This is a genomic window from Streptomyces sp. NPDC104381 (assembly GCF_055583745.1).
In genome coordinates, this window is the sequence record NZ_JBVJNK010000003.1 from 459573 (window position 1) to 517243 (window position 57671).

At 72.0% G+C, this 57671-nt stretch carries 45 protein-coding genes (2 of these 45 cut by a window edge); 22 read left to right on the forward strand and 23 right to left on the reverse strand.

Going from position 1 to position 57671, the window contains the following annotated elements:
• Positions 1-648, reverse strand: the 5' portion of a protein-coding gene (locus ACZ607_RS11540; protein WP_469734169.1) for an NAD-dependent epimerase/dehydratase family protein. It extends 294 nt beyond the left edge of the window; only the first 648 of its 942 coding nucleotides appear in the window; the start codon lies at positions 646-648; its stop codon lies off the left edge, out of view.
• A gap of 70 nt (positions 649-718) precedes the next feature.
• Here ACZ607_RS11540 and ACZ607_RS11545 point away from each other — a divergent pair, with 70 nt between their 5' ends.
• On the forward strand, positions 719-1627 hold the full coding sequence (locus ACZ607_RS11545; RefSeq protein ID WP_469734171.1) for a LysR family transcriptional regulator: 909 nt from the start codon (positions 719-721) through the stop codon (positions 1625-1627).
• Between the two features lie 86 nt (positions 1628-1713).
• Positions 1714-3048 (forward strand): TerD family protein, encoded by a 1335-nt coding sequence (locus tag ACZ607_RS11550; RefSeq protein WP_469734917.1) that lies wholly within the window; start codon positions 1714-1716, stop codon positions 3046-3048.
• A gap of 12 nt (positions 3049-3060) precedes the next feature.
• On the opposite strand, the gene ACZ607_RS11555 is transcribed toward ACZ607_RS11550, so the two are convergent.
• Positions 3061-4242, reverse strand: a complete 1182-nt coding sequence (locus ACZ607_RS11555; RefSeq protein WP_469734173.1) for a glycosyltransferase — start codon at positions 4240-4242, stop codon at positions 3061-3063.
• 58 nt (positions 4243-4300) lie between these two features.
• Between ACZ607_RS11555 and ACZ607_RS11560 the strand changes: the two genes are divergently transcribed.
• From ACZ607_RS11560 to ACZ607_RS11575, 4 genes are all read left to right on the forward strand, one after another.
• Positions 4301-5092, forward strand: a complete 792-nt coding sequence (locus tag ACZ607_RS11560) for a glutamate racemase (protein WP_469734175.1) — start codon at positions 4301-4303, stop codon at positions 5090-5092.
• A 70-nt stretch (positions 5093-5162) separates the two neighbouring features.
• On the forward strand, positions 5163-5738 hold the full coding sequence (locus ACZ607_RS11565) for a hypothetical protein (RefSeq protein ID WP_469734176.1): 576 nt from the start codon (positions 5163-5165) through the stop codon (positions 5736-5738).
• Positions 5739-5798: 60 nt separating this feature from the next.
• Complete coding sequence (gene lnt, locus ACZ607_RS11570) at positions 5799-7421, forward strand: apolipoprotein N-acyltransferase (protein WP_469734178.1); 1623 nt, start codon at positions 5799-5801, stop codon at positions 7419-7421.
• 10 nt (positions 7422-7431) lie between these two features.
• Positions 7432-7911 carry an NUDIX hydrolase gene (locus tag ACZ607_RS11575; protein WP_469734180.1) on the forward strand — a complete coding sequence of 160 codons (480 nt, stop codon included), beginning with the start codon at positions 7432-7434 and terminating at the stop codon, positions 7909-7911.
• A gap of 81 nt (positions 7912-7992) precedes the next feature.
• Here the strand turns inward: ACZ607_RS11575 and ACZ607_RS11580 are convergent, their stop codons facing one another.
• The 9 genes from ACZ607_RS11580 to ACZ607_RS11620 form a co-directional block, all read right to left on the reverse strand.
• A complete protein-coding gene (locus tag ACZ607_RS11580) occupies positions 7993-9378 on the reverse strand; it encodes an MFS transporter (RefSeq protein ID WP_469734182.1) in 1386 nt (461 codons plus the stop codon).
• Positions 9379-9607: 229 nt separating this feature from the next.
• Positions 9608-11011, reverse strand: coding sequence for a cytochrome P450 (locus ACZ607_RS11585; protein ID WP_469734184.1), 1404 nt, complete (start codon positions 11009-11011; stop codon positions 9608-9610).
• A gap of 160 nt (positions 11012-11171) precedes the next feature.
• On the reverse strand, positions 11172-11621 hold the full coding sequence (locus ACZ607_RS11590) for a hypothetical protein (RefSeq protein WP_469734186.1): 450 nt from the start codon (positions 11619-11621) through the stop codon (positions 11172-11174).
• Between the two features lie 14 nt (positions 11622-11635).
• Positions 11636-12628, reverse strand: a complete 993-nt coding sequence (locus ACZ607_RS11595) for a hypothetical protein (RefSeq protein WP_469734188.1) — start codon at positions 12626-12628, stop codon at positions 11636-11638.
• A gap of 86 nt (positions 12629-12714) precedes the next feature.
• Positions 12715-14712, reverse strand: coding sequence for a hypothetical protein (locus ACZ607_RS11600; RefSeq protein ID WP_469734190.1), 1998 nt, complete (start codon positions 14710-14712; stop codon positions 12715-12717).
• Complete coding sequence (locus ACZ607_RS11605; protein WP_469734192.1) at positions 14709-15467, reverse strand: toll/interleukin-1 receptor domain-containing protein; 759 nt, start codon at positions 15465-15467, stop codon at positions 14709-14711. The genes ACZ607_RS11600 and ACZ607_RS11605 overlap by 4 nt, the downstream gene beginning before the upstream one ends.
• A gap of 14 nt (positions 15468-15481) precedes the next feature.
• Positions 15482-16777, reverse strand: a complete 1296-nt coding sequence (locus ACZ607_RS11610) for a helix-turn-helix domain-containing protein (protein ID WP_469734194.1) — start codon at positions 16775-16777, stop codon at positions 15482-15484.
• 232 nt (positions 16778-17009) lie between these two features.
• A complete protein-coding gene (locus ACZ607_RS11615) occupies positions 17010-17894 on the reverse strand; it encodes a hypothetical protein (protein ID WP_469734196.1) in 885 nt (294 codons plus the stop codon).
• Between the two features lie 48 nt (positions 17895-17942).
• Positions 17943-18389, reverse strand: a complete 447-nt coding sequence (locus ACZ607_RS11620) for a TIGR03618 family F420-dependent PPOX class oxidoreductase (protein WP_469734198.1) — start codon at positions 18387-18389, stop codon at positions 17943-17945.
• A 359-nt stretch (positions 18390-18748) separates the two neighbouring features.
• On the opposite strand from ACZ607_RS11620, the gene ACZ607_RS11625 reads away from it, so the two are divergent.
• The 9 genes from ACZ607_RS11625 to ACZ607_RS11665 all read left to right on the forward strand — a co-directional run bounded on the left by ACZ607_RS11625 (position 18749) and on the right by ACZ607_RS11665 (position 38352).
• Positions 18749-18988, forward strand: coding sequence for a phosphopantetheine-binding protein (locus ACZ607_RS11625; RefSeq protein ID WP_469734200.1), 240 nt, complete (start codon positions 18749-18751; stop codon positions 18986-18988).
• Positions 18985-19836 carry a siderophore-interacting protein gene (locus ACZ607_RS11630; protein ID WP_469734202.1) on the forward strand — a complete coding sequence of 284 codons (852 nt, stop codon included), beginning with the start codon at positions 18985-18987 and terminating at the stop codon, positions 19834-19836. Before ACZ607_RS11625 ends, ACZ607_RS11630 begins: the two co-directional genes overlap by 4 nt.
• A gap of 101 nt (positions 19837-19937) precedes the next feature.
• A complete protein-coding gene (locus tag ACZ607_RS11635) occupies positions 19938-20939 on the forward strand; it encodes an ABC transporter substrate-binding protein (protein ID WP_469734204.1) in 1002 nt (333 codons plus the stop codon).
• The gene (locus ACZ607_RS11640) at positions 20936-21961 is read left to right on the forward strand and encodes a FecCD family ABC transporter permease (protein WP_469734206.1); all 1026 of its coding nucleotides are present in this window, start codon (positions 20936-20938) and stop codon (positions 21959-21961) included. Before ACZ607_RS11635 ends, ACZ607_RS11640 begins: the two co-directional genes overlap by 4 nt.
• Before the next feature lie 50 nt (positions 21962-22011).
• The gene (locus ACZ607_RS11645) at positions 22012-22953 is read left to right on the forward strand and encodes a FecCD family ABC transporter permease (RefSeq protein ID WP_469734918.1); all 942 of its coding nucleotides are present in this window, start codon (positions 22012-22014) and stop codon (positions 22951-22953) included.
• Complete coding sequence (locus tag ACZ607_RS11650) at positions 22950-23735, forward strand: ABC transporter ATP-binding protein (RefSeq protein ID WP_469734208.1); 786 nt, start codon at positions 22950-22952, stop codon at positions 23733-23735. Before ACZ607_RS11645 ends, ACZ607_RS11650 begins: the two co-directional genes overlap by 4 nt.
• A 1-nt stretch (position 23736) precedes the next feature.
• The gene (locus ACZ607_RS11655; RefSeq protein WP_469734210.1) at positions 23737-33711 is read left to right on the forward strand and encodes an amino acid adenylation domain-containing protein; all 9975 of its coding nucleotides are present in this window, start codon (positions 23737-23739) and stop codon (positions 33709-33711) included.
• Entirely contained in the window at positions 33708-35108 is a 1401-nt protein-coding gene (locus ACZ607_RS11660) for an MDR family MFS transporter (protein ID WP_469734212.1), read from the forward strand. The genes ACZ607_RS11655 and ACZ607_RS11660 overlap by 4 nt, the downstream gene beginning before the upstream one ends.
• Before the next feature lie 235 nt (positions 35109-35343).
• Complete coding sequence (locus ACZ607_RS11665) at positions 35344-38352, forward strand: 3-keto-alpha-glucoside-1,2-lyase-like domain-containing protein (protein ID WP_469734214.1); 3009 nt, start codon at positions 35344-35346, stop codon at positions 38350-38352.
• Positions 38353-38355: 3 nt separating this feature from the next.
• On the opposite strand, the gene ACZ607_RS11670 is transcribed toward ACZ607_RS11665, so the two are convergent.
• Positions 38356-39045: a haloacid dehalogenase type II gene (locus ACZ607_RS11670; protein ID WP_469734216.1), complete on the reverse strand. Its 690-nt coding sequence runs from the start codon at positions 39043-39045 to the stop codon at positions 38356-38358.
• Positions 39046-39151: 106 nt separating this feature from the next.
• The gene (locus ACZ607_RS11675) at positions 39152-39913 is read right to left on the reverse strand and encodes a hypothetical protein (protein WP_469734218.1); all 762 of its coding nucleotides are present in this window, start codon (positions 39911-39913) and stop codon (positions 39152-39154) included.
• A gap of 312 nt (positions 39914-40225) precedes the next feature.
• Here ACZ607_RS11675 and ACZ607_RS11680 point away from each other — a divergent pair, with 312 nt between their 5' ends.
• Entirely contained in the window at positions 40226-41494 is a 1269-nt protein-coding gene (locus ACZ607_RS11680) for a ricin-type beta-trefoil lectin domain protein (RefSeq protein ID WP_469734220.1), read from the forward strand.
• Complete coding sequence (locus ACZ607_RS11685) at positions 41491-42879, forward strand: lectin (RefSeq protein ID WP_469734222.1); 1389 nt, start codon at positions 41491-41493, stop codon at positions 42877-42879. The genes ACZ607_RS11680 and ACZ607_RS11685 overlap by 4 nt, the downstream gene beginning before the upstream one ends.
• A gap of 54 nt (positions 42880-42933) precedes the next feature.
• Here ACZ607_RS11685 and ACZ607_RS11690 read toward each other — a convergent pair whose 3' ends face one another.
• From ACZ607_RS11690 to ACZ607_RS11705, 4 genes are all read right to left on the reverse strand, one after another.
• Complete coding sequence (locus ACZ607_RS11690) at positions 42934-44757, reverse strand: glycoside hydrolase family 2 protein (RefSeq protein ID WP_469734225.1); 1824 nt, start codon at positions 44755-44757, stop codon at positions 42934-42936.
• A gap of 77 nt (positions 44758-44834) precedes the next feature.
• Positions 44835-45734, reverse strand: a complete 900-nt coding sequence (locus ACZ607_RS11695) for a carbohydrate ABC transporter permease (protein WP_469734227.1) — start codon at positions 45732-45734, stop codon at positions 44835-44837.
• 3 nt (positions 45735-45737) lie between these two features.
• Positions 45738-46670 (reverse strand): carbohydrate ABC transporter permease, encoded by a 933-nt coding sequence (locus ACZ607_RS11700; protein ID WP_469734229.1) that lies wholly within the window; start codon positions 46668-46670, stop codon positions 45738-45740.
• Between the two features lie 22 nt (positions 46671-46692).
• Positions 46693-48063, reverse strand: a complete 1371-nt coding sequence (locus tag ACZ607_RS11705; protein WP_469734231.1) for an extracellular solute-binding protein — start codon at positions 48061-48063, stop codon at positions 46693-46695.
• Between the two features lie 272 nt (positions 48064-48335).
• Here ACZ607_RS11705 and ACZ607_RS11710 point away from each other — a divergent pair, with 272 nt between their 5' ends.
• Positions 48336-49430 (forward strand): LacI family DNA-binding transcriptional regulator, encoded by a 1095-nt coding sequence (locus ACZ607_RS11710; RefSeq protein WP_469734233.1) that lies wholly within the window; start codon positions 48336-48338, stop codon positions 49428-49430.
• Here ACZ607_RS11710 and ACZ607_RS11715 read toward each other — a convergent pair.
• On the reverse strand, positions 49379-50182 hold the full coding sequence (locus tag ACZ607_RS11715; RefSeq protein ID WP_469734235.1) for a sulfite exporter TauE/SafE family protein: 804 nt from the start codon (positions 50180-50182) through the stop codon (positions 49379-49381). The genes ACZ607_RS11710 and ACZ607_RS11715 overlap by 52 nt on opposite strands.
• Positions 50183-50267: 85 nt before the next feature.
• Between ACZ607_RS11715 and ACZ607_RS11720 the strand changes: the two genes are divergently transcribed.
• Positions 50268-51041: an AraC family transcriptional regulator gene (locus ACZ607_RS11720; protein ID WP_469734237.1), complete on the forward strand. Its 774-nt coding sequence runs from the start codon at positions 50268-50270 to the stop codon at positions 51039-51041.
• A gap of 169 nt (positions 51042-51210) precedes the next feature.
• Positions 51211-52131 (forward strand): AEC family transporter, encoded by a 921-nt coding sequence (locus tag ACZ607_RS11725; protein ID WP_469734239.1) that lies wholly within the window; start codon positions 51211-51213, stop codon positions 52129-52131.
• A gap of 8 nt (positions 52132-52139) precedes the next feature.
• Here ACZ607_RS11725 and ACZ607_RS11730 read toward each other — a convergent pair whose 3' ends face one another.
• The gene (locus ACZ607_RS11730) at positions 52140-52550 is read right to left on the reverse strand and encodes a hypothetical protein (RefSeq protein ID WP_469734240.1); all 411 of its coding nucleotides are present in this window, start codon (positions 52548-52550) and stop codon (positions 52140-52142) included.
• Between the two features lie 197 nt (positions 52551-52747).
• Between ACZ607_RS11730 and ACZ607_RS11735 the strand changes: the two genes are divergently transcribed.
• The gene (locus ACZ607_RS11735) at positions 52748-53314 is read left to right on the forward strand and encodes a GNAT family N-acetyltransferase (RefSeq protein ID WP_469734241.1); all 567 of its coding nucleotides are present in this window, start codon (positions 52748-52750) and stop codon (positions 53312-53314) included.
• A 25-nt stretch (positions 53315-53339) separates the two neighbouring features.
• On the opposite strand, the gene ACZ607_RS11740 is transcribed toward ACZ607_RS11735, so the two are convergent.
• Both ACZ607_RS11740 and ACZ607_RS11745 read right to left on the reverse strand, forming a co-directional pair.
• A complete protein-coding gene (locus tag ACZ607_RS11740; protein WP_469734243.1) occupies positions 53340-54455 on the reverse strand; it encodes a polyprenyl synthetase family protein in 1116 nt (371 codons plus the stop codon).
• A complete protein-coding gene (locus tag ACZ607_RS11745; RefSeq protein ID WP_469734245.1) occupies positions 54452-55540 on the reverse strand; it encodes a tetratricopeptide repeat protein in 1089 nt (362 codons plus the stop codon). Before ACZ607_RS11745 ends, ACZ607_RS11740 begins: the two co-directional genes overlap by 4 nt.
• 316 nt (positions 55541-55856) lie before the next feature.
• Here ACZ607_RS11745 and ACZ607_RS11750 point away from each other — a divergent pair, with 316 nt between their 5' ends.
• The gene (locus ACZ607_RS11750; RefSeq protein ID WP_319655922.1) at positions 55857-56075 is read left to right on the forward strand and encodes an MbtH family protein; all 219 of its coding nucleotides are present in this window, start codon (positions 55857-55859) and stop codon (positions 56073-56075) included.
• An 81-nt stretch (positions 56076-56156) separates the two neighbouring features.
• On the opposite strand, the gene ACZ607_RS11755 is transcribed toward ACZ607_RS11750, so the two are convergent.
• Together ACZ607_RS11755 and ACZ607_RS11760 are read right to left on the reverse strand one after the other, a co-directional pair.
• Complete coding sequence (locus ACZ607_RS11755; protein WP_469734247.1) at positions 56157-57173, reverse strand: bile acid:sodium symporter family protein; 1017 nt, start codon at positions 57171-57173, stop codon at positions 56157-56159.
• Positions 57148-57671, reverse strand: partial view of an ABC-F family ATP-binding cassette domain-containing protein gene (locus tag ACZ607_RS11760; protein WP_469734249.1) — the end only. It continues 1336 nt past the right edge of the window; the window shows 524 of its 1860 coding nt (coding positions 1337-1860); its start codon lies off the right edge, out of view; it ends in the stop codon at positions 57148-57150. Before ACZ607_RS11760 ends, ACZ607_RS11755 begins: the two co-directional genes overlap by 26 nt.

The following is a 57671-nucleotide window of genomic DNA, read 5'->3' on the forward strand; positions in this document are numbered from 1 at the left end:
GTCCGCCATCTCCTCGTGGTGGATGAAGACCGTGGGCAGCTCCTCGGCGTACACGTCGACCGTCCCGCCCCGGGAGACGCGCTCGGCGTAGTGCGCCAGACGGCCGGTGAACTCCTGTGCCCCGCCGCCGAGTACATGGGCGCTGCGTACGGAGACGAAGCCGAATCCACCGGCCCGGGTGAGGACGGCCTCCGCCTGTCGTTTGCCCTCGGCGTAGTGGGCGTCCTGGTACGCGGCGTCGTGCCACGGCAGGTCCAGACGCACCCGCCAGACGGCCGGGTCGACGAGGTCCTCCGTCACCGGTGTGCCGGCGGGGACGGCCGGGAGGTCGGCGGTGGCCGGGTCGTACACCTCGATCGTGGACGTCATGACGTACCGACGGGTGCGGTCGCGGAAGACGCGGGCGGCGACGGCGGCCTGCGCGGGGGTGTAGCAGATCTGGTCGACGACCACGTCGAAAGTACGGGTGCCGAGCGCGGCGGTCAGCGCCGCCTCGTCGTCGCGGTCGACGACGAGGTGTTCGACACCGGCGGGTGGCCGGGTGGAGCCCCGGTTGACGACAGTGACCTCGTGGCCGGCCTCCGCCAGCCGTTGGACGAGGAGTTTTCCGAAGTAGCGGCCGCCGCCGATGACGCAGATCTTTCGCATGGCTCCATCGTGGTCGCCTATCGTCATCAGCAGAAGTGCCGTCCTACTGGAAACGCGTTAAGGAATACTGTTGATCGATGTGCAACGGCTCCGCATCCTGAGGGCGGTGGCGGAGCACGGGAGCTTCAACCGCGCGGCCACCTCCCTCCGCCTCACCCCCTCGGCCGTGTCCCAGCACGTGGCCGTCCTGGAACGCAGCCTCGGAGCCCAGGTGGTGGCCCGCAGCACCCGGGGCGTCACGCTCACCCGGGCCGGCCAGATCATGGTCGGGGCCGCCGAGTCCGTGGCCGCCGAGCTCGAACACGCGAAGCAGCAGGTCGACCGGCTCAGCACGGGCCGCACCCAGCTCACCGTCGCCACGTTCACCAGCGGCGGCCGCGTCCTCCTGCCCGGCGCCCTCGCCCGGCTCACCGCCGCCCACCCCGAGACCGTGCTCCACGTCAGGGAGGGCGAGCCCGAGGAGTGCCTGCCGATGGTCCGGCAGGGCACGGTGGACCTCGCCCTCGCCTACCACTTCGACGGCCCGCTGCCCGGCCGGTCGGGCACGGGCTCCAGTCTGCGGTGGACGCCGCTCATGGAGGACCCCCTGCACGTCGTCCTGCCCGACCGCCATCCGCTCGCCGGCCGCGCGGCCATCGAACTCGACGAGCTGGCGGGTGAACCGTGGGTGCTCGGCTGCCTCAAGACCGAGGCGTACCTGCGCCGTTACGCGCAACGCGCCGGCTTCGACCCGGACGTGCGGGGCACCACCACCGACTACTTCTTCGCCGGCTCCCTCGTCGCCGCCGGACTGGGGGTCTCGCTCATCCCCTCCATCGCGCTCGTCCCCAGGGTGCCGGGCGTCCACATCGTCCCGATAGAGGCACCGGCCCCCGCGCGCCACCTCGGTGTCGCCGTGCTGGGCCACCGCCGCGATCTCCAGGTGACGACGCTGATCGAGGCCCTCCGGGAGCAGGCGGTGTCGCTCGGCGCGTCTTGACCCGGCAGCGCCGTGCCGGGAATGTGGGCTCCCCGGCGGACCGGGGGCTAGGTTTGCGGGACACTCTCCGGGCAGCCGGACTCGTGATGGGGGCGAGCATGACCATGCAAAAGGGAACGAACGTCGTAGTGCCGGCTCCGGCCGTACGGGTCGAACTGGGCTGGCACACCGCTCCCGGCACACCCGACGTCGACGCGTCCGCGCTCCTCCTCGTCGCGGGAAAGGTGCGCAGCGACGCGGACTTCGTCTTCTACAACCAGCCCGCGCACGGCTCCGGCGCGGTGCGCCACGAGGGCAAGCGGACTGCGGGGGGCGCGGTCACGGACAGCCTCTCGGTCGACTTCGGGCGGATCGAGCCGGCGATCGACCGGGTCGTGATCGCCGCCTCCGCGGACGGCGGCACCTTCGGGCGGGTGAGCGGGCTCCACGTGCGGATCCTGGACGCGGCGAACGGCACCGAGATCGCGCGCTTCGACAGCGCGGACGCGAGCGTCGAGACCGCGTTCATCCTCGGTGAGCTCTATCTGCGGCAGGGCGCCTGGAAGTTCAGGGCCGTGGGGCAGGGGTACGACACCGGACTCGCGGGCCTCGCCACGGACTTCGGCATCTCCGTCGACGAGCCGCAGCAGGCGGCCCCGCAACCCCCGCGCGCTCAGCAGGCCCCGCAGCCGCAGCACGCCCCGCCGGTACCGCAGCCTCAGCGGGCACCGGCGCCCCCGCAGCGGGCCCCCCAGCCGCCGGCGCCCCCGGCCGCACCGCCCGCGCCCCCCGCCGTGCAGGCCGTACGGCTGTCCAAGGTCACCCTGACCAAGGAAGCGCCTACGGTGTCGCTGTCGAAGCAGGGCGGAACATCCGGAACGCTGCGCGTCAACCTCAACTGGGAGGTGCGCAAGCAGTTCAAGGGGTGGGGCGCGAAGCTCGGCAGGGCCGTCGCCATGCACGCCGACCTGGACCTCGACCTCTGCGCCCTGTACGAACTCACCGACGGCAGCAAGGGAGTCGTCCAGGCGCTGGGGAACGCCTTCGGCTCCCTGCGGCAGCCGCCCTACATCCACCTCGACGGCGACGACCGTACGGGCGCCGTCTCGACCGGCGAGAACCTCACGGTCAACCTCGACCACAAGAACCGGCTGCGCCGTGTCCTGATCTTCGTTACCATCTACGAGGGCGCCCGGAGCTTCGCCGACCTGCACGCCACGGTCACCCTCCAGCCGCAGAACGGCGCGCCGATCGACTTCTCCCTCGACGAGTGCACCGTGCCCTCCACCGTGTGCGCGCTCGCACTGATCACGAACAACGGGAACGACCTCACCGTCCAGCGCGAGGCCCGCTACCTCGTCCCGCAGCGCGGGGTCAGCCCCCAGCGGACCATCGACGCCGCCTACGGCTGGGGCATGAACTGGACGCCCGGACGCAAGTGATCCGGGGCGGGGTCAGGGTTCCGGCGCGGCCTCGGGACGGGCGTACGTACGCCCCTTCCAGGCCGCACCGAGCCCCCGGTAGTGCTGCACCGCCGAATCCACCGTCATCAGGAGGTAGAGGACCGCGGTGAGCGGCAGCAGCGGGGCCAGCCACAGGGACTGCCGGTAGTACCCGAGCATGGGCATGTACGTCCCCGCCATCACCGCCCAGGCCGCCCCGCCCGCCGCGGCGGCGACCGCGTCCCCGGCCAGCAGTCCGGCGACCAGCGTGACGGGCGGCACGACATAGACCAGGAGCAGCCCCAGGACCGTACCGGCCAGCAGCCACGGGCTGTGCCGCAGTTGGGCGTACGCACTCCGCGCGACCATGTGCCACAGGTCGGCCAGCCGTGGATAGGGCCGCACGCTGTCCACCCGGTCGGCCAGTCCCAGCCAGATGCGGCCACCGCTGCGCCGTACCGCGCGCGCCAGCGACACGTCGTCGATCACCGCCGAACGGATGGACTCCGGGAGCCGCGCCCGCTCGACCGCTCCGGCCCGCAGCAGTACACAGCCGCCCGCCGCCGCGGCGGTCCGCGACCTCTCGCCGTTCACCCGGCGGAACGGGTACAGCTGCCCGAAGAAGTAGACGAAGGCCGGCACCACGAGCCGCTCCCAGGTGCTCGTCACCCGCAGCCTGGCCATCTGCGAGACCAGGTCGAACCCGCCCGCGCCCTCGCTCCCGGCGGCCGCGACGAGCTCCCGCAGACTGTCCGGCTCGTGCGCGATGTCCGCGTCCGTCAGGAGCAGGAACTCAGGCTTCCGCTGCCGGGCCAGAGCCATCCCGTGCCGCAGGGCCCAGAGCTTGCCCGTCCACCCCGGCTCCGGCTCACCGGTCGTCACCACCGTCAGCGGCAGCCCCCCGTACCGCTCGGACAGCGCACGGGCCAGCTCGCCCGTGCCGTCGCCGCTGTCGTCGTCCACCAGGAAGATCTCCGCGTCGCCCGGATAGTCCTGGGCGAGCAGCGACGGCAGGCTCACCGGCAGGACCTCGGCCTCGTCCCTCGCGGGGACGACCACGGCGACCGAGGGCCAGCGCGCCGGGTCCCCGCGCAGCGGCAGCCTCTGGTCGGTCCGCCAGAAGAAGCCCTGACCCAGCAGCAGCCAGACCCATACGATCAGCGAACCCACGGCGGTCCAGGCAACGGCGCTCATCCGTGGAAGTGTGCCCCACTCCGGCGGTGCCGCAAGGGCTGTCGACTATGGTGACCGGGTGAAGATCGCACTCATGGACTCCGGAATCGGCCTGCTCGCGGCAGCGGCCGCAGTACGCCGGCTACGGCCCGACGCCGATCTGGTGCTGTCGTCGGATCCCGGGTCCATGCCCTGGGGCCCCCGTACCCCCGAGGACGTGACCCAGCGCGCGCTCGCCGTGGCGCGCGCCGCCGCGGCACACCGGCCGGACGCCCTGATCGTCGCCTGCAACACCGCCTCCGTCCACGCCCTGCCCGCCCTGCGGGCCGAGCTGGAGCCCGGGCTGCCGGTCATCGGCACGGTGCCCGCCATCAAGCCGGCCGCCGCGGGCGGCGGCCCCTTCGCGATCTGGGCCACCCCGGCGACCACCGGAAGCCCCTACCAGCGCGGGCTGATCACCGACTTCGCCCGGTCCGTGGACGTCACCGAGGTGCCCTGCCCGGGGCTCGCCGACGCGGTGGAACACGCCGACGAGGAGGCCATCGACCGCGCGGTGGCCGCTGCCGCCGCCCTCACACCGGCCGAGGTGACGGACGTCGTCCTGGGCTGCACCCACTACGAACTGGTGGCCGAACGCATCCGTGCCGCCGTCGAGGCAGGCCGGCCCGGCCGTGCGCCCCTGGTGCTCCACGGTTCCGCCGACGCGGTGGCGGCGCAGGCACTGCGCCGTGTCGGGGCGGCGCCCGCTCCGTCGGCCGAACCGGTCGGCACTCTCACCGTCCTCCTCGGCGGTCACGCCGCTGACCTGCCCGAACGGGCGCAGGTCTACGCCGAGGGCCGACTACTCAAGGCCGTCACCTCCGCCATCTGACCGCACGCGGGGCCCCGCCGGGCGCGCGCACCCCCTCCTCGCGGCGCGGAACCTGGGTACGCTGCTTGGCATGACGGACCACCCCGGTAACACGTGGCACGGTTCGAGCCAGGCCCCGAGCACGGTCTGGACGGGACGGGCCACCAATCGCTTCCAGTGGCTGCTCGCGGCCGTCGGCGCCGCGTGTCTGGCGCTCGGTATCGAGCTGGCGGTCGACTCGGCCTGGGGCGGCGGATTCGCCCCCCTGCTCATGTCCGTCATCGGCTGTGTCGCCGCGGGACTCCTGATCCTCTTCGGGACCCTCGCCTTCGTCCATGTGGCCGTCAAGGTCGACGGGGACGCCCTCGAGGTGCGCTGCGGTCACGCCGGGCTGCCCAGGCGCCGGATCCTCCTCACCCATGTGGTGGGCGCGGACTTCGCCCCCAAGGTCACCCCGCGCCAGTGGGGCGGCTGGGGCTACCGCTGGCGCCCCGAGCAGGGCACGGCCGTGGTCGTGCGGCGCGGGGAGGCGCTGGTGCTCCGGCTCGGGGACGGCATGACCTTCACCGTCACCGTCGACGACGCGGAGGCCGCCGTACGGTTCATCCGCGACCGGCTGCACCTCACGGCCAACGGCCCGGCCCAGGGCAGGGCCCGGGGAGCCTGAGTCCGCCCGGCCGTCGGAGCGGCTGCCGCTCGCACAGCCGCTCACCGTAGACTCCGGCAGGTGAGCGCCACCATCACCACCGTCGAACCGCAGCCCGCCCCCGCGCCCCGCAGCAGGAAGCTGTGGCCGCGGCTCGTCCGGCCGGCCGCAGCCGTGCTGTCCGGTGCGATGCTCTACGCGAGCTTCCCGCCCCGGCCCCTGTGGTGGCTGGTGCTCCCCGGCTTCGCCCTGCTGGGCTGGGTGCTGATCGCACGGCGGGCGCGCGCCGCGCTGGGTCTCGGTCTCCTCGCGGGCCTCGGCTTCATGCTGCCGCTGCTGCACTGGACGGGTGAGGAGGTCGGCCCGGTCCCCTGGCTGGCGCTGGCGCTGGCCGAGGCCCTGTTCATCGCCGTCGGCTGCGTGGGTATCGCCGCCGTCTCCCGTCTTCCGTACTGGCCGGTCTGGGCGGCTGCCGTGTGGACCCTGGACGAGGCGCTCCGGGCCCGCGTCCCGTTCGGCGGCTTCCCCTGGGGCAAGATCGCCTTCGGTCAGGCCGACAGCGCGTTCCTGCCGCTGGCGGCGCTGGGCGGCACCCCGCTGCTCACGTTCGCCGTCGTGCTCTGCGGCTTCGGGCTGCTGGAGGCCGCCCGGCAGGTCCGCCGCCACCGCGCCACCGGCACCGTGCCCCGCTCCGCCGTCGTCGCCGCGGCCGTCACCGTGGCCGTCCCGGTCGCCGCGGCGCTGGCGGCCCTCCCGCTCGTGGACGACTCGCCCGAGGACGGCACCGCCACGGTCGCCGCGATCCAGGGCAACGTGCCGCGGCTGGGGCTCGACTTCAACTCCCAGCGCCGGGCGGTCCTGGACAACCACGCGGAGCGCACGGAGCAGCTCGCCCGTGACGTCGCTGCGGGGAAGGTGCCCCGGCCCGACTTCGTACTGTGGCCGGAGAACTCCTCCGACCTCGACCCGTACCGCAACGCCGACGCCCGCGACGCCATCGACCGGGCCGTACGGGCCATCGGCGCCCCCACCGTCATCGGCGCCGTCCTCACCCCCGACACCGGAGCCCTCCGCAACACACTGATCCAGTGGGACCCGGAGAGCGGGCCCGTGGACACGTACGACAAGCGGCACATCCAGCCGTTCGGCGAGTACATGCCCATGCGGTCCGTCGCCCGGATCTTCAGCAAGGACGTCGACCGGGTGCAGCGTGACTTCGGCCCGGGGAGCAAGGTCGGCGTCTTCGACCTCGCCGGTACGAAGGTCGGGCTCGTGACCTGCTACGAGGCCGCGTTCGACGACGCCGTGCGCGACACCGTCGAGCACGGCGGGCAGCTCATCGCCGTACCGAGCAACAACGCGACCTTCGGGCGCAGCGAGATGACCTACCAGCAGCTGGCGATGAGCCAGGTGCGGGCGGTCGAGCACGGGCGGTCCGTCGTCGTGCCCGTCACCAGCGGCGTCAGCGCGGTGATCCGGCCGGACGGCACCATCGTCGAGAAGACCGAGATGTTCACGCCCGACGCCCTGGTCGACGAGGTCCCCCTGCGGTCCTCGTTCACCCCCGCCACCCGGCTGGGCCCCCTGCCCGAAGGCGTCCTGGCGCTGCTCGCCGTGGCCGGGCTGGGCTGGGCCACGGCCCGCTCGGTGCGTGCGGGGAAGGACCGGACGGCCGGGTCCTCGAGCGCCCAGGCCGCCCCGTAGGCTCGGCCGCATGGGTACTCCAGACTTCATCCGCGACATCCGCGCCACCGCCGGCCACCAGCTGCTTCTCCTGCCGGGGGTCACCGCGGTCGTCTTCGACGACGACGGCCGGGTGCTGCTCGGCCGGCGCGCGGACACCGGCGAGTGGTCGGTCATCGGCGGCATCGGCGAGCCGGGCGAGGAGCCCGCGGTGACGGCGGAGCGCGAGGTGTACGAGGAGACGGCGGTGCACTGCGTCGCGGAGCGGGTCGTGCTCACCCAGGCCCTGAAGCCGGTGCAGTACGCCAACGGCGACCGCTGCCAGTACCTCGACATCACCTTCCGCTGCCGTGCGACCGGCGGGGAGGCGCGGGTCAACGACGAGGAGTCGCTGGAGGTCGCGTGGTTCGACGTCGACGCGCTGCCGCCGCTGAGCGAGTTCGCGCTGTTCCGGATCAAGCAGTCCCTGACCGACGGTCCCACCTGGTTCGCACGGTCCCCCCAGGCCTGACGGGCCCGGCCCGCCGTCCAGGCCGTACTACGGGCCCGGCTCCCCGTCCGACGGGAGCCGGGCCCTTCTGCGCTGACCGGTTCAGACGCTGCGGGCGTCGGCGGGCAGGGTCCCGGTGTCCGCCCGCGGGCCGGCGTCCGGCTCCATGTCCGCGAGGTCCCGGCTCCGGGTCTCCTTCGCGCAGACGATGGCCAGTACGGTGATGAGCGCGGCGGCGATGACGTACAACGAGATCGGCGTCGAACTGCCGAAGTCGGCGAGGAGCGCGGTGGCGATGAGCGGGGCCGGGGCACCCGCGGCGACCGACGAGAACTGGGCGCCGATCGAGGCACCCGAGTACCGCATCCGCGTCGCGAACATCTCCGCGAAGAAGGCCGCCTGCGGGGCGTACATGGCGCCGTGGAAGATCAGCCCGACCGTGACGGCGAGCAGCAGCCCCCCGAAGCTCCTGCCGTCGATCAGCGCGAAGAACGGGAACATCCACAGCGCGACACCGATGGCGCCGACGAGGTAGACCGGCCTGCGCCCCACCCGGTCGGAGAGCGCCCCCCACAGCGGGATCACGGCGAAGTGCACGGCGGACGCGATGAGTACGGCGTTGAGCGCCGTCTGCTTGCTCAGGTCCGCCGAGGTCGTCGCGTACACGAGGATGAACGCGGTGATCACGTAGTAGCTGATGTTCTCGGCCATCCGCGCGCCCATGGCGATCAGCACATCGCGCCAGTGGTGCCGCAACACGGCGACCAGCGGCATCTTCTCGGCGGGCGCGGCGGCCGCCTTGCGCTGCTCGGCCTGGGCGAGGGCCGCCTTGAAGACAGGTGATTCATCGACAGAGAGACGAATCCACAGACCCAGGATCACGAGCACACCGGAGAGGAGGAAGGGGATCCGCCAGCCCCAGGCCCCGAACGCGGAATCGGACATCAGCGCGGTGAGGGCGGACAGCACCCCGGTCGCCAGCAACTGCCCGGCCGGCGCGCCCGTCTGAGGCCACGACGCCCAGAACCCCCGGCGCTTCGCGTCGCCGTGCTCCGACACGAGCAGCACGGCGCCGCCCCACTCGCCGCCGAGGGCGAACCCCTGCACCAGACGCAGGACGGTCAGCAGGACGGGCGCCGCCGAACCGATGGTGGCGTGCGTCGGCATCAGCCCGATGGCGAAGGTCGCGCCGCCCATCATCAGCAGGCTCAGCACCAGCAGCTTCTTGCGCCCGAGCCGGTCCCCGTAGTGCCCGAACACCAGGGCTCCGATGGGGCGTGCGGCGAATCCCACGGCGTACGTGAGGAAGGAGAGGAGCGTACCGACGAGCGGGTCGGACTCGGGGAAGAACAGCTTGTTGAAGACCAGCGCGGCAGCGGAGCCGTACAGGAAGAAGTCGTACCACTCCACCGTGGTCCCGACGAGGCTCGCGGCGACGATGCGGCGGAGGTTGGACGGGGGTGGGGGAGCGGTTGCTGGGGCGGCCATGGATACCACTTCCGGACAGTTGGCGGGGACGTTTCCGTGTCGCCATACCGTAGGAAGGGGCAGGTCAGGGGCGTATGTGGCGGGACACCATAGTTCGGGCCGGCGGTGTGCGTGCGAACGCCACGGGAAGGCGCCACCAACCTCCCGCCGCCCCGCGCGATGGCCGGGGGAGCGGTCCCCGGAAGTGCCGGAGGCGCCGGAAGCACTCCCGGGGACGTCACCGGTGGAGTTACGCCCGGCGGTGGAACGTCAGCGTCATCGCGTCCGGTTTCACGGTGACCACGGCCTGGGGCCTCGGTGGGCGGGAGGAGAGTGCCAGCCGGGGCCAACTCTGCAGAACCGTCGCCAGGATGATCTGCAGCTCGCTCCAGGCGAAGTTCTCCCCGATGCACTTGCGCCGGCCGTCGCCGAAGGCGAGGAAGGACCCGCGGGCGAGGTGTGCGCGCTCCGCCGTCCAGCGTTCGGGGTCGAAGGCCTCGGGATCGGGGAAGACCTCCGGGTCGTGCTGATGGAGATAGGGGCTCCACACGACATCGGCACCCTGCGGGACGAGGTGCCCACCGAGGTCGAGGTCCCGCGTGGCGGTTCTGGTCACCATCCACGCCGGCCCGTATTTCCGGATGGTCTCCTGCAGGACGCGGCGGGCGTAGGGAAGGCGGTCGAGGTCCTCGTAGGTGAGGGGCCGGCCGGCGCACACGGAGGCCAGCTCGGCGCGCAGCTGCCTCTCGATCGCCGGGTTCCGGGTGATCTCGTAGAGGGTCCAGGCGAGGGTGGTCCCGGTGGTCTCGATGGCGCCGGTCAGCAGCGTGATCGCCTCGTCCTGCAACTGCTGGTGGCTGAGCGGCTGTTCGGCGTTGAGGAGGGTGTCGAAGAGACCGGTCCGCTCCTGCTCCGGGGCGGCGTGAGGACACCCCCCGCCCTGGGCCTCCCCGTTCGAGAGGGCCGGCGCGAGCGCGGTCGTGCGGTGGCTGATGGCCTGGTCGATGAGTACCCGGAGCCTCTCGACACGTTCGCCGTGCGCCCGGTTGGCGGGCAGGGGCAGCCGCGTGACCCAGGAGGGGAGGACGGTCTGACGGATGGTCCCTTTCATGATCTCCGGCATGAGAGCGGTGAACTCGCCCTGGAGGTGGTCGGGCAGATCGGTGCCGAACAGGGCGACCAGGAACGCCGCGAGGGCGATGTCGTTCATATCGGCGTACACGTCGCGTGGGGAGCTTTCCGGCCAGGCGGTGACCATGGCCCGCACCTGGTCGATCATGGCGGGGCCGCGAGTGGCTATGTGTGCCTTGTTGAACATCGGCTGCATCAGGCGCCGGTTGCGCAGATGCGTCTCACCGTCGGCGACGGTCGCGAGACCGTCTCCGAAGAAGACGCGCAAGGCGTCGATGATCTTCCCGCCCTTGGCGAAGTCCGCCGCGTCCGTCACCAGCACACGGCGGGTCAGCGCGGGGTCGGTGACCACATAGGCAGGCATGGGGCCTATGCGTATGCGTACGACACTGCCGTACTCGCGAAGTGAGGTGACGAACGGAAGGGGATCGCGGACGAGCCGGTGGGCATGCCCGATGAGAGGGAAGCTGCCTGGCGCCGTCGGCGTGGGGGCCGACGACGTGGTGATGGTGGGGGAGTGCACGGCTGCATCTGCTCCTGACGTGGGGGTCCGGGTGCGGCCCATGCATGCCCAAGATCACGTCGGTGGATGCCGCCGGATTCCGATCGTTGCGTCACAACCGGGCGGTGTGGTAGAGGGGCTGTTCCTCCTGGCGCGCGGCCGAGACAGGATCCGCCGCTGTTCAGCTCTCCTCCGGGACACCAGGGCCGCTGACATGGAAGGTGAGTTCTGCGATCCGTCCTGCCTGAACCACGGGGCCGTGCTGGACTCCGCCGGTGATGTCGTTGTGCACCGCAAGGGGAAGCGGAGCGGAGGTGCCGGCGAGCCGCTGGAGGACGGTTACGAGATCGCGCAGGTCACCGCCGGTGACGGAGCCGCTCCGTAGAAGCTCGTGCAAGTGGGCGTGGCACTGGTTCGTGATGTCCTGAGTGGTCACCGCGCCGTTGTGCGCGTCGGCTGCGAGCAGCCGGTCGCGCGCGGTGTCGAGGTCGGCGACGGTGACACCGTCGGGAGCGGTCCGTGAGATGAGCCGTCCGACGAGCTCGCGCGCCTGCGCCCAGGAATCGGTGACCATGAGCGAGACCAATGTGGTTGCTCCCGACGCGGCGAGAGCGGCAAGTTCGGTATCCACGTTCTTCCTCTCTGTCAGTCGTCGTGGAGTGTCGATTCGGTCCCGCCGTCGACCGGGTGCTGTGGGTGTCCCTCCTCCGACGTGAAACTCGCCGGTGGGTCGAAACGGCGCAGCACGGCGTCAGCCGTCTCATGCTGTTCCTGTGTACGGATGACGTCGGCCATCTGCTTGGCCAGCATCGCCCGTCGGGGATCTCCGTCGGGAAAGCCCAGAGCGTTCAGGGCGTCCACGAAATGATCTGCGGCTGTCGGAGTCCGGTGCAACGACGCGTGGAGGCAGTCGAGGCTCTCCTCACCCTCTTCCTCATGTGGCTGAGGGAGGAGATCACGCAGCCGCTCGGGAACGTCGGTGTCATTGGCAGCGGATGTGAGCCGGGCAAGAAGGCCCAGATCGGCCACCGCCTTCTCGACGTGATCGTCGTTCTTGGCGAGCCACCAGACCACCGCACTGCCGGTGTCCTTGAGCACGTCCTCCCCCAGATACTCGCGCTTGCTCTGCTCGTACTTCCGCTGGTGCTCCCAGACCGCCTTGTCCTTGCGCACTCCGGCAAGGGCGTCGAGCCGTTCCTGATCGTGTTCGTGGAGGGTGAGCGTGACATTCTCCGCCATGGCCTGGAGGCTCCCGGTGCTGTCCGGGACCATACGGCTGAGCGCGCCGCTCAGCTCGTGCCGGACGAGTGAGACCCGCCCGGGATCCCGCTGCTCGGTGATGGCCCTGGCCCGGTCCAGTACGGCTTCCACGGCGAGTCCCGCAGGATTGAGCACGGGGCCGATTCCGGACGTGTCGAGGGCGTACCAGCGCACGGTCGCGGAGATCAGAAAGTCGTAATCGGGCCAGTGGCTCGGCAGCGCGACACGGCTGATGTGGTGTTCCCTTCGTTCGACGGGAGCCGCCGTCAGCTGCTCCTCGAAGACGACCGGCACGGAGCCACGGCGCACCGCGGCGATCCGGAATACGGCGGCGGGAACGGCGATGAGCAGGACCACCAGCGTGGGCCAAGCCCACATGGGCCATTGCTCTGTCAGCCCGATGATGGTCAGCAGCAGTCCGCACAGGATGGTGAGAAAGACAGTGGTCGTCCTGCATCCGGTCGTCACGGTTCGGTCCCCCTGGCTGATGCCGCATGCGGCGGTGTGGTCGGCGGGCCGAGGCCCTGTGCTGTGCTGATCTTCCGAAGGAGCAGGTCGGTGGTCACCTCGGCGCGTGCGGTCCCGAGAGGGTCCGTACGCTGCGCGTCGCGTGCGCTCGCATACAGTGCGGCGAAGGCCGCACCTCGTCGGCCGTCGCACCGGTCGGCTGCTTGGACGAGGAGTTCGAGCAGAACGTCCCCGCGGCGGCCCCTGGCAGTCGCCGCGTGCAGCCAGCGTTCGGCATGCGGCTGCCAAGCCGTACGCGGCAGCCCCTCCAGTACGGCCTGCCAGCAGACCGTCAAGGACGCTTGTACGCCGCCCTCCTCGGCCAGTGCGTGTGTGTCGTCGTACGGGTCGGTCAGTGGCTCCGGATCGCAGGTCCGCAGGAAGACGTGGAGCTCAGGCAGCGACAGTCCGTGCCGCGCGAGTCGGGCGAACAATCGCCGGCGTAGCCGGTGGCTCGTTGCCACCAGTTCGTGGAGCGACTGGCGGGCGAGCGGAGCGAAATCGCCATCCTGGCAGGCCAGGTAGTACAGCCGGAGCATGGCCTGGTCGGGGTGGCTTGTCGCGATGACATCCGCGCAGACCTGGACGAGGACCAGGCCGAACTCCCTCTTCAGCTGCCGTTGGGTGCACCACTGATAGATCCGTCCGCGAAAGAACCCTCCGTGTGCGGGATCCTCCAGGCCGCAGGTCAGCGCCTGGACGGCGGCTTCGCGCCGCACCTGGCTCGTGTCCGTGCAGGCCCACTCCTCGGCGAGGGTTGCCAGGCCCTCCCCGTGGCCGGTCCGCAGATACTGCCCGGCCAGCTGCGCCACCACTCCGTCGCGGAGGCTCCGGGAGACATGCGGTCCGCTCAGCCCTACGCTCTTCATGATCCACGTGCCCAGACGGGGCCTCAGCGCGGGCATGTGGTCCCAGAAATGGGTACGGACCGCGGTGTCGTAGTCCAGGTCTGCGAACCGCACATGTCCGGTCGGGCCGGTGCCGGCGGAAATCTCCGCCAGTCGTTCGGCGAGGTCCTTGTGCTGGAGCAGCGGCAGCACGTCCGGCGGCGATCCGGCCGTGCGAAGCAAAAGCTGGGAGCTCTCGTGGATGACGTCGGCATGAGCACCGTGGAGCATGGCGACGGTGATCAGGAGGGCGCGTTGAGGGCCGTCACGCAGGCGGGCGACGAGCGCAGCGACGTCCTTCCGGCGATCCTCCCGGGCATCGAGGGCTGACGCGCACCACTCCGCGAACGTGTCGTCCGGCCCGGCGGCCTCCCGGGCTCGCCGTACCAGGTCGGCGAAGTCCGCGATCTCCCGCATCGGCCTCTGCTTCAGGAACCCTTCGACCACGGGAACGTCTCGGAGATACTCCTCGGCCGGCAGGCCGTGCGTACGGAGATGACGCCGGAACACCCTGTCGCAGGGCGGGCCTTCGATCACCACCCGGTACTGCTGGAGGTCCGGGGCGAGAGCTCCGCCGTTCACCATGACGACGACGAGATGTGCGTGCTGTTCGTGGACCGCCTTGCGGAGGGCGGGCAGCCCCGCGTGGGCCGCAGCCCAGCGAGCAGGGTCGGCGGCGGACAGATCCAGCAGTAACCGGTCCCCGAATCCGACGAGTTCCTGAGCCTTACGGGAATGCTCTTCCTCCTCGGGCAGGAGTTCATGGAAGACGCCTGTGTCCTGGTCGTATTCGCGCAGGAGCACACGGGCCGCCGAGGTCCGACCGGTGCCGGGCTTGCCGTCCAGGATCACGGTGCCGGTGTCGGCGAGCTTGGCCCGGGCCTCACCCATGTGTTCCGGGGCGACCAGTACGCGCCGCAGCCATGCGAGCTGGTCGTCCGCGATGCGCCGGAAGGAGCGTCCGTCCGGTTCCTGCGCCGCAGCACTCATGGTGACGTAGATGTTGCCGCTGCCGGTGTGCATGGGGCCCTGGGCCCCTTCGACCCGTGTGCTGCTGTGCTCGGTCACCTGCCGTCGTCCTCCTGCTGGTCCGGTCCACCGAACCGGTGCCGGATGTCGCCGCGGTGGTCACCTTCGAAGTACGTCATTCCGTCGCCCGAGAAGTGCCGGTCACCGGACACGTGCCGGGAGTTCTGGTAGATGTGACCAGGTCCCGTGTGGATGGTGCCGCCGTTGGTGCCCTTGATGACGGTGCCACCGACGTCCCCGGTGAAGTCGCGGCTCTGTACGGCCGTTCCGCTCACGTCGCCGACCGAGTTGGCCACCGTGTCCGGCAGACGTGGATCGGCGGCGTCCCGGTCCAGGTCACGCAGCCCCGGGACCAGGTCGGCCACCACGTCGCCGAGACGTTTCAGGCCCGACTCGGTGTCGTGTGTGCCGAACGGGACGGACTGGAGGTCGGCCAGTGGGGCCAGCTCGTCCGGCAGATCTGCCTTGTTCAGCCGGTCCGTCTTGCGGCCGTCCAACACGGGCACGACAGGGAGTTCACAGCTGAATGCCTCCAGGATCTCCTTGCGTACCCAGTCCTCCGGATCGCGCAGCCGTTCACGGAAGTTCGTCCAGTCCGGGCCGATGACCGCCAGGAGCACGGCACTGCGGCGTAATCCGTTGAGCAGGGCGGCGGGGTATGCCTGCCCGGGAGCGACCGACTTCGAGGCCCGGAAGATCCGGTCGCTGCCGAAACGTCGCGAGAGTTCCTGGTCGATCAGGGCGGCTGTCTTCTCGCCGTCCCCCGTGCGGTAGTTGATGAATACGTCGGTCATCGCAATTCCTCTCGTCAGGTGGTGGTGGGGCGCGACAGCGCGCTGAGTCGTGGCGTGAGCCGGCGTACCGGAGCGCAATCCGAATGGCGTGCGAGTACGCGGGCGAGACGGCGGAGATCGATGGTGACGGTCGCCGACCGGACGGCCGCCACCCCGTCGAGGAGGGGTGCGGTCAGTGCGCAGGCGTGATCGATCTCCCCGTCCGAGGCGTAGGCGAGGGCTCGGCGTACGCCGTACCGCACCTGTGTACGCAGTGCTTCGGGGGAAACCAGGGAGAGCTGTCGGTCCAGTTCGTCCGCCGCGTCCCGGGGCCGCCCCAGATCGACCAGACACCATCCGGTGACCATGCCGACCGAGTCGGGCAGGTGCATGCTCCCGATCACCGGTGCGTCGGGGCTCCCTTCCTGACGGGCGAGGAGCACGCGGGCGCGGTCCAGCGCGCGCAGGCAGGAGTCGCGATCGCCCGCGAGTGCGTGCCCCTGCGCCTCACGCTGTGCCGCCAGCCCGCGGATACGCGGTGGAAGGCCGTCGCTCTGTGCTCGCCGGGCCAGGGCGACCGTCTGCTCGGCGTCGTCCTGGTACAGCGTGATCAAAGCCCTGCGGACCAATGCGTAACCGGCCAGAGCCCGGTCACCGCCCGCGGCCGCGAGGTCTACCGCGCGCTGGGTCCACCAGAGCGCCGCCTGCTCGTCCCCCGTCTCCTGAACGAGCCAGCCGACGTACTCCGCGTACCGGGATCCGAGTCCCAGCAACGCCTGACGGGCGCTCGCGTCGGCGTGCGCGGACAGTTCCCTCAGTGTGTGCGTCTGTGCGATCAGGCCGGGCAGCAGGAACCCGGGTTCGACGTTCTGGCCGAGCCGGCGGTAGTGCGTGAACAGGGAGCGGGAGGCTTCCAGCATGCCGGCTCCCGTAGCGGGAGTGACCGGACCGTGGGCTCCCATCCGTAACCGCATCAGGGAGGCGGCACCGGCGCTCACAGCCTGCCGCCTTCCCATGGGCTGGAACCAGCTCTCCCCGCCCGGTGACAGTTGCATCGTCCATTCCTCCTCGTTGATCCCACCCGGGACCGGTTCGGCCGGCAGGCCGACGGTGGCCGCGGTGACGAGAGCGACGAGCGCTCCGTCGGCCCGGAGGGCCGCGTCACACAGCCGGACGAGATCGCGGCTGGGCGCCTTGAGACCTCGTTCGACCTTGCTCAACTGGGCTTTGCTGTAGTGCACGGCGGCGGAGAGTGCTGTGAGGCTGAGCCCGGCGTCCAGGCGACGCCTTCTCAGTTCCTCACCGAACGCGGTGGTGGACGGCTGGGGCACGGGAAACCTCCGTAACCATCCGTCCAGGCGAACGGCCCGCACGACAGAGTGCGGGAATCCCTGCCGGACGGACAAGGCGATCGGTGCTGTTTCCCGTTTCCTTCTCCGCAGGTGGCACATGCCATGCGAGGACAACCGCCCGGATCGTCTGCGTTCGCATACGTCAGACCGACCGGTTCGATCAGGCATCCGGGGTTGGAGGGGGATGCCGCCGCCCGGGAAAGCGGGCGGGTCAGCCCCGGGGGAGGGTGAACGTGTGGGTGCGTGGGGCGGCGCAGGTCTGGCAGGTGCCGTGGAAGTGGGAGAGCCGGCGGCCGTCGGTCCGGGTGAGGGTGTTGCGCCAGGAGCAGCGGAACTCCCCGCACCGGCAGGGTCTCCGGCTGACCGCGAGGAACGCGCCGGTGTTGGAGTCGTGTCCGTCCTCGGGGGGTGCCGGCCGGGAGGCTTGATCGTCCCCGTGCCGCCGCCGTAGCCACGCCACCTGCTCCGCGGTGAGGAGGCCCGAGCCGCCGCACTCCACGCATCGGCCGGGTCCCGCGTTGTTCCCGACGCACCAGCATCGGCCGTAGCCGCCGCTGCCACCGCTGTAGGCCCTGCCCCCGCACTCCTGGCAGATCCCCCAGCCGTGACAGTCGTCGCAGAGGATCCCGTCGGCCGTGCTGCGGGTGAAGGGCGGCTGGGCCAGCTGCCGTTCGGCGTAGACGACGGGGGTCCAGCCGGTGAGCGTCACGATGCCCCGGCCGGCGCCCGTGTAGATCCGTACGCCGAAGTCCTCCCGTTCGGCCGTCGCCCAGCTCTCCCCGTCGGGGCCCGAGCGCTGTCTCCGTACGGTCCAGCCGGCCGCGGCGAAGGCGTTCAGGGCGTTGTCGCCATCGTCATCGTCACCGGGAGGCGAGGGGCAGGCGTCCGTACCGACGCAGAGCAGGAACAGGAAGCGGTGGCCGACCGGCGCGGGGTCGCGCCAGCGCACCGGGTCGGTCCACTCGCGGGCCATCTCCGGCCGGCGGCCGGGGCGCACCGCCGAAGCGATCTCCAGCAGCTGCCCCTTGAGCCACACCGCGCTCGCGGGCGCGGCGGGCGCGTCCCCGGGTTCCTGTGCGCCGGTCAGATCGGTCATCGTGGGTGCCGCCTCTCGCTCGGAGACGTCCATGATGGGGCCGGGCGGTCACGGGGCGGGGACGGGACCGCCCGGACGGAAGCGTTCCACGCCGACGATGTGCCGCACCTTGAGCGGACGTACGACCACCGCGACCCGCTGTTCCTCGGGCATGAGCCACTCGAACCGCTCGCTGCCCAGGTACTTCCGGGCCAGCCGGTCCATCCGTTCGTGCGCTTCCTCCCCCTCGATGAAGCGGGCGACCTCGCCGCTGATCTGTACGCGGTCGAAGGGATTGTCGGCGTCCGCGTGCGAGAGGTAGACGCGGGGGTCGTGGCGCAGGTTCTCCTCCTTGACCCGGCCCACCGAGGTGTTGAACGTCAGCTCCCCGTCTCCCTCCAGGTCCACCCACATGGGGCTGACCTGCGGCGCACCGTCGGGGAACACGGTGCCCACGTACCAGATGAGGGGGGCCTGCAGTCGGGCGCGGACGGCTTCGTCGAAGATCAAAGTCATTTTCGGAGGCTACCAACCATGAGGGACCGGCTCGCATCCCCGGTTCCGTATGGTCGCGTATGTCCATATGGTCGGGCATTACTGATGGATCGTCATGTACGGGCTGGATATGGCCGGCGAGACGGGTGCGTCACACCGATCCGTAGTGCGTATCCTGCACAAGGGGTATGAGGTTAGGTTAGCCTTGCCTAGGTTTCGGCGGGCGAGGGGGAGTTCATGTCGTGGCGTGCTGCCGTCGTCGTCGCCGTACCTCGCCCGCGCCCACCCGGGCCGGGCGTCCGTATGTGCCGTACGGCGCCGTGACCGCCCTCACCGGCGCCGACCGCGCCGCCGGTTTCCCTACCCTCAGGAGTCATCCCATGATCCAGACCTTGTCGGCCGAACGGATCCGCGCCGACGTCGCGGAGCTGATCGGCTGCGACCCCGCGGAGATCGAGCCCGAGGAGAACCTGACCGATCTCGGTCTGGACTCGGTCAGGACCATGGTCCTCATCGACCGCTGGCGCGCCGCGGGGGCCGCTTCGCTGGAGTACGCCGACCTGGCGGAACAGCCCGAACTGGCCCACTGGACCGAGCTGCTGACGGGCAGGGCCGCATGAGCCGGGTCGACCACCGGAGCCGGCACCTGGACCGGATCGCGGAGGTCCGGGCGGGGCGCCGCGCCGAGAAGGTGGGCTATCCGATCGGCATCCGCGAGACCGAGGTCGTACGCACCGCCATGGTCGGGGCCGGACTGCTGCGGGTGACGCTCGGCGGGCCGGGCACCGAGGGGTTCGAGGCGCACTCGCCCGACGAACACGTGAAGCTGCTCTTCCCGGACCCGGACGGCTCGCTGCGGCTGCCGGAGCCCAACGGGGCGATGCTGCGCTGGCCGCGTCCGGCGCCCGTCTCGCGGCAGTACACGGTGCGCCGTTACGACCCGGTCTCCGGCGAGATCGACATCGATGTGGCCCTGCACGAGGGCGGCCTCGCGTCGGAATGGGCGACCACGGCCCGGCCCGGCGCCGTCATGCATCTCGCCGGGCCTCCCGGCGGGCTGATCGTCCCGCACTCGTACGACCGCTATCTGCTCGCCGGTGACATCACCGCGCTGCCGGCGGTCGCGCGCTGGCTGGAGGAGCTGCCCAGGACCGCCAAGGGCTGGGCGTTCGTCGAAGTCCCCGACGCCTCGCAGGAGATCGAACTCTCCGCGCCGGAGGGTGTCGAGGTGCACTGGCTGCACCGTGACGCCCGTGCGGCCGACGCCGACGACGCGCTGGTGCGGGCGGTGACCGCGGTGACCGTGCCCGAGGGCGAGCGGCTCTACGTGTGGGTCGCCGGCGAGGCGGGTCAGATCAAGCCGCTGCGCCGCTGGGTCCGCGACGAGCTGGGCCTGGAGAAGGCCGACCACGACATCACCGGGTACTGGAAGCGTGGCGTCGCCGACTTCGACGAGGACGACCACTGACCGACGGGCGGACCCGTCGGCGGACTTGGCGCCCCTCCCGGGTGTCTTGATCAGATTTTTTGAACTAAGGTAAGCCTTACCTAAATTTCGAGGAGCAATCGATGTCCATACGCAGAACCTCCGGCCTCGTCGGCGCCGTGTCGCTGGCTTTGATCCTGGCCGGATGCGGGTCCTCGTCGGACGGTGGGTCGGACGCCGCGTCGGGGAAGGACAAGACCCGGGTGTTCGCCGCGGACAACGGCAAGATCACCATCCCGGCCGACCCGAAGCGCGTGGTGGCCACCGGCTACGCCGTGCCCGCGCTGATCGAGGCCGACGCGCCGCTGGTCGGGATCTCGTCGTGGAAGCGCGGCGAGCCGATGATGAGCAAGGAGGACCTCGCCGAGTACAAGAAGCTCACCAAGGTGGCCGGTGAGCAGGCGGCCGAGACCAACTACGAGGCCATCGCCGAGGCCGAGCCCGACCTCATCGTCATCGGTGTACCCGCCCCCGTGCTCGGCGACATCGACGTCAAGCGGCTGGAGTCCATCGCCCCCGTCGTGGCGATCGGCCCGAGCCTGCCGTCCGCCTGGCGCGACCTGTCCCGCAAGCAGGCCGACGCCGCGGGCGCCCTGGAGAAGTTCGACGAGGGACAGAAGGCGTACGAGGCCAAGGCCGCCGAGCTGGCGACGAAGTACAAGGACGTCCTGCCCCAGCTCAAGCTCGGGCACGTCGGCGCGTACGGCGAGGTCGCCAAGGGCACCTTCCAGCGCGAGTTCGGCGGTTCGTGGGGCACCAACATCGCCGAGGACCTGGGCGCCAAGTACTACGGCAAGGTCAAGAAGGCCGGCACCGGTTCGAGCGCGGTCAGCGAGTACCCGTCGATCGAGGAGCTCCCGGACGCCTTCGGTGAGGCCGACGTCCTCACGTACTCGGTCAACGCCGACGGCAGCGTCTCCGAGGCGGTCCAGTACGTCCTCGACTCCAAGCTGTGGAAGAACCTGCCCGCCGTCAAGGCCGGCAAGACCTTCCCGCTCCGCTACACCGAGGCCGCGACCTACGGGCAGGCCATGAACACCCTGGACGCGATCGACACGTCGCTCGCTCCGCTGCAGAAGTCGTGACGGTCGCGGGTCGCGCGTCGGGACGGGCGGGGAGCAAGCGGGCCGCCGTACCGCAGATCGGCCTGCTCGTCGGGGGACTGGTGCTGCTGGCGGTGGTGGCCGTGCTCAGCATGGGCATCGGCGCCCACCCGGTCCCCCCGGGCGAGGTCGTGCGCGCGTTGCTGGACTACCGGGGCACCGACGACCACGTGATCGTGCGTGACGTCCGGGGTCCCCGCTCGCTGCTCGCCATCGCGGTGGGCGCCGCCCTCGCGGTGTCGGGCGCGCTCATCCAGACGCTGGCCCGCAACCCGCTGGCCGAGCCCGGCATCCTCGGGGTCACCGCGGGTGCCGGGTTCACCATCACCGTCGGCTCGGCGCTCGGACTGGCCGCCGGGCAGGCGGGCCAACTCGGCTTCGCCGTCCTCGGATCGGTCCTGGCGGCGCTGCTGGTGGCCGCGGTCGGGCGGCGCTCGCCGCTGCGCCTCGTCCTCACCGGCGTGGCCCTGACCGCAGTGCTCAGCGGCGTCGCCCTGGGGCTGCGGCTGATGCTCCCGGACGTCTTCGACACGTACCGCTTCTGGTCGGTCGGCTCGCTGGCGGCCCGCGAACAGGCGCCCCTGGCCCTGCCGTTGGCCGCGATCGTGGTCTGCCTGATCGGAGCGCTGCTGCTGAGCAAGGCGCTCAACGCCCTGGCGCTGGGCGAGACCGTGGCGCACACCCTCGGCGCGGGGGTGGGCCGGGTGCGGGTGGCCACGCTGGTGCTGATCACCGTGCTCTGCGCGGCGGCGACGGCGGTGGCCGGGCCGATCCTGTTCGTCGGCCTGATCGTGCCCCACCTGGTACGCAAGCCGGCGGCGGGCTCGGTGCCCTGGCTCATCGTCTACACGATGGTGCTGGGCCCGGTCCTGCTGCTGATCGCCGACATCGGTTCCCGGGTGCTGCTGCCGACCGGCGAGGTGCCGGTGGGCATCGTGACCGCGTTCCTCGGCGGACCCATGTTGATCTGGGCGGTCCGCCGCTACGGGGCGGGGTCACTGTGAAGACACTCGGACTGAGGGTCGAACGTCGTACGACCGTGCTGGTCGTCGTCATGACCGCACTGATGCTGGGCCTCGGACTGCTCGGGCTCTGTTACGGAGCCTCCTGGGCCTCCCCGGGCAAGGTGTTCGCCGTGCTGACCGGCACCGAACGCTCCGTGGTGATCTCGGACTGGCGGCTGCCGCGCGTGCTGGCCGGGCTCGTGTTCGGCGCCGCGCTCGGTGTGGCGGGGGCGCTCTTCCAGAACCTCACCCGCAACCCCATGGGCAGCCCGGACGTGATCGGCCTCGACGCGGGCGCCTACACCGGCGCCCTGGTCGCCATCACCGTGCTGTCGGGCACATCCGCGCAGCTGGCCGTCGGCTCCGTGCTCGGCGGACTGCTCGTCGCCGCCGCGATCTATCTGCTGGCGTACGAACGGGGCTTCTCCGGACTGCGGTTGGTGGTCATCGGCATCGCGGTCAACGCGATGGTGACCGCGATCAACTCGTGGATCGTGCTCCGCGCCGAGCTGGAGGTGGCGATCGCCGCCGTCGGCTGGAGCGCCGGATCGCTCAACGGCGTGGGCTGGGACGACGTGGGGATCCCGTTCACGGTGATCGCCGTGCTGCTCGTCCTCATGACCACACGGGCGCACGCCATGCACCAGGCCTCGCTCGGCGACGCCGTCGCGGCCACCACCGGGGTCGGACTCAACCGGCTGCGGCTGCTGATGGTGCTGGTCGGCGTCGGCTGCACGGCCACGGTGACCGCGGTGGCGGGACCGATCGCCTTCATCGCCCTCGCGGCCCCGCAGATCGGCCGCAGGCTCGCCGGCGCGGCCGGCGTACCCCTGCTCCCGGCCGCGCTGACCGGGGCGGTTCTGCTCCAAGGCGCCGATCTGCTCGCCCAGATGCTGCTGGCGCCCGTCGCGCTGCCCGTAGGAGTGGTGAGCACCGCGATCGGCGGCTGCTATCTGATCTGGCTGCTGACCAAGGAGGTGAGGCGCGCGTGACCGCACGCCTGACCGCGCGGGACATCACCCTGCGCTACGGAGACCGGGTCGTGTCCACACGGCTGAACCTCGACGTCCCCGACGGCGCGTTCACCGCCGTCGTGGGACCCAACGCCTGTGGCAAGTCGACCCTGCTGCGCGCGCTGGTGCGGCTGCTGCGCCCGGAGGCCGGGCACGTGGAGCTCGACGGCCGTGAGGTCGGTGCGTACGCCCCCAAGGCGCTCGCCCGGCAGCTCGGCTTCCTGCCGCAGGATCCGCTCGCCCCCGACGACATCAAGGTCCGGCAGCTCGTGAGCCGGGGCCGGTTCCCCCACCAGTCGCTGCTGGCCCTCTGGTCGCCGGACGACGAGGAGGCCGTCACCGAGGCGATGGCCGCCGCCGGCGTCGAGGACCTGGCGGACCGGCCGGTGCAGGAACTGTCCGGCGGGCAGCGGCAGCGGGTGTGGATCGCGATGGTCCTGGCCCAGCGCACGTCCTACCTGCTGCTCGACGAGCCGACGTCGTTCCTGGACATCACCCACCAGTACCAGTTGCTCGGCCTGCTGGCCCGGCTGCGCGACGAGGGCCGCACGGTGATCGCCGTGCTGCACGACATCAACCAGGCCTGCCGGTTTGCCGACCACCTGGTCGCCATGCGGGACGGCGGCGTGATCGCCGAGGGAGTCCCCGGGGACATCGTCGACGCCGCCCTCATGAAGGACGTCTTCGACCTGCCGAGTGTCATCGTCCCCGATCCCGTCACCGGCACACCGATGGTCGTACCCACACTTCAAGGAGAGTAAGTTGAGCACCGCAAGCGTCTCCTCCGGCGGCCTCCTGCCCCTCACCCGGGCCCAGTTGGGCATCTGGAACGCGCAGAGCCTGGAGCCGGACTCGCCGTACTACGTGGTCGGCGACGTCGTGGAGATATCCGGCGGCGAGCCGGTCGACGTCCCCGCGCTCGTCGAGGCGGTCCGGGCGACCACCCAGGAGGCCGAGACGCTGCGGTTGCGGGTGTACGACACCCCGGAGGGGCCGCGCCAGAGGATCAGCGAGGAACCGGTCGCGCCGCCGGAGGTGCTCGACGTCAGGGGAGCGGCCGATCCCGTGGCCGCCGCGCAGGCGCTGGTCGACGCGGAGCGGGCGCGGACGGCCGAGGAGTGCCGGGGGATGGTGGACCGGCCGCTCTTCTCACGTACCGTCATCCGGCTCTCCGACCGGGAGGTCTGGTACACCCAGCTCGGCCACCACCTGGTCTTCGACGGCTACACCGCCGCGATGCTCGCCCGCCGCACCGGCGCCCGCTACACCGCCCTGGTGCGGGGGAACGAGCCGGCCAGGTGCACCTTCGGCAGTTTCGCCGCCCTCGTCGCGGCCGACCAGGCCTACCGGGACAGCGACCGGGCCGCGGAGGACCGCGCCTACTGGGTCGAGCGGTTCACCCCGCTGCCCGAACTCGGGTCCTACGACGACGCGGGGGCCGCCGTCGGCGCGCCCGACCGCACTCTCACCGCGCGTACCGCCCTCACGGCCGAGGAGACGGCCCGGCTGCGCGCGTTCGCGGACGCCAAGGGCGTCACCTGGGGCGAGGCACTGATCGCCGGGTACGCCGCCTTCCTGCACCGCATGCTGGCCCGCACCGACGTCGTCTTCGCACTGCCGCTGATGTGCCGCGCGGGCTCCGTCGAACTGCGTACGCCCGCCATGGCCGTCAACGTGCTGCCGCTACGGGTGACCGTGCGCGGCGGCGACCGGCTCGGCGACCTGACCCGGCGGGTGGCGTCCGCGATGCGCGAGATGCGCGACCACCAGCGGTACCGGGGTGAGGACCTGCCGCAGGACCTCGGCGTGCCCGGTGCGGGCGCGCTGCTCCACGGGCGCGGGATCAATCTCAAGGCGTTCGACCTGGCGATCGACTTCGCCGGGTCCGGCGGTGTGATGCGCAACGTCGCGGGCGGCCCCCCGGAGGACATGGGCCTGAGCGTCCTGCCGGCCCCGGACGGCGGGCTGCTGCTCGGCTTCGAGGTCGACGCGAGGACCAACGACCAGGCGTCGGTGGACAGTCTGCTGTCCGGGTTGCGGAACCTGCTGGCCGGGCTCGTCGACGGCGAGCCCGTCGGGCGGATCGCCATGGCCGGCGACGTCGACGCCCTGATGGCGGCCTGGTGCCCGCCCGCGATCCCCGGCACCCCGGTGGACGTGCCCACCGCCTTCGACGCGACGGCCGCCGCCGATCCCGGGCGTACGGCTCTGGTGTGCGGCGAGGACCGGCTGTCCGCCGCGGACCTCGCGGACCGGGTGCACCGACTCGCGCGGGCTCTGCGGGCCCGCGGGATCGGGGCCGACGACGTGGTGGCGCTCGCGCTGCCGCGCTCCGCCGACTCGGTCGTCGCCCTGCTGGCGGTGATGGACGCGGGCGCCGCCTTCCTGCCGCTGGACGCCGCGTACCCGCCCGAGCGGCTGCGCGAGCTGATCGAGGACACCCGCCCCGCGCTGGTGGTGACCACGGGCGCGGTGGACGGACTGCCGTGGAAGACCCTGCTCGACGAGGCCGCCGGCCTGTCCGGCGCGCCCCTGACCACCGGTGAACTGGCCGCGCCCCGGCACCCCGAGCACCTCGCCTACGTCATCCACACCTCCGGCTCGACCGGGCGCCCCAAGGGCGTGCTCGGCCGGGTCGGCGGGCTGGCCACGCTCCTGCACCACCAGCGCGCCACCGTCGTCGCGGAGGCCGAAGAGGCCGCCGGCAGGCGCCTGCGCGTCGCGCACACCTACTCCTTCGCCTTCGACTCCGCGTTCGACCACCTGGTGTGGCTGCTGTGCGGCCACGAACTGCACGTCTACGACGCCGAGACCATCCGCGACGCCGACGCCCTGCTCGCCGCGTACACCCGCGACGGCATCGACGTCGTCGACACCACGCCCTCGATGGCCGCGCCGCTGATCGAGGGCGGCCTCCTGGACCTGCGGCCCACCCTGCTGGTCCTCGGAGGAGAAGCCACCCCGCCCGCCCTGTGGCAGCGCGTCGCCGCGTCGGGGACGGCCGCGCGCAACATCTACGGGCCGACCGAGGCGACCGTCGACAGCACCACCGCCCGCATCGAGGACGGCGAGCCGAACATCGGCCACCCGCTCGCCGGCACCCGGACCTACGTGCTGGACAGCGCGCTTCAGCCGGTCCCGCACGGCACGACGGGCGAGCTCTACCTCGCGGGACCGCACCTCGCGCGCGGCTACCTCGGCAGGCCCGGCGCCACCGCCGAACGCTTCGTCGCCGACCCCTTCGGCGCCCCCGGGGAGCGGATGTACCGCACCGGCGACCTGGCCCGCTGGGTGCCGGGGCGGGGCCTCGAGTACGGCGGCCGGGGCGACGGCCAGGTCAAGATCCGCGGCCACCGGGTGGAGACCGGCGAGGTCGAGGCGGCCCTCGCCGCCGTGCCCGGGGTCACCGCGGCCGCCGCCCGGGTCCTCTCCTCCCGGCTGGTCGGTTACGTCGTCTCCACCTCGGTCACCGGCGACGAGGCACGCGCCCACCTCGCCGAGCGGCTGCCCGACCACATGGTGCCCGCCGCCGTGGTGGTGCTGGCCGGACTGCCGGTCACGCCCAACGGCAAGCTCGACCGCGCCGCCCTGCCCGCACCCGCCTCAGCGGGCGGCGGCCGGGAGCCGAGCACCGAGCGGGAGCGCCTGCTCTGCGCCGTACTCGCCGACGCCTTCGAGGTCGAACGGGTCGGCGTGGACGACGACTTCTTCGCCCTCGGCGGCGACAGCATCACCGCCATCACCGTCAGCAGCAGGCTGCGGGCCGTGGGTCTGGGGCTGCGGCCGCGCGACCTGCTGGCGCGCCGCAGCTTCGCCGCGCTCGCCGCCTCCGCCGAACTGCTGGTGGACGTCCCCGAGCCCGTGGACGAGCCGACCGGGCCGGTGCCCGCGCCGCCGATCGTACGCGGCCTGCTCGACCCGCACCCCGACGTGGACACCGTCGCCGGATACGCCCAGTGGACCGCCCTGAGCGTCGGCACACTCGACCGCGACGCCCTGACCGCCGGCGTACAGGCCGTGATCGACCACCACGACGCGCTGCGGCTGCGGGCCGCCGACGGCCTGGAGGTGCTGCCCCGCGGCACCGTACGGGCCGCCGTGGACGACGTACGCGGTGACGACGTGACCGCCCTGGCCGGGCGGCTGGCGGCGGAACTCGACCCCAGGACGGGCGACCTGGTACGGGCCGCCCTGCTCCGGACCGGCGAGGGGACGGCGGACCGGCTGGTCGTGGTCGTGCACCACCTCGCCATGGACGGCGTCTCCTGGCGCGTCCTGCTGCCCGACCTGCACACCGCGTGCACCGGCGGCACCCTCGGCCCGGTCGGGGCCTCCTGGCGGCGGCACGCCCTGCTCCTCGCCGAACAGGGCACGTCCGGTGCGCGCCGGGGCGAACTCGACCACTGGCGCACCGCGCTCGCCGGAGCCTCCCGGCTGGGCGCCCGCCCGCTGGACCCGGCACGGGACACGGTCTCGACCGCCCACCGCTCGGTCACCGTGGCCTCGCCGCAGGTCACCGAGGCACTGCTGACCACCCTGCCCGCCGCGTACCGCGCCGGTGTCGACGAGGTGCTGCTGGCGGCTCTCGTGCTCGCCCTGCGGAACTGGGGCCTGTCCGGCGACGACGTCACCGTCACGATGGAGGGCCACGGCCGCGAACACCTCGACCTGTCCCGCACGGTCGGCTGGTTCACCAGCGAGTACCCGGTCCGCGTCCCCGCCTCCGACGACGTGGGGCCGGCGCTGCGCGCTGCCAAGGAGGCCAGGCGCCAGGTCCCCGACGCGGGCATCGGCTACGGCGTCCTGCGCCACCTCGACCCGGAGACCGCTCCCGAGCTCTCGGCGACCCCGCCCCCGGACGTCCTGCTCAACTACCTGGGCCGGTTCGCCCCGCTGTCCGCGTCCGGGTGGAGCCTGCCCGAGCGGGACGCCTTCTCGGTGACCGAGCCCGGTGCCAAGGCCCTGGAACAGGTCCTGGCCCTCAACTGCTTCGTCCACGAGGGCGACGAGCCCCGGCTCGCCGTCGAGTGGACCGCCGCGACCGGGGTGCTCCCCACCGACGTCGTGACCGCGCTGCAGGCGGCCTGGGCCTCGGCCCTGGAGACGCTCACCGAGCACGCCCGCACCACCCGGGGCGGACTCACCCCGTCCGACCTCCCGCTGGTCGACCTGGACCAGGCCGCCATCGACGCCCTCGAACGCACCGGACGCGTCGACGACGTACTGCCCGCGACCCCGCTCCAGGTCGGGCTGTCCTTCCACACCCTGCTCCGCGACGACGACGAGACCGACGTCTACGTCGTCCAGGCCGTCACCACCCTGGTCGGCGAGCTGATTCCCGGGCGGATGGCCGAGGCCGCCCGCGAACTGCTGCGCAGGCACCCCGCCCTGCGCGTGTACCTGGGCACGGTCGGCGACGACGTGGTGCAGGTGATCCCCGCCGACATCACCCTGGAGTGGCGGGAGGACGACCGGTTCACGGAGGCCGCCCGCGCCGATCTGGAGCGCCCGTTCGACCCGGGCCGGCCGTCGCTGATCCGGTTCCTGCTGTCCCGGGTCGGGCCCGCCGAGCACAAGCTGGTGATCACCAACCACCACTCCCTGCTGGACGGCTGGTCGATGCCGCTGGTGGGCCGCAGCCTCCTCGCCATCTACGCCGAACTGGGCGGCGGACCCGCCGCCCCCGCGGGCCGGCCGCTGTCGGAGTACTTCCGGTGGCTGGCGGGCCGCGACCGGGAGGCGTCGCTCACCGCCTGGCGGGACACCCTGGCCGGCGTGGACGACGCGACGCGGCTGGCACCCGCCCGCACCGCCACCGCCGTCGAGCGGCCGGGCCGCGAAACCGTCGGCCTGGGGCGCGAGTTCAGCGACCGGCTGCGCGCGTTCGCCCGGGAGGAGGGCGTCACCCTCACGACCGTCCTCCAGACCGCGTGGGGACTGCTGCTCGGCAGGCTCACCGGCCGCCTCGACGTCGTGTTCGGCTGCCCGGTCTCCGGCCGGCCCGCCGAGGTCGACGGAGTCGAGTCGATGATCGGCCAGCTCGGCACCACCATCCCCGTACGCGTCCGGCACCACCGCGACACGACGGCGCGCGACCTCCTCGCACAGGTCCACGCCGAGAGCGTCGCGCTGGCCGAGCACCACCACGTCGGCCTCCCCGAGATCCAGCGGGCGGTGGGCATCGGCGAACTCTTCGACACGATGCTGGTGATGGAGAACTTCCCGCTCTCCAGCCGGAATCGCACCCCGCTCGCCCCCGGCCTCGACCTCGCCGGGGTGGACATCACCGACGCCACGCACTACGCGCTGACCGTCATCGTGATCCCCGGCGACGAGATCACCATCGGCCTCGGTTACCAGCCGGGCGCCTTCGAGGAATCGGCCGTACGCGACTACGGCCGCTGGCTGCACAACCTGCTGCGGGAGATCGTCGACGACCCGGCACGCCCCGCGGTCCGGCTGCCCGCGCTCGACGCCGGCGAGCGGGAGCGGATGCTCCGCACCGGCACCGAGGTCGTCGCCGCCAGGGCCCGCGGCCACTGGCTCGACGCGTTCGCCGGCTGGGTGGAGCGCAAGCCCGGCGCCGAGGCCCTGGTCTGCCGTGACCGCAGCCTCAGCTACGCCGAACTGGACGCCCGGGCCAACCAGCTGGCCCACACGCTGATCGCGCGCGGAGTGCGCCCGCAGGACCCGGTGGCGGTCCTGCTCGGACGCGACATCGAGATGACCGTGGCGCTGTTCGGCGTGATCAAGGCCGGCGCCGTGTACGTACCGATGGACGCGAGCTACCCGCGCGAGCGGCTCGCCTACATGTTCGACGACATCGTCCCCGCCGCCGTCGTGACGACCGGCGCCGAACTCCCCGTCGCACGCGAACTGCCGGTGCTGCGGCTCGACGACCCGGCCACCCTCGCGTCGGCGCCGGACACCGACCCGGCCGAGGCGCGCGCGGCGCTCACCGACGACGCGCTCGCCTACGTCATCTACACCTCCGGAACCACCGGGCGGCCCAAGGGCGTCGGGGTGACCCACCGGGGCGTGCCCGACCTGATCGCGCTCCAGGAGGAGGTCGTCGGCGTCACCGAGCACGACCGGTACCTGCACTTCGCCTCGACCAGCTTCGACGTCGCGTTCTGGCAGACCATGGTGCCGCTGCTCTCCGGCGGTACGTCCGTCATCGCGCCCGAGGAGGTGCGCGTACCCGGCGACGAACTCCTCGACTACATCACCGAGCACCGGGTGACCGGGGTGAACCTGCTCCCGTCCTTCCTGGCCGCGATGCCCGACGACCGCACCGTCGACCCCGACGTGTTCTTCGTCGTGGGCGCCGAGCGCCTGGACCCGGAGCTCGCGCGGCGCTGGGGCCAGGGCCGCAGGGCGCTCTTCAACGCCTACGGCCCGACCGAGGTCACGATCAACTCCACGACGTGGCGGTACGACCCGGACGACTCCGGGCCGCTGCCGATCGGCCGCCCCGACCCCGACGTCCGCGCCTACGTCCTCGACGGCGGCCTCCAGCCGGTCGGCGTCGGCGTGACGGGCGAGCTGTACCTCGGCGGGCCGAGCCTGGCCCGCGGTTACCTCGGACGCCCCGGCCTGACCGCCTCGACGTTCGTGGCCGCCCCCTTCGGCCCGCCCGGGGAGCGGATCTACCGCACGGGCGACCTGGTGCGGTGGCGGCCGGACGGACAGCTGGTGTTCCTCGGCCGCGCCGACCACCAGGTCAAGATCCGCGGCTTCCGCGTCGAACTCGGCGAGATCGAGACCACCCTCACCGGCCATCCCGATGTCCGCGCCTGCGCCGTGATCATGCGGGAGGGCAGGCTCGTCGGCTACGTCATCCCGACCGACGACGCCGACCTCGACACCGCGCGCCTGCGCGCGTACCTGGCCGGGGAACTGCCCGACCACATGGTGCCCACGGCGCTCGTGCCGATCGACCGGCTGCCGCTGAGCCCCAGCGGCAAGCTCGACACCTCGGCGCTGCCCGCTCCCGAGATCACCGCCGTCGCACGGCGAGAACCCGCCACCGAGGCCGAGGCACTGCTCCTCGCCGTGTTCCGGGACATCCTGGGCACCGACGAGGTCGGTCTCGACGACGACTTCTTCGCCGTCGGCGGAGACAGCATCGTGGCCCTGCAAGTGGTGTCGCGGGCCCGGCGCCAGGGACTCGGACTCGCCGCGCGCGACGTGTTCGAGGGGGAGACCGTCGCCGGGATCGCGGCCCGCGCCCGGGACCTCGACGCCGGAGACGCACCCGCGGTCGGCGACGCCCCGCTGACCCCGGTCATGCGGGACCTGTTGCGCCGTGCCGGCTCCGCCGCCGACGGGTTCTGCCAGTGGGTGGAGATCTGCGTCCCGGCCGGAGGCGACGAGACGGCCTGGCAGGCTGTGCTCGACGCGCTCCTGGCCCGCCACGACGTGCTGCGGGCCCACCTGGCCGGCGACGTCCTGCGCATCCCGCCCGTCGGCGCGGTCACCGGCGCCGACGTACTGACCCGCGTCGAGGCGGCCGGCGACCCGCGGGCCGCGGCCGACTCGGGGACCGCGGCGGCACGTGCCTCGATGGACCCGCGCACCGGTCCGCTGCTGCGCGCGGTGTGGGTGGACGCGGGCCCCGGCCGGCCCGGCCGGCTCGTCCTGATCGCCCACCACCTGGTCGTGGACGGAGTGTCCTGGCGCGTCCTGCTCGACGACGTGGAGCACGCCTACGCCGGCGGGACACCGGCCCGGCACGGCGAGTCGTTCCTCGGCTGGGCGCGTACCCTGCGCGAGGCCGATCGCACCGCCGAACTGCCCCACTGGCGGCGGATGAACGCCCCGGAGGCACTCACCCGGCCGCTCGACCCCGCCCGGGACACCGTGGCCACGGCGACGCACCACGAGATCCGCCTCGACACCGAGGCCACACGCGCCCTGGTCACGACCCTGCCCGCCGCCTACCGCACCACACCGGACGCCGTCCTGCTGACGGCACTCGCCCGGGCGGCACGCGAATGGCGCGGCACCCGGCGGCTGCTGGTCGCCCTGGAGAGCCACGGCCGCCCGCGGCAGGTCGACCTGTCGCAGACCGTCGGCTGGTTCACCGCCGTCCACCCCGTGCTGCTCGACGCGGACGACGACGTACAGGCGGTCAGGGAGCGGCTGCGCGCGCAGGGCGACGGCCTCGGCCACGGCATCCTCACCGCGGCCGGACTGCTGGACCCCGTGGAGCCGGAGGTCGCCTGGAACTACCTCGGCAGGTACCCCGGAGCCCCCTCCGAGGAGACGCCGTGGCAGCCGTCCCCGGACGCCGACCCGCTCGGCTCCGGCGGCTCCGACGCCATGCCACTGCCCCACAGCCTGATGGTCAACGCCCTCGTACGCGACGACGCGCTCGGGATCCGGTTCACCTGGCCGTCCGCGCTGTTCACCGCCGCCGAGATCGAGGAACTGGCCGAAAACATGCGCACCGCGCTCCTGCGGGTCGCCGCCGCACCGGAGATCAGGGCGCTCGGCCCCGACCGGGCGGTCAGCGACATCCAGCCGCTCACCCCGCTCCAGGAGGTGATGCTGCGGCACTCGCGCACCGAGCGGCCCGACCCGTACACGGTGCAGTCGGCGTTCTCGCTGGCCGGCCCGCTCGACACCGGTGCCCTGCGCGCCGCGGGCACCGAGCTGCTGGCACGCCACCCGAACCTGGGCGCCGTGTTCCCCGCCTCCCTGGCGGTGATCCCGATGGCGCCCCGGCCGGACTTCAGGGTGACCGACGGCCCCGCCGACGAGGTGCTCGCCGCCGACCTGGCCGAGCCCTTCGACCTCGCGGCGGGACCGCTCGTCCGCCTGACCGTGATCCGGCTCGGTCCCGACCGCGCCGACCTGGTCCTGACCACCCATCACGTCCTCTCCGACGGCTGGTCGGCCCCGCGCATCCTCACCGAACTGTTCGCCCTGTACACCGCGCACGTCCGAGGCGTGGCCCCGGAACTCCCCGCCCCCGTACCGTTCGGCGGCTACCTGCGCTGGTGCGCCGAGCACGAGCCCGACCTCGGGGCGTGGGCCGCCGAGCTGGACGGCCTGCCCGAGGGCGACCACCTGGGCGCGGGCGAACCCGGCCCGGCGTGGCAGACACCCGAGGTCATCGAGTTCGACGCACCCCTGGTGGCCGAGATCAGCCGGCTCGCCGCGGGCCGCGGACTGACCCGCAACACGCTGGTGCAAGGCGCGTGGTCGGTGCTGCTCGCCCGGCGCTCCGGACGGACCGACGTCTGCTTCGGCGCCATGGTCGCCTGCCGTCCCCCTGAGCTGGAGGGCGTCGAGGAGATCATCGGACTGCTGGCCAACACCGTCCCCGTACGGGCACGGCTCGCCGGCACCTTCGCGGAGACGCTCACCGACCTCCAGGCCCGGCAGCGGGCCCTGGTGGAGCACCAGCACGTCGCCCTCTCCGACCTGGAGCGGATCACCGGGCGCAGCCGGCTGTTCGACAGCATGGTGGTGTTCGAGAACTACCCGGTCGACCCGGACCGCCTCCGCGAACCCGCCCCCGGGCTCACGGTCGTCGGCACCCGCTTCCGTGAGGCCACCCACCACCCGGTGACCCTCACGGTCATGCCGGACGGCGAGGGCTGGACCGGTGTGCTCGCGCACCGGGCCGGGGTCGACACCGACGGGCTCGCGGAGGAACTGCTCGACCTGCTCCGCTCCCTGGACAAGCACCTCGACGCCGATGTGCGCGGCCTCCTGGAGGGCCGATGAGCAAGGACGTCGCACCCCCCGTCGAACGGGTGGACCGGAGTCTGCTGCGGGTCGCCTTCATCCTGGTGCTCGGCACCTTCATGGCCTCCCTGGACGCCACCATCGTCAGCGTCGGCATCGACGCCCTGACCGAGGAGTTCGACGCGTCCGTCGCGGAGATCCAGTGGGTCACCACCGGGTATCTGCTGGCCGTGGTCGCCGCCGTACCGGCGTCCGGCTGGCTGGCCGACCGGTTCGGCGGCAAGCGGACCTGGCTCGCCGCCGTGGGTGTGTTCCTGCTCGGCTCGGTGCTGTGCGCGCTGGCCTGGTCGGCGGCCGGCCTGATCGTCGCCCGGGTGATCCAGGGCATCGGCGGCGGGCTGCTGCCCGCGACCGGGCAGGCCCTGCTGGCCCGCGTCGCGGGGCCGAACCGCACCGGCCGGGTGATCAGCGTCGTCGCGGTCGTCCCGCTGCTCTCACCGGTCTTCGGGCCGCTCGCGGGCGGCTCGATCCTCAGCGTGGCGCCCTGGCCGTGGCTCTTCCTGGTCAATCTGCCGATCGGGGTGGCCGCCGCGCTGCTCGCCCGCAGGTACGTGCCCGCGGTGCCGCCGTCGACCCGGCGTACGGCGTTCGACCTGCGGGGGGCCTTCCTGCTCTCGCCCGGCCTCGCCGTGCTGGTGTACGGGCTGACCGAGGTGGCCCACAACCGTACCCTCCCGGCCACGATCGGGGTGACCGCCGGTCTCGCGATGCTGGCCGGTTTCACCGTGCACGGGCTGCGCACCCGCGCCACACCGCTGGTCGACCCCCGGCTGTTCGCCCGGCCGCCCTTCGGCGCCGCCGCCCTCGCCCTGGTGGTCCTGGGGGCGTCCGTGTTCGGCACGATGTTCCTGCTGCCGCTGTACTTCCAGACCGGCAGGGGTCTGACGGCGTGGGAGGCCGGGCTGCTGCTCGCCCCCCAGGGCCTGGGCGCGGCCGCCGGATCGGTCCTGGTCAACCGCACCATCGACAAGGTCGCGCCACGGACCCTGGTCGTGACCGGGATCGTGCTGATCCTGGCGGGCACCGTCCCGTTCACCCAGCTCGGCCAGGGGGTCCCGGACGCGGCGATCGTCGCGGCCCTCGCGGTCCGCGGACTCGGGATGGCGATGGTCGGCGCGCCGGTGATGAACATCGTCTACAGCCGCATCGAGCCCGAGCACCTGCCGCGCGCGTCGGGAGCGCTCAACCTGCTCAACACCGTGGGCGGTTCGGTGGGCACCGCCGCCCTCGCCGTGGTCCTGCAGAGCCGGCTCTCCGCCCGTGGCCAGGACCTCGCCTCGGCGTTCGGCGACACCTTCTGGTGGGTGCTCGGCTTCTGTCTGCTCGCCGCCGCGGGGGCCACCCGGCTGCCCCGGACCCAGGCACGCAGGCCGTGACCTGCCCCCGCCGGCCCCGGACCGCGCCCACCCGGCGTCAAGTCCGGGGCCGGCGGCGGGACATGGGGGCAGCCCGGGGAGACGTGGGGGCCGCCGCCGGACTTTGAACTCGCAGATGACAAAGTATGGACTTCTCCAGCAGAAGTCCCCTACCGTGGCGGCGCCACCGTAGGCCCGGTGCAAGTTCGCGGATCAGTACAGCCCGACCGGAGTGCGACCCCCTGCTGGAGGACCCATGCATCCACGGCTGTTCCCACGTGCTCGAAGAGAGCTCACCGCCCTGCTCGTCGGAGGACTGCTCGCGGGAGGTGTCTGGGCCGGCCACCCGGCCGCCGCCGCGCCCGACGACATCCCGCCCCAGGAACCCGGCGTCACCCTGCGCGTCTTCGACACCCAGGTGCCGCTCAGCGCCCTGTGCACGCTCAAGCCGGGCCAGACGCCCAACCACGACAAGCTGATGCCCACCGTGGACTGGTCGACGACGGCCGACTTCGGAGGCTTCGCCGACAACTTCGTGGCCGAGGCCTCCGGCTATCTGGTCGTCCCCGAGGACGGGACGTACACCTTCCGCCTCAACAGCGACGACGGCTCCCGGCTCACCATCGACGACCGGGAGGTCATCGACCACGACGGACTGCACGGCGCCGAACCCAAGGACGGATCCGCCCAGCTCACCGCCGGCTCCCATCCGTTCCGCGTCGACTACTTCGAACGCGGCGGCGACCAGCAGCTCACACTCGCCTGGAAGCCCCCGGGCGCGGACGGCTTCGCCGTCGTCCCGCAGGATGCCCTGAGCACCGACGCCGGGGTCGTGCGGGTCACCGCGCCGGGACGCAAGGAGTGCGAATCGGGCGCGGACAGCCCCGGTGACGGACTGCCGCTCGCCGATGTGCGCCCCGACCTCGACCTGACCGACCTGCGCCCGGACGGCTTCGAACCGCAGGTCACCGGCATGGACTGGCTGCCCGACGGGCGACTGGCGCTCTCCACCTGGGGCGGCTCCGAGAACGTGACCGGCGAGGTGTACCTCCTCGACCACGTCACCGGGGACACGAGCCGCGACAAGGTGACCGTGACCAAGGTCGCCGAGGGCCTGCGCGAGCCGATGGGCATCAAGTACGTCGACGGCTCGCTGTACGTCTCGCAGAAGCACGAGCTGACACAACTCGTCGACACGGACAAGGACTTCGTCACCGACGAGTACCGCACCGTCGCCACCTGGCCGTACGGCGGGAACTTCCACGAGTTCGCCTTCGGGCTGCTCTACCGCGACGGCTACTTCTACGTGAACCTGTCCGTCGCCATCGACTACGGCGGGGCCACCACCACACCGCAGCTGGTGAAGGGGCGCGGCACGACGTACAAGGTCAACAGGAAGACCGGCAAGATCCACGCCATCGCGGGCGGCCTGCGCACCCCGAACGGGATCGGCTGGGGCCCCGGCGACTCGATCTTCACCACCGACAACCAGGGCGGCTGGCTGCCCGCGTCGAAGCTCGTCCAGATCAAGCAGGACCGCTTCTTCAACCACTACACCCAGCCCTCGGGCCAGTTCGACGGCAAGCCCGTCACCCAGCCTGTGCTCTGGCTGCCGCAGAACGAGATCGCCAACTCGCCCAGCACGCCGCTGTATCTGAAGGAGGGCACCTTCGCCGGCCAGATGCTGTTCGGCGACGTCACCTACGGCGGGCTCCAGCGCGGCTATCTGGAGAAGGTGAAGGGCCAGTACCAGGGCGCCGTGTTCCGCTACACCCAGGGACTCGAAGCCGGGGTCAACCGCATCACCATGGGTCCCGACGGGGCGATATACACCGGCGGTCTCGGGGCCGACGGCAACTGGGGCCAGGAAGGCAAACTCAGGTTCGGCCTCCAGAAGCTCACCCCCAACGGCGGCAACCCCTTCGACATCAAGGAGATGCGGGCCGTCCCCGGCGGCTTCGACCTGGAGTACACCCAGCCGCTGTCGGAGGCCACCGCGCAGGAGCTGACGTCCCGCTACCGGGCGGAGCAGTGGCGCTACACCCCCACCTCCGACTACGGCGGCCCGAAGATCGCCGAGGAGCAGCTCGCCGTGAGCTCGGCGACCCTCTCCGAGGACGGCCGCACCGTGCGGCTGCGCCTCGACGGGCTCAAGCCCGACCGGGTCGTGCACCTGCGCTCACCGCGCCCCTTCGCCTCCGAGTCGGGCGAGACGCTGTGGAGCACCGAGGCCTGGTACACGCTCAACGTCCTGCCGGGGAAGCAGCCGCCGCCGGCCACGCTGTACGAGGCGGAGGAGGCGAAGCTCACCGGCAAGGCCGGCATCCGCACCGACCACGCCGGCTACTCGGGCAGCGGTTTCGTCGACCGTTACGCCACGGAGGGCCAGGTCGCCACGACCTTCGAGGTGACGGCCCCCAGGGCCGGCGACTACGACGTGAACCTGCGGTACTCCAACGGCCCCGACCCCTTCCGGGGCACCAAGTCCCTCTCCCTCCACGTCAACGGGAAGAAGCTGCGACAGACGAAACTCGCCTCGACGGGCACCTGGGACGACTGGTCGACGCAGACCGAACGGGTCCGTCTGCACGCGGGGCCCAACACGCTCTCGTACCGCTTCGACCCCGGTGACACCGGCCATGTCAACCTCGACCTGATCACCGTGCGCCCGCACGGGGATCCCGTGCCCCTCTTCGACGGGACCACCGCATCCCAGGCGCAGTGGCAGCACACGGACGGACGGCGCGTCGAATGGCCCCTGGCCGCCGAGCGGTCGATGGAGGTGTGCTGCGGAGACATCCGTACGAAGGACGCCTACCAGGACTTCAAGCTGCACCTGGAGTTCCGGGTACCGCTGCTGCCGGACGACGTGACCGGACAGGACCGGGGCAACAGCGGCATCTATCTCCAGGACCGCTACGAGCTCCAGATCCTCGACTCGTACGGCGACACCACCCCCGCCACGAACGAGGCCGGGGCGATCTACGAGAAGAGGGCGCCCGACGTCAACGCGGCCACCGCCCCGGAGACCTGGCAGACGTACGACGTCACGTTCCGGGCGGCGCGCTTCGACGACGGCGGCCGGAAGACCGCCGACGCCCGGGTGACGGTGGTGTGGAACGGCAAGAAGGTCCACGACGACATCACGATCGACGGACCGACCGGCGCGGGTGCGCCGGAAGGACCCTCGGCCGGGGCGATCCGTCTCCAGGACCACGGCAACACGGTGCGGTTCCGGGACATCCGGATCGAACCGCTGGGTTAGGGCTCAGGCACGGCCGAGGCGGTCGGCCAGGCCGGCCAGATCGTCGGCGTACAGATCGAACCGGTCCGAGGGAGCGGGCGGGTCGCCGACGGGGCGGGCGACGTAGGCGGTGCGCAGGCCGAGGGCCTGCGCACCGCGCAGGTCCCAGGCGTGGCTCGCGACCATCAGGAGGCGCTCCGGCGGTCGTCCGGAGACGGTGACGGCCAGCCGGTAGACCGCTGGGTCCGGCTTGTAGGTCCGGGCGTCCTCGGCGGACAGGGCCTGGTGCCAGCGCAGTCCGGCGTGGGCGTTGAGTCCGAGCAGTGCCGTCCGGCTCGCGTTGGAGAGCCCGATCAACGGGAATGCTCCGGCGAGCCGGGCGAGCCCTGCCAGGGTGTCGGGCCACGGCGGAAGTCTGCGAGCCGAAAGGGCCAGCGCGGCCACGGCGGACGGGTCGTCGACCCCTACGGCGTCGGCGACGCGCCGAGCCGCTTCCAGGTCGAGGACGTCGCTCGGACAGTAGGGCCGGACACCGTCGAGGACGCGGCGCTGCTCGCGCCCGATGTGCTCCTGCCACAGCGACAGAAGCTGCTCGACCACGGGATCGGCGAGCGAGGGGGCGAGCGCACGAAGGCCGGCGCGGATACCGGTGGGTTCGTCGACGAGTGTGCCGAGCACGTCGAACACGAGGGCATCGATCTCTGGCTCCGACATGGGATGAGGTCTCCGGGACGAGGCAGGGGGTGCGAGCGGGAGTGGCTTCTGGCCGAACACGGCGGGGGCCCGCCGGATTCCCCGCGGTGGCCGGTCGCGCCGCGCGTCAGGCCGCCGGGGCCTCCGACGCGCGCCAGGCGGATGTGAGCCCCTCCAGCCATGCCGGGGGCAGTTCCGCACGCTCCCACTCCTCCCGGAGCGCTTCCGGCGCGGCGGTGAGGCGTTCGAGCACGGCGATGCTCGTGGGGGAGTGGAGGAGGGAGTAGCGGCCGTGGACGGCGATGCGGCTGCCCGGCCCGTACCGCGCGTACAGCCGCTCCAGCCGTTGCCGGTGGAAGTCGGTGAACCGCTCCAGCTGTCCGGCGTACACGACCCGGCCCACGACGCTCATCGTGCCGAGCACCGCGGTCAGCACCTCGTCCGACACCTCGGGGTCGAGGTCCGAGGTGCCGCTGAACGCGAGGTAGAGCGGCGTCACCGCGACCTTCGCACGCTCCACGTCCACCCGCCCGACGAGGTGATGCCCTGCTGCCGCGCCCCCTGCCGAGCCGGCCGCGGCGCCGATGGCGCGTTCGAGCGCGCGCTCGGCGACGCGGAGGAGTTCGTCCCCCACCGCACGGGCGCCGTCGTGCCAGCCGGCGTCGTACGGTCCCCCGGCGCCGGCCGGGGCGCTCCGGGCCTTCCCCGTCTCGCTGTGCGCGTCCACGACCGCGCCGGCCTCGACGAGCGCGATCAGCTCTTCGGCCTCGCCCCGGAACACTCCCGCGCGGCCGAGGAGCTCGAAGAGGGTGTTCTTCGCGTTCAGGACGCTGGCGGGGTCCAGCGGGGGCCGGCCCATCTCGGCGGTGTCGATCGTGTCCCTCCTCATACGTCCGTGCTCCGGTGTTCACCATAGTTCGGGTGGGCGGTGCGCGGCGGGTGCTGCGGGGGCGTCGGTGTGCTGATCACCGGAGCCGCTCGGACGCGGGTTCCTCCGGTCTATACCAAACCCTTGACACACTCCGTGTTCATTCCTTATATCAAGGGGTGAAGTAAGTGCCGTAAGTGCTTCCACCTCTTCGCCCCTCCCTCTCCGCTCATGTTCGGGGGCGTACGGGGAGTGTTCGATGTGGTGCCCGCCCGACTCGCTCGGATCTGACATGCGCGCGTCAGTCCATCACACTCCCGGAAGGGAGAAGGCATGAGTTCCCCACGCTCGCCCAGACGTCTGGTTCTGTCCCTCGTCATGGCGCTCGGCCTCGCCTCACTGGCCGCCGTCCCGGCGCAGAGCGCACCGGCGCCGGTGACCCCGCCCGCCACCGCGGCAGCGGCGGCCGTCACGTTCTCGGACGACTTCGACGGCCCGGCCGGATCGGCCGTCAACGGCTCGAAGTGGCAGATCGAGACCGGCGACAACGTCAACAACCACGAACGGCAGTACTACACGGCGGGCAGCAACAACGCCGCCCTCGACGGCCAGGGCAATCTCGTCATCACCGCCCGCAAGAACAACCCCGGCAACTACCAGTGCTGGTACGGGCGGTGTGAATACACCTCCGCCCGGCTGAACACGGCCGGCAAGTTCACCACCACGTACGGCCGGGTGGAGGCCCGGATGAAGATCCCGCGCGGGCAGGGCATCTGGCCCGCCTTCTGGATGCTCGGCAACGACATCGGCCAGGTGGGCTGGCCCAACAGCGGTGAGATCGACATCATGGAGAACGTCGGCTTCGAACCCGGCACCGTCCATGGCACCCTGCACGGCCCCGGCTACTCGGGCAGCGGCGGCATCGGCGCCGGCTACAGCCTGCCCGGCGGGCAGGCGTTCGCCGACGCGTTCCACACCTTCGCCGTCGACTGGAGCCCGAACTCCATCACCTGGACCGTCGACGGCACCGTCTACCAGCGGCGCACCCCCGCCGACCTGGGCGGACGGCAGTGGGTCTTCGACAAGCCGTTCTTCGTGATCCTCAACCTGGCGGTCGGCGGCTACTGGCCCGGCGACCCCGACGCGAGCACGTCCTTCCCGCAGCAGCTCCTCGTCGACTACGTCCGGGTCAGCTCCGACAGCGGCCAGCCGGGCGGCGGGGGAGGACCCATCACGGGTCTTGCGGGCAAGTGTGTGGATGTGGCCGCCGGTTCGGCTGCGAACGGTACGGCGGTGCAGTTGTACGACTGCAACGGGACGGCCGCGCAGCAGTGGACGGTGGGTGGTGACGGGACGATCCGGGCGCTGGGGAAGTGTCTGGATGTGGCGTCGGGTGGTACGGCCGACGGTACGAAGGTGCAGCTGTGGGACTGCAATGGTTCGGCCGCGCAGCAGTGGGCGACACCGGCGGCGCGGGACATCGTGAACCCCCAGGCGGACAAGTGCCTCGACGTGAGCGGGGCGAACACCGCCAACGGCACCCGCTTGCAGATCGCGACCTGCACCGGCGTCCCCGCCCAGAAGTGGACGGTGACCCGATGACCGCGAGACCCATGGCGAGACCCGGCGTACGGGGACTGCTGGGCGCGGTGGCCGCGACCGCCGCCCTGCTCACCGGCCTGACCGCCACACCCGCGAACGGCGCCGCGACGGCCACCGGCCAGATCACGGGTCTTGCGGGCAAGTGTGTGGATGTGGCCGCCGGTTCGGCTGCGAACGGTACGGCGGTGCAGTTGTACGACTGCAACGGGACGGCCGCGCAGCAGTGGACGGTGGGTGGTGACGGGACGATCCGGGCGCTGGGGAAGTGTCTGGATGTGGCGTCGGGTGGTACGGCCGACGGTACGAAGGTGCAGTTGTGGGACTGCAATGGTTCGGCCGCGCAGCAGTGGGCGACGCCGGCGGCGCGGGACATCGTGAACCCCCAGGCGGACAAGTGCCTCGACGTGAGCGGTGGAACCAGCGCCAACGGATCGCGGCTGCAGATCTGGACCTGCACCGGCGCCGCCAACCAGAAGTGGACCGCGCCGAGCGCGGGCGGCGGGACCCCCGGACCGGGAGCCATGGCCGTGGCCCCGTACCTCTACAACGGGTGGGGCAGCCCGCCCAGCCCGACCACCGTCATGAACGCGACCGGGGTCAAGTGGTTCACCCTGGCCTTCGTCCTCAGCAACGGCTACTGCAACCCGCAGTGGGACGGCGGCCGTCCGCTGACCGGCGGCGTCGACCAGCAGACCGTCAACACCGTGCGCGCGGCCGGCGGCGACGTCATCCCGTCCTTCGGGGGCTGGAGCGGCAACAAGCTGGAGAGCTCCTGCTCCAGCGCGGGTGAGCTGGCCGCCGCGTACCAGAAGGTCATCAACGCGTACGGGCTCAAGGCCATCGACATCGACATCGAGGCCGCGGCGTACGACAGCCCGGCCGTCCAGCAGCGGACGGTCGACGCGCTGAAGACCGTGCGGGCGAACAACCCCGGGATCAAGGTGTACGTCACCTTCGGCACCGGGCAGAACGGCCCCGACTCCAGTCTGATCAGCAAGGCCGCGGCCTCCGGGCTCACGGTCGACAGCTGGACGATCATGCCGTTCAACTTCGGCGGGGCGGGCCAGAACATGGGCCAGCTCACCGTCCGCGCGGCCGAAGGCCTCAAGACGGCCGTGAAGAACGCCTACGGCTACTCGGACGACCAGGCCTACCGGCACACGGGGATCTCGTCGATGAACGGCATCACCGACAACAACGAGACCGTGACCGTGGCCGACTTCCGGACCATCCTCGCCTACGCCCAGCAGCGCCACCTCGCACGGCTGACCTTCTGGTCCGTCAACCGCGACCGGCCCTGCACCGGCGGCGGGGCCGACACCTGCTCGGGAGTCTCCCAGCAGCCGTGGGACTTCACCCGGGTCCTCGCCGCCTACTCGGGCTGAGGCCCGGCACCCGGTCCCTCGCGGCGCGTGTCACCGCGAGGGACCGGGTGTGTGTCAGCGGCCGTCCTGCTCCTCGATGGCCGCGGGGCGCGCCTGGGCGGCGCGGACGCGTTCCACGTCGAGCTTGGTGGTGCGGTCGAAGCGGTAGATCCCGTTCTCCTCCTGGAAGACGTCGGTCAGCTGCGTGTAGCAGTAGCCGAACATCGCGGGGTCCTGCAGCAGCACACCGGTGAGACCGCTGAAGCGCGCGTGGAACTCGTCCTCGTTGCGCACCCGCTCGCCGTAGCCCCAGGAGACGGTGCGGTCCTCGCCGGACAGCTCGGCGGCGGCCTCCGGGTTCCACCAGATCCCGCCGAACTCACTGACGAAGTACGGCTGGCCCCGGTACGGCTGGGAGTAGGCGGCCCCGTTCTCGTAGGCGTTGACGAACGGCTCGCCCTTGGCCAGACCGGACATCAGCTGCCGGAAGACGGCCGGGTCCTGCTCGTAGTTGTGGGCGTCGTAGATGTCGGTCTCCGTGACCCGGTGGGCGTATCCGGAGGAGTCGATCACGGGCCGGGTGGTGTCCAGGGCCTTGGTGGCCAGGAACATGGCCCGGGTGACGTCGTCGAGCACGGTGATGCGGTCGTGCAGCTTCTGGTACGTCTCGTTGAGCGGGCACCAGCCGACGATCGAGGGGTGGGAGTAGTCGCGCTCCACCGCTTCGAGCCACTGCCCGACGTAGGAGGCGTCGGGCTGCTGGTTGTTCCCCGACGAACCACCCGTCTCGCAGCCCCAGTCGCCGAACTCGCCCCAGACCAGGTAGCCCAGCCGGTCCGCGTGGTACAGGAAACGCTCCTCGAAGACCTTCTGGTGCAGCCGGGCCCCGTTGAAGCCGGCCTCCATCGCGAGCTCGATGTCGCGGACCAGCGCCTCGTCGGTGGGCGCGGTCATCAGCCCGTCCGGGTACCAGCCCTGGTCGAGCACCAGCCGCTGGAAGAGCGGGCGGCCGTTGAGGGTGACCGCCTTGCCCCGCAGCCCGACGGCCCGCAGCCCGGCGTAGCTCTCCACCGAGTCGACCACCACGCCCTGACCGTCGATGAGTTCGAGCTTCAGGCCGTACAGGTGCGGGTCGTCCGGACCCCACTCCCGGCGCCGCTCCCCGGGCACCGGCAGGTGGAGACGGGGTGCGAGGTCGAGGTCGGCGCGGGCCTCGGCCCGGGACACCTCCCCGTCCCCGTCGCTCAGGACGGCGCGCACCCGGTGGCCCGGCAGACCGGCGGAGAGCGGGAGTTCCAGGTGGAACGCGGAACCGGCCAGGTCAGGGGTGATCCGCGGGCGCCTCAGGTGCGCCTCGTGGACGGGCTCCAGCCACACGGTCTGCCAGATGCCGGTGACGCGCGTGTAGTTGCAGTCGTGGTTGGCGTACTTGATCGCCTGCTTGCCCCGGGCCTGCGGGCCGGAGCGGGGGTCGCGGGCCCGGACGGTGATGACCACGTCCCGTCCGGAGCCCGCGATGTCGCCCAGGTCGGCGGAGAACGGGGTGAAGCCACCGCGGTGGCGTGCCACCTCGACGCCGTCCGCCCAGACGGTCGTGTCGTGGTCGACGGCCCCGAAGTGCAGCAGGACCCGGCGTCCCGCCCAGTCGGCGGGCAGCGACAGGACCCGCCGGTACCAGACGGCCTCCAGGAAGTCGGTGTCGCCGATCCCGGACAGCTCGGACTCGGGCGGGAAGGGGACGAGGATCTCCCCGCCCAGCTCACGGGCGAGCAGACCGCGTTCGAGGCCGCTGTCCCCCCGGTCGGTCTCGAACTGCCAGGGGCCGTTCAGGTTGAGCCAGTCGCGACGGACGAACTGCGGTCGCGGGTACTCCGGGCGGGGTACGGAGTGAGAGGGCACGCGTGCTCCAGTGGGTCGTCGGGCCGGCGACGGACGGCAGGCCCGGGTGGTACGGGGTGGAAAGAGGGATGGGCGGTTCAGGATCCGCCGAGTCCGGTGGTGGCCACCGAACTGACGATGCGGCGCTGGAAGAGCAGGAACACCACGACCAGCGGCAGCGCCGCCAGCAGTGCCGACGCCATGGCCTGGGCGTACTGGATGCCGAAGGCGTCCTTCACGGTGGCCAGTCCGACCGGCAGTGTCATCAGACCGGGGTCGTTGGTGACGATGAACGGCCACAGGAAGTTGTTCCACGCGCCGATGAACACGAAGATCGAGACGGCGGCGACGATCGGCCGGGACAGCGGCAGCACGACCGACCAGAAGACACGCACCTCGGAGGCGCCGTCGAGCCGGGCCGCGTCCTCCAGCTCCCCGGGGATCCCGTCGAAGAACCGCTTCAGGATGAACACCATCATCGGCGCCACCACCTGCGGCAGGATCACCGCGGCATAGGTGTCCACCAGGTTGAACGTCAGCATCTGCTCGAACAGCGGCACGACGAGCAGCTGCGGAGGGACCATCACGGCCGCCACGGTCGCGGCGAGCAGCACACGGCGGCCGCGGAAGGTCCCGCGCGAGAAGCCGTAGGCCGCCAGCGTGGAGATCGCGACGGTGATCAGCGTGACCAGCCCGGCCACCAGGAAGCTGTTGGCCGCCCAGAGCAGCACGTTCCCGCGTTCGAGGATCTGTTCGTACGCGGACAGGGTGAAGGCACCCTTGAACGGTGACAGGCCGGGCTTGGAGACGTCCTGCTCACTCTGGAGCGAGGTGGCGACCGCCCAGAGGAACGGCACCAGCCAGACGGCCGCCAGCACGGTGAGCGCGGTACCGGCCAGGACGCGGGGGAGGCGGCCGTGGCCGAGGAGCAGGGGGGATCCGGCCGAGTCCCTGGGTGGGCGGCGCCGGGTCCGCACGGTGGTTGCGGTGGTGGACATCGGTCAGTCCTCCTGGCGGAAGAGACGGAGCTGCGCGAGCGAGACGACGATGACGAGGGCGAAGAAGACGTACGAGACCGCGGAGGCGTAGCCCAGCCGGTAGCCGGTGAACCCGACGTCGTAGACGTACTCGAGGAGGGGGCGGGTCGAACCGTTGGGGCCGCCCTTGGTGAGGATGTAGATCTGGTCGAACACCTTCAGCGAGGCGAGGATCTGGAGCATGCCGACCAGGACGGTGGTCCTGCGCAGCTGCGGGAGGGTGACGGACCACAGACGCCGCCAGGCGCCGGCACCGTCGAGTGCGGCGGCCTCGTCGTACGTCGCCGGCAGGGACTGCAGCGCGGCGAGGTAGAGCAGGAAGTTGAAGCCGACCGTCCACCACACCGTGAGCGCGGCCACCGACCACATCGCGACGGACTCGTCGGAGAGCCAGCCGACGGGTTCGAGCCCGAGGGCCCCGAGCAGTTCGTTGCCGAGGCCCACGTCCGGCTGGTAGAGCCAGGTCCAGATCAGGGTCACGACGGTCACCGGCAGCAGGTAGGGCACGAAGAAGGACAGCCGCCACACCCACTGGCCGGCCAGTCCGCTGTGCACCAGGAGCGCCATGACGAGGGCGACCAGCACCAGGGGGACGCTGGAGATGACGGTGAAGAAGACGGTGTTGCCGAGGCTGCTCCAGACGTCGGGGTCGCCGAACGCCTCGGCGTAGTTGTCGAACCCGATGAACTGCGTGTCGCGCAGGGTCAGGGAGCTGTCGGTGAGGCTCATCCAGAGGCCCTGGACCACGGGCCAGACGAGGAAGAGGACGAAGGGGACCGCGAAGGGCAGCACGAAGAGCAGCCCGGGCCCGCGCCGCCGGGAGCGGCCCGGGGGAGCCGCGGCGGGGGGCCGTTCGCCGGCGGGCGCGGGGGCGCCGAGGGGCGTGGTGGTGGTCACGTCGGTAACTCCTTCTGCTCGGTCAGGCCACCGGGTTGGGCTGCCGCAGCAGCGTGTTCGCCTCACGGACCATCTGCCGTACGGCCTTCTCGGCGGAGGTGTTGCCCAGCAGCGCCGACTGGAGCGGCTGGCACATGCGGTTCTGGAAGTTCGACGCCGCGCCGGCGAACCAGTTCGGCGGATCCAGGACCGCCACCTTCCCGGCGTCGGCGTAGGAGGCCTGCGGCTTCAGCTCCGCGTACTCCGGCCGGGCGAGGACGGGCTGATAGGCGGGGATGTGCCCGGCGCTCGCCCACGTCAGGCTCTGCTTGAGGATCTGCGCGACGTAACGGTGCGCCTCCCGGCGGCGTGCCGGGTCGGGGCTGTCCTGGTGCGGCAGGACGAAGCTGTGGGAGTCGGTGTAGACGGCGGGGCGGTCGAACACCTGGGGGAAGGGGGCCGCTCCCAGCTTGATGCCGGACTTCTGGAGCGTCGGCAGCTCCCATTCGCCGAGCATGGCCATCCCGCCCCGGCCGCCCATGAATCCGGCCAGCGCGCTGTTGTAGTCCAGGTTGTTGGGGTTGGTCTTCCCGTCGAAGAGCTGCTGCATGAACGACACGACCCGGACCGCCGCGTCGGTGTCGATCTCGGCCGGACCGCCGTCCGGCAGCGTGAACGCGGCCCCGGTCTGCGCGTAGAGCGCGGCGAACTGCCGCCAGCTCTGGGCGGTGTCGGTGACATGGCCGAAGAGGATGCCGGACTTCCCCGTCGCCTCGGCCAGGGCCTTGCCCGCGTCCAGGAACGCCTTCGGCGAGCCCATCGGGGCGAGTTCGCCCTTCGCGTCGAGGAGCCCCGCCTTCGCGGCGGCGTCCTGGTCGTAGAAGACGATGAAGGGGTGGACGTCCAACGGGATCGCGTAGACCGTCCCCCGGTGCTTCGTACGCGACCAGACAGCCGGCGTGAAGTCCTTCTCGGTCACACCGAACTCGGCGAGCAGATCCAGGTCGAAGGGGTCCAGCAGCCCGCCGGGCGCGTAACCGGCCAGTCGCGACAGGTGCAGGACCGCCACGTCGGAGGCCCGTCCGCCCGCGGCCGACATGGCGAGCTTGGTGTAGTACGAGGGCCCCCAGTCGAGGATCGTACGGTCGACCTCGAAGCCGTCGGGGCCCTCGGAGACGGCCTTGATCATGTCGTCCATGAGCATGCCGTCACCGCCCTGGAACAGGTCCCAGACGCTGAGTGCCGAGGCGCCGGAGGCGGAGGCCAGGGAGGAGCAGCCGGCCAGGGGGCCCATGGCGAGCAGGGCGCCCGCCCCGGCTGTTCCGTAACGCAGGAACCGGCGTCGGCCGATCCCGGGTGCCGGGCCGGAGCCGGGCGCGGCCGACGCCTCACGGGCGGGGGACGAAGAACTCATCACGGACCTTTCGACGGCCGGACGCTCATGCCGGATCGGCGGTGGACCGCCCGGCGTGGACGGTCCACCGCACACGGCAGGTGGGTGGCCGCACTGGCTGAAACGGTGCGGTCACATGTTTTTACATCGATGTACATTGGCTGTAAAGAGTTCGGACGGTACGGGTGTTCGAGACCTCCGGAAGCCCACCCCGCGTGAGTCCGGAAGCCCCCGCAGACCCCCGGAGGGCCGGGACATAGACTCGGCACCGCACGAGGGCAGGGAGGTCGGCCGTGGCACGGCCCAGGATCAAGGACGTCGCACGGCACGCCGGGGTGTCGGAGAAGACCGTCTCCAACGTGATCAACGATTACGTCCATGTCTCCGAGCGGACCCGGCGCGTGGTCCGCGAGGCCATCGAGGACCTCGGGTACCGGGTGAACCTGGCCGGACGGCATCTGCGGAAGGGCCGTACGGGCATCATCGCCCTGGTGGTCCCCGAGCTGGACGTCCCGTACTTCGCCGAGCTCGCCCGGCATGTGATCCGCGAGGCGGAGCAGCTCTCCCTCACGGTGCTCATCCACCAGAGCGGGGCGGACCGGGAGCACGAGCTGGCCGCCCTCGCCGGCTTCGGCTCCGACTTCGTCGACGGGATCATCCTCAGCCCGCTCGCGCTCACGGCGGACGACCTCCGCCAGCGCGCGGGTGTTCCTCCGACGGTGCTGCTGGGCGAGTTGCTGGAGGAGGGCGCCGACCATGTGGCCATCGACAACGAGAAGGCCGCGCGCCAGGCCACCGAGCACCTGATCGGCCTGGGCCGCCGGAACATCCTCGCGGTCGGCGGGCACGAGGCCCCCGGCCTCGGGACGGCCGAGGCCCGTACGCGCGGCTACCTCGCCGCCCTCGCCGAGGCGGGTCTCACCCACCACCCGGAGTCCCTGCTGGCAGTGGACGACTTCAGGATGCCGGACGGGGCCCGGGCGGTGGCAGGGGCCCTGGACGCCGGTCTGCGTCCGGACGCGCTGCTGTGCCTCAACGACCAGCTGGCGCTGGGGGCGTTGCGCGCGCTGCACGAGCACGGCCTCCGGGTGCCCGAGGACGTCGCGGTGATCGGCTTCGACGATGTGGAGGGGGGCCGGTTCAGCGTGCCGACGCTGAGCACCGTGGCGCCCGACAAGGCCGCGGTGGCCAGGGTCGCCGTCCAGCTCCTGCACCACCGCATCGAGGAGGCCGCGCGGTCCCCGCAGCCGGACGGATCCGGCGAGCCCGGCGTCCAGTCACCCCAGGACCGCGTGGTGGCGCACCGCCTCGTCCTGCGCGAGAGCACGGAGGGCCCTCAAGCTCCGCACAGCATCGCGGCGGTCACGGCCGTGAGCAGCCCGATGTAGCTCCACGCGTGGACGCGGTCGGGGATCCGCGGCGGGCGCCGGCGCAGCACCGCGATCACCGGCAGGGCCCCGAGGAGCAGTGCGGCCGCGGCCCGGAGGTCGACCAGACCCAGCAGGTGTACGTGCGCCTCCGTGGCGGCGGGGACGGCGGCGGTCCCCAGGGACACCGCGGTGGCCGGAAGCGCGATGGCGAGGGTGAGGGGATTGGCCAGGGCGGTCGCCACGTGCATGGGGTGACCGGCCCGCCGCATCGCAGGGACCGTCATCACGCTGCCCCCGACCCCGAGGAACGCGGCCACGGCGCCGACCGGTGCGCCGAGGACGGCCGGCAGCGGCCGGGGAGCGCCCGCGCCCGGGCCGCCCCGGACGGCGGGGCGCAGGAAGCCGGGGCGCAGCAGCAGATCGGCGACGGTGAGGGCGACATAGGCGACGAACGCCCAGCGCACCGGACCGGCCGGCGCGAGGCGCGTGGCGAGCGCGCCCGCCGAGGCGCCCACCGCCAGGAGGGCCAGCAGCGGACGGCTGTCCCGGAGTGCGGCGAGCACCCGTCGCGGGGTGACCACCGTGGCGAAGCCCGCGTTCACCAGCATCACCAGGGCCGAGGTGGCCGTGGCCACCCGCATCGCGTCCCCGCCGAGCGCGGCGTCGGCCCCGGCCACGACCGGCACCGCGACGAAGCCGCCGCCGAACCCGAACAGCACCGTCGTCACCCCGGTGAGGAGCCCGACCCCTGCCAGCGTCACCATGTCCATGCGCCCCACCCCACCAGGTCCGGCAGGCGTCCCGCATGCGATGGTCGGCACACTTCTTTCGTGACCCGGCCACTACCCTGGAGCGGTGAAGAACGTCCCGCCGGCCGATGTCGACCACGTCGACCGGGCCGTCCTGCCGATCGGCACCGACTACCCGCCCGGTCACGTACTGGACTGGCACACCCACCGGCGCGCCCAGTTCCTCTACGGAGCCACCGGCGTCATGGTGGTGGACACCGCCGACGGAACCTGGACCGTGCCGCCCGAGCGAGCCGTCCTCATTCCGCCCGCCACCAGCCACCGCGTCCGCATGCTGGGGGTGAGCACCCGGAGCCTGTACGTCGAACCGGCGGCCGTCCCCTGGTGGCCCGCCGTCTGCACGGTGGTCGACGTACCGCCGCTGCTGCGTGAACTGCTCCTCGCCGCAGTGGAGTTCGAGCCCGACTACAGCCTTTCCGGGCGGGCGGGGAGCATTGCCGGTCTCCTCCTGCACGAGATCTCCGAGCGTGCCCCGCTGCCGTTCCATGTGACGATCCCCGCCTCCGCCGAGCTCGCGAGTCTCTGCCGCGCGTACCTCGCCGCCCCGGACGCCGGCGTCACCAACGCCGACTGGGCCGAGGCGGCGCACCTGAGCGAACGGGCCTTCACCCGGCGTTTCCGTGCGGCGACCGGCGACAGTCCGGCCGTCTGGCGGGCCCGCGCCCGGCTCCTCGCGGCCGTGCCCCTCCTGCGTACCGCGTCGGTCAGCGCGGTCGGGGCCCGCCTCGGCTACGCCTCTCCCGCCGCGTTCACCGCCGCCTTCACCCGGGCCTTCGGCGCACCGCCGTCCCGTTTCACGGCCGCCGGTGTGCCGCGCTGAACGCCTGGTCCGGGGCGCGGGCCCTCATCCCACGGGCGGCGGAAAGACCGCTCGGCGGTGACCGTAGGCTACGTCGTGGCCCATGCCCGGCGTCGAGGGGCCGGGGCGTCGGCGCCGGGCGCCCGTCGGTCCGCAGCTCAGCCGCACACGATTCATCAGCAAGGACGTCATGCAGGGAGTTCTCACCGGGTTCGCGGTGATCGCCGTCGTCATAGGCATCGGCTACGTACTCGGGCGCCGCGGACACCTGGGGGACGACGGCCGGACGGTTCTGACCAGGCTCGCCTTCAACGTGGCGACCCCCGCACTGCTCTTCACCACCCTGGCCGGCGCGGACCTCTCGGTCATCTTCTCCCAGCGGCTCCTCGTCACGGCGGCCGCGACCGCCACCGCGGCGGCCCTCTTCGTCACCGTGGGGCTCGTACGGGGCTGGGGCGCCGGGCAGATCACCATCGGCGCCCTGTGCTCCAGCTACGTCAACGCCGGCAACCTCGGGATCCCGATCGCCTTCTACGTGCTGGGGGACGCCTCGCTCGTCGCCCCCGTCCTGCTCTTCCAGCAGATCGTGGTCACCCCGCTGGCCCTGACCGTCCTCGACCTGAGCCGGCCCGGCGAGCCCCGCTCCCTCATGCGGCGTCTCACCACACCGCTGCGCAATCCGATGGCCGTCGGTTCGCTGTCGGGCGTCGCCGTGGCCGCCACCGGATGGTCCGTACCCGCGCCCGCCCTCGAACCCCTCACCCTCATCGGCAACATGTCCGTCCCCGCGGTGCTGCTGGCCTTCGGGATCTCGCTGCGCGGCAGCGGCATGCCCGCCCGTGGGGAGAACCGGCCCGCCATCGTCCTGTCCGCCGCCCTCAAGACGACCGTCCAGCCCGTCATCGCCTGGGCCGTGGGTGCGGGCGTCTTCCATCTGCACGGCGCGGCTCTCCTCGACGTCGTGGTGATCTCGGCGCTGCCCGCCGCCCAGAACCTCTACACCTACGCCTCGCAGTACCGCGTCGCCGAACAGATCGCCCGTGAGTCCATCCTGCTGTCCACCGCCGCCTCGATCCCCGTACTGATCGCCGTCGCCGCCGTCCTGGGCTGAGACCGCGCTCAGACGTCGGGCCGCGCCTTCTTCCGCCGGGCGCGCTCCTCGGACTCCTGCATCTCCAGGATCCGGAAGACATGGGCGCTCGCCCGCTTGCGCGCACTCCCGCTCGTGAACAGCGCCGCACCCGCGACGGCGGGCGGAACGGCCAGGGCTCCGATTCCGAGCAGTTCGGGCCAGTCACGCTCGACGCTGCACGCCTTGCCCGCGCCCTCGCTGTACGGGGTGCGCTCGCTGTCGTGGAACACCGGTGCCTCGCAGGCGATTTCGTCGTGGTAGACGTCCACGCTGAACGGGATCAGGAGCAGATAGCCCAGCCAGAGGAACAGGGCCGCCGACACCGCCATGAGGGCGGCGCCCCAGCTCTGCTGCCGTCCGGCCCAGCGGTCGAATTCCTGACGAACCGGCCATTGCATGAGAGATCCCCCGTCGTTCGTGCAACCTGCGTGCCACGCCGGGGATCGTACCGACCCGGCCCGACCGCCGCCCGCGCGTTCCGGCGGCGGCCGCGCCACGGAATTGGCCGAGCGCCCGGCAGGCGGCAGGCTCTAGGGTGTCGGTCTTCATGTGCACGGCTGTCAGGGCCTGCATCCGACACCGAAGCGGGGGCGCCATGAGCGACATGTGGACCGGCGAGAAGATACGCCTGAGAGGTGTCGAGCCGGACGACTGGGAGGGCTTCCGCGACCTGGCCCGCCACACCCTCGACGTCCGTAACGCGGATCTGGTCGAACCTCCGCGCTCGGATGAGAGCTTCCGCGCCTGGACCGCGGAGCGGGCGGGACGTCCGCCGGGTGGTGACGCGTTCCGCCTGGTGATCGAGACCCTGTCCGACCGCGCCTTCGCGGGGGCGGTGACCGTCGGGGAGACCGACCGCCGCGCCGGACGGTTCAGGACGGGCATCGAGACAGGCCGCGAGCACCGCCGCAAGGGGTACGCGGCCGAGGCGACCGAACTCGTCCTCACCTACATGTTCGCCGAACAGCGCCACAACAAGTGCGAGGTGGAGGTCTACGCCTTCAACGACGCCTCCCTCGCTCTCCACAAGGGACTGGGATTCGTCGAGGAAGGACGGCTCCGCCAGCACGAGTTCTTCGCCGGCGGCCACCACGACGTCGTCCTGCTCGGCATCACCGCGGCCGAGTTCTGGGCCGGGCGCCCACGCCCCTCGGTGCGGTGATCCGCGCGTCACACCCCCGCCGCACTCACATTTTGCGGTGCAGCAGGAACCCGAGCAGTGCCTCGATCTCGCGGGCCGCGCGGGGGACCAGGGGCACGCTCCGCAGGCAGGCGCGGGCGGCGTCCAGGTGACGGCGGGCCTCGTCCAGGGTGGCGGCGCGGCCGCCGCACGCCTCGACGAGCGCCGCCGCCCGGACCGCGCCGTCCTCGTCGAGGGGGAGCGGGGAGTCCAGGAGGGCGGCGAGCTCCCCCGAGTGGGGACCGTCCCCGGCGAGAGCGGCGAGCACGGGGTAGGTCTTCTTCCGCTGCCGCAGATCGCTGTGCACCGGTTTGCCCGTCACCGCCGGGTCGCCCCAGATGCCGAGCAGGTCGTCGACGGCCTGGAAGGCCACCCCGAGGTGACGCCCGGCCCGGTCCAGCGCGGCGACGGTCCGGGCGGGCGCCCCGCCCAGCAGAGCGCCGAGCGCCGCCGAACAGCCCAGCAGGGTGCCGGTCTTGAGCTCGGCCATGGAGCGGTACGCGTCCGTCCCTACGGCGTCGGGGCCCGTCCAGGGCCGGGTCGCGAAGAGCAGGTCCTCCGCCTGGCCGCGTACGAGGTCGCTCAGCGTCCCGGACAGCCGGCCCACGGCCTCCGTCCCGCGCGGGCCCGGTGTCTCGGCGAGGGTCTGCACGGCCAGGGCGAAGAGCGCGTCGCCCGCGAGCACGGCCGGCCCGGTGCCGTACGCCTTCCACACGGTCTCGCGCTGCCGGCGCGTCCCGTCGCCGTCCATGATGTCGTCGTGCAGCAGCGAGAAGGTGTGGACCAGCTCGACCGCGACCGCCCCCGGTACGGCGCTCCTTCCGGGAGCCCCCACCGCCTCGGCGCACAGCACGGCGAGGGTCTGGCGCAACCCCTTGCCCTCGTAGGACCCGTCGGCGGGCGCGCCGCCGACCTCGCACCAGCCCAGCGAGAACGCGGCCATCTCGCCCGGCCAGGGGTGGAGGCGCTCTATCGCGGCGGACAGGGCGGGGCGCACCAGATCGCGGCAGCGGGCCAGCACGCGGGGGACGCCGGCCGACGCGTCCGGCCGCGGGGCGTCGGCGGCTTCCCGGGCGTCGGCCGTTTCCCGGGCGTCCGAGGTGACCGTCGTGGAGAAGGTCATCGCGTCGCCGCCTCCTCGACACGGTGGCCCACGTCGGGCAGCGGGCCCACCCCCAGCTCGGCCGCGGCCTTGTCCACCATGTCCCGGGCGTGCCGCAGCCCGATCCGGTCCAGGGTCCGGTGGAGCTCCGCCAGTTCGACGGCCGTCTCCGCCGGGTTCCGCCCCAGCCGGGCCAGCGACTTGGCGAGCCCCAGCCGGGACAGGGCCGTGCCGCGCGGCTCGTTCATCTCCTCGAACTCGGCGAGCGCCCGCGCATACGTGTCGCGGGCCTGCGCGTACTGCCCGGCCCGGTAGTGGACGTTGCCGCGCATCTTGTGGTTGTACGCCAGCGCGCTGGACAACTTCATCTCGCGGCAGGCCCCTTCGGCCTCGGTGAGCAGCGCCAGCGCCCGCTCCACATCGCCGTCGCGTACGGACACCACGTCCGCGATCCCGCGCAGCGCCCAGGCGCGGCCCCGCCGGTCGTCGGCGGCGCTCGCGGTCTCGGCCGCCTCCTCGAAGAGGGCGAGAGCCTTGTCGTACGAGCCGGTGTTCCGGTGCATCTGGGCTATGCCCTCCAGCGCCCACACCGTGTGCCGGGCCTCGCCGCGCCTGCGGGCCTCCGCGAGCAGCTGCTCGTGCAGTTCGCCGACCGCCTGGTAGTCGCCCTGGATGCGTCCCGTCTCCGCGAGCCCGGCGAGCGAGTAGCCCCGTACGACCACGTCACCGCCCCGCTCGCCCATCTCGGCCGCGAGCCCCAGCAGCCGGTACGCCAGTGCCAGCGAGCCCCGCTGGCGCGCGAGGGTGCCGCCGCTCCACAGCGCCCACGCCATCGCTCCCACGTCCCCCGCCGAACGCGCGGCACGGTAGCTCGACTTCCAGGCCGCGTCGGCCTCCGTCACCCGGCCCAGCCGCCGGTACGCCTCGGCGACCGCGAGCCCGCAGCGCGCCATCTCCCGGTGCTGTCCGTCACGTTCCGCCGCCCGCAGTTCCTCGATCCCCTTCGCGAGCACCTCGGTGAGGGAGGAGTTCACCGACAACGAGCCGAGCGCTCCCTGATATTCGGGAGCGAACGCCTTGTCCTTCGGCCGATCCTGCTGTGTCACCCGTGCCACCCGCTCACTGTCTCGTCCGTCCGTGGAACCGTCGTGACGGCGGTAGTCGGCCGCCGTCCCTGATCAAGACGGTATGGGCGGGCCGGGGTTCCACGAATCCCTCTCCGTGTTGGTCATGGGTCGTACCTGAGGGCCACGGGAACCGGGCCCCGGTCCTCCGTGCGAGGGACGGACGGCCACCGGCCCGGCCGGACCGTTCAGGAAGAACCGGGACGGGTCGGGGCACCTGGAGCGTCGCCCCGGAGCGGACTGGGTAAGGTGGCATCCATCAAGTGAAGGTAGCCTTACCTAACTTTAAGGAGTTCCGGTGACCAACCCCTTCGAGGACGAGAACGGCACCTACCTGGTGCTCGTCAACGACGAGGGACAGCACTCGCTGTGGCCTGCCTTCGCCGAGGTGCCCGGTGGCTGGACCGTGGCCCATCAGGAGGACACCCGCCAGGCCTGCCTCGACTACGTCGAGCAGAACTGGACCGACCTGCGGCCCACGAGCCTGGTGCGGAGCATGGCGGCCGGGTCTGCGTGAATCCCGCGGAACACGAGAGGCGTCCGTCCGGAAACCCGGACGGACGCCTCTCGTGTTGGGGCCGGCGGAAGCCGGAGCCGCTCAGGACTCCTCGGCGGTCGCGGCCCTCGGCGCCGCCCCGGCGGACACCGGCGCCTCGTCACGCCGTGACCGGTGGGACATCCAGGCGGCGACCAGGGCGCCCGAGATGTTGTGCCACACGGAGAACACCGCGGCCGGCAGCGCGGCCAGCGGGCTGAAGTGGGCGGTCGCCAGCGAGGCGGCGAGCCCGGAGTTCTGCATGCCGACCTCGAAGGCCATGGCGCGGCTCGCGGGCCGGCCGAGCCCCGAGATCTTGCCCGCGCCGTAGCCGAGCGCGAGGCCGAGACCGTTGTGCAGCACCACGGCGATCAGCACCGTCACCGCGGCCGACTTGATCGCACCGGCGCTGCCCGCCACCACGGCACAGACGATCGCCGCGATGGCCAGCGACGACAGCCAGGGCATGAGCCCCAGCACCCGGTCGACGAGCTTCCCCGCGACCAGCCGCACCACCAGGCCGCCCAGGACCGGGAGCAGCACCGTCTTGAGGATGTCCGTGATCATCGAACCGGCGTCCACCGGCAGGTACGCCCCCGCCAGGAGCAGCGTCAGCGGCGGCGTCACCAGAGGGGCGACCAGGGTGGAGACGGTGGCCACGGAGACCGACAGGGCCACGTCGCCGCGGGCCAGGAAGGTCACGACGTTCGACGCCGTGCCGCTCGGCGCGCAGCCCACCAGGATGAGCCCGGCGGCCAGTTGTGGCGGCAGCCCCAGCAGATGGGCGATGGCCCAGCCCAGCCCCGGCATGATCACGTAGTGCGCGACCAGCCCGATCGCCACGGCCCACGGACGCTTCGCCACGCCCCTGAAGTCGAGCGGGGTCATCGTCAGCCCCATGCAGAACATGACGATCCCCAGCAGGTACGGAACCGATTCCGTCCAGCCGTCGAACGTGCCGGGGGTGACGAGACCGGCTACGCCCGCCGCGAGCACGAGGACGGGGAACACCGTGACGGCGCGCCGCGCCGCCTTGTCGCCGGACGCCGGTTGATCAGGGGTTATCTGTTCGGTTTGCACAGGCGCGATGAGACTCCGCAGGCATGGGAGTCCGCAAGCTTGTCTCATCATGCGGACGCGATGTCCAGGATGCGTCTGTTCCGACGGCCTGTCCCGCGGCCTGTCCCGCGGCCTGTCCCGCGGCCTGTCCCGCGGCCTGTCCCGCGGCCTGTATCGCGGCCTGTTCCGTGCCCTGTCCCGCGGCCTCTCCCACCGCCTGCGCGTCGCCCTCCCGCCACGGCCGCAGCCGCAGTTCACGTCCCTGCCAGCGGCTGCGCAGCCAGCGGTCGTGCCCGGTCAGGACGATCGCTCCGGGACCCGCCCCCATGGCCGCCTCCAGTTCGTCGCAGAGCCTGGGGGAGAGGTGGTTCGTGGGCTCGTCGAGCAGCAGCAGCTCGGGCGGCCGCGCCACCAGGAGTGCCAGGGCGAGCCGACGGCGCTGACCGACCGAGAGCCGCCGCACCTCCTTGCCCAGGTCCGCCTCGCCCATCAGCCCCAGCGAGCTCAGCGGTACGGCCT

Coding starts and splice junctions, on each gene's coding strand:
- ACZ607_RS11695 (WP_469734227.1), bottom strand. CDS start 45,734: ATGTCCACCACCGCAACCACCGTGCGGACCCGGCGCCGCCCACCCAGG.
- ACZ607_RS11660 (WP_469734212.1), top strand. CDS start 33,708: ATGAGCAAGGACGTCGCACCCCCCGTCGAACGGGTGGACCGGAGTCTG.
- ACZ607_RS11620 (WP_469734198.1), bottom strand. CDS start 18,389: ATGACTTTGATCTTCGACGAAGCCGTCCGCGCCCGACTGCAGGCCCCC.
- ACZ607_RS11740 (WP_469734243.1), bottom strand. CDS start 54,455: ATGACCTTCTCCACGACGGTCACCTCGGACGCCCGGGAAACGGCCGAC.
- ACZ607_RS11565 (WP_469734176.1), top strand. CDS start 5,163: ATGACGGACCACCCCGGTAACACGTGGCACGGTTCGAGCCAGGCCCCG.
- ACZ607_RS11630 (WP_469734202.1), top strand. CDS start 18,985: ATGAGCCGGGTCGACCACCGGAGCCGGCACCTGGACCGGATCGCGGAG.
- ACZ607_RS11575 (WP_469734180.1), top strand. CDS start 7,432: ATGGGTACTCCAGACTTCATCCGCGACATCCGCGCCACCGCCGGCCAC.
- ACZ607_RS11550 (WP_469734917.1), top strand. CDS start 1,714: ATGGGGGCGAGCATGACCATGCAAAAGGGAACGAACGTCGTAGTGCCG.
- ACZ607_RS11635 (WP_469734204.1), top strand. CDS start 19,938: ATGTCCATACGCAGAACCTCCGGCCTCGTCGGCGCCGTGTCGCTGGCT.
- ACZ607_RS11680 (WP_469734220.1), top strand. CDS start 40,226: ATGAGTTCCCCACGCTCGCCCAGACGTCTGGTTCTGTCCCTCGTCATG.
- ACZ607_RS11580 (WP_469734182.1), bottom strand. CDS start 9,378: ATGGCCGCCCCAGCAACCGCTCCCCCACCCCCGTCCAACCTCCGCCGC.
- ACZ607_RS11605 (WP_469734192.1), bottom strand. CDS start 15,467: ATGACCGACGTATTCATCAACTACCGCACGGGGGACGGCGAGAAGACA.
- ACZ607_RS11735 (WP_469734241.1), top strand. CDS start 52,748: ATGAGCGACATGTGGACCGGCGAGAAGATACGCCTGAGAGGTGTCGAG.
- ACZ607_RS11645 (WP_469734918.1), top strand. CDS start 22,012: ATGACCGCACTGATGCTGGGCCTCGGACTGCTCGGGCTCTGTTACGGA.
- ACZ607_RS11615 (WP_469734196.1), bottom strand. CDS start 17,894: ATGACCGATCTGACCGGCGCACAGGAACCCGGGGACGCGCCCGCCGCG.
- ACZ607_RS11595 (WP_469734188.1), bottom strand. CDS start 12,628: ATGTGGGCTTGGCCCACGCTGGTGGTCCTGCTCATCGCCGTTCCCGCC.
- ACZ607_RS11665 (WP_469734214.1), top strand. CDS start 35,344: ATGCATCCACGGCTGTTCCCACGTGCTCGAAGAGAGCTCACCGCCCTG.
- ACZ607_RS11555 (WP_469734173.1), bottom strand. CDS start 4,242: ATGAGCGCCGTTGCCTGGACCGCCGTGGGTTCGCTGATCGTATGGGTC.
- ACZ607_RS11715 (WP_469734235.1), bottom strand. CDS start 50,182: ATGGACATGGTGACGCTGGCAGGGGTCGGGCTCCTCACCGGGGTGACG.
- ACZ607_RS11730 (WP_469734240.1), bottom strand. CDS start 52,550: ATGCAATGGCCGGTTCGTCAGGAATTCGACCGCTGGGCCGGACGGCAG.
- ACZ607_RS11725 (WP_469734239.1), top strand. CDS start 51,211: ATGCAGGGAGTTCTCACCGGGTTCGCGGTGATCGCCGTCGTCATAGGC.
- ACZ607_RS11675 (WP_469734218.1), bottom strand. CDS start 39,913: ATGAGGAGGGACACGATCGACACCGCCGAGATGGGCCGGCCCCCGCTG.
- ACZ607_RS11705 (WP_469734231.1), bottom strand. CDS start 48,063: ATGAGTTCTTCGTCCCCCGCCCGTGAGGCGTCGGCCGCGCCCGGCTCC.
- ACZ607_RS11685 (WP_469734222.1), top strand. CDS start 41,491: ATGACCGCGAGACCCATGGCGAGACCCGGCGTACGGGGACTGCTGGGC.
- ACZ607_RS11625 (WP_469734200.1), top strand. CDS start 18,749: ATGATCCAGACCTTGTCGGCCGAACGGATCCGCGCCGACGTCGCGGAG.
- ACZ607_RS11670 (WP_469734216.1), bottom strand. CDS start 39,045: ATGTCGGAGCCAGAGATCGATGCCCTCGTGTTCGACGTGCTCGGCACA.